Origin of the sequence: Streptomyces sp. NPDC007084 (assembly GCF_040703595.1) — a bacterium.
GTDB lineage: Bacteria > Actinomycetota > Actinomycetes > Streptomycetales > Streptomycetaceae > Streptomyces.
The window spans coordinates 111,752-168,447 of record NZ_JBEYFY010000001.1 but is presented as its reverse complement, the minus strand read 5'-3'; the positions used below and the strand labels follow the sequence as shown (position 1 = coordinate 168,447).

At 70.9% G+C, this 56,696-nt stretch carries 52 protein-coding genes, 2 tRNA genes, 1 other RNA gene and 1 pseudogene (2 of these 56 running past the window's edge); 25 read left to right on the top strand and 31 right to left on the bottom strand.

The genetic code is table 11. The annotated features are described in order from the left end of the window. From AB0912_RS00855 to AB0912_RS00825, 7 genes are all read left to right on the top strand, one after another. Positions 1-641 carry the 3' portion of an amidohydrolase family protein gene (locus tag AB0912_RS00855; protein ID WP_366695690.1) on the top strand. Its footprint begins 190 nt before the window's first position, so the window shows 641 of its 831 coding nt (coding positions 191-831); its start codon lies beyond the left edge, outside the window; its stop codon occupies positions 639-641. A 189-nt stretch (positions 642-830) separates the two neighbouring features. Continuing rightward, the gene (locus tag AB0912_RS00850; RefSeq protein WP_366695301.1) at positions 831-1,571 is read left to right on the top strand and encodes a response regulator transcription factor; all 741 of its coding nucleotides are present in this window, start codon (positions 831-833) and stop codon (positions 1,569-1,571) included. Then, complete coding sequence (locus AB0912_RS00845; protein WP_366695299.1) at positions 1,568-3,169, top strand: HAMP domain-containing sensor histidine kinase; 1,602 nt, start codon at positions 1,568-1,570, stop codon at positions 3,167-3,169. The genes AB0912_RS00850 and AB0912_RS00845 overlap by 4 nt, the downstream gene beginning before the upstream one ends. 13 nt (positions 3,170-3,182) lie before the next feature. Continuing rightward, positions 3,183-4,790 carry a bifunctional glycosyltransferase family 2/GtrA family protein gene (locus AB0912_RS00840; RefSeq protein WP_366695297.1) on the top strand — a complete coding sequence of 536 codons (1,608 nt, stop codon included), beginning with the start codon at positions 3,183-3,185 and terminating at the stop codon, positions 4,788-4,790. Next, positions 4,787-7,216 (top strand): glycosyltransferase family 39 protein, encoded by a 2,430-nt coding sequence (locus AB0912_RS00835; protein ID WP_366695295.1) that lies wholly within the window; start codon positions 4,787-4,789, stop codon positions 7,214-7,216. The genes AB0912_RS00840 and AB0912_RS00835 overlap by 4 nt, the downstream gene beginning before the upstream one ends. A gap of 149 nt (positions 7,217-7,365) precedes the next feature. Beyond that, the gene (locus AB0912_RS00830) at positions 7,366-9,045 is read left to right on the top strand and encodes an MFS transporter (RefSeq protein WP_366695293.1); all 1,680 of its coding nucleotides are present in this window, start codon (positions 7,366-7,368) and stop codon (positions 9,043-9,045) included. A 157-nt stretch (positions 9,046-9,202) separates the two neighbouring features. Beyond that, positions 9,203-9,976 (top strand): TetR/AcrR family transcriptional regulator, encoded by a 774-nt coding sequence (locus AB0912_RS00825; protein WP_366695291.1) that lies wholly within the window; start codon positions 9,203-9,205, stop codon positions 9,974-9,976. Between the two features lie 142 nt (positions 9,977-10,118). Here the strand turns inward: AB0912_RS00825 and AB0912_RS00820 are convergent, their stop codons facing one another. Beyond that, positions 10,119-10,595, bottom strand: coding sequence for a PPOX class F420-dependent oxidoreductase (locus AB0912_RS00820; RefSeq protein ID WP_366695289.1), 477 nt, complete (start codon positions 10,593-10,595; stop codon positions 10,119-10,121). 154 nt (positions 10,596-10,749) lie between these two features. Between AB0912_RS00820 and AB0912_RS00815 the strand changes: the two genes are divergently transcribed. Next, positions 10,750-11,478 carry an ANTAR domain-containing protein gene (locus AB0912_RS00815; RefSeq protein WP_366695688.1) on the top strand — a complete coding sequence of 243 codons (729 nt, stop codon included), beginning with the start codon at positions 10,750-10,752 and terminating at the stop codon, positions 11,476-11,478. A gap of 141 nt (positions 11,479-11,619) precedes the next feature. Here AB0912_RS00815 and AB0912_RS00810 read toward each other — a convergent pair whose 3' ends face one another. The 3 genes from AB0912_RS00810 to AB0912_RS00800 all read right to left on the bottom strand — a co-directional run bounded on the left by AB0912_RS00810 (position 11,620) and on the right by AB0912_RS00800 (position 15,615). After that, positions 11,620-12,441, bottom strand: a complete 822-nt coding sequence (locus AB0912_RS00810; RefSeq protein WP_366695686.1) for a YceI family protein — start codon at positions 12,439-12,441, stop codon at positions 11,620-11,622. Positions 12,442-12,544: 103 nt separating this feature from the next. Beyond that, complete coding sequence (locus AB0912_RS00805) at positions 12,545-15,088, bottom strand: MFS transporter (protein ID WP_366695287.1); 2,544 nt, start codon at positions 15,086-15,088, stop codon at positions 12,545-12,547. A gap of 20 nt (positions 15,089-15,108) precedes the next feature. After that, on the bottom strand, positions 15,109-15,615 hold the full coding sequence (locus tag AB0912_RS00800; protein WP_366695285.1) for a MarR family transcriptional regulator: 507 nt from the start codon (positions 15,613-15,615) through the stop codon (positions 15,109-15,111). Positions 15,616-15,920: 305 nt separating this feature from the next. On the opposite strand from AB0912_RS00800, the gene AB0912_RS00795 reads away from it, so the two are divergent. Next, positions 15,921-16,121 (top strand): hypothetical protein, encoded by a 201-nt coding sequence (locus tag AB0912_RS00795; protein ID WP_081218227.1) that lies wholly within the window; start codon positions 15,921-15,923, stop codon positions 16,119-16,121. Positions 16,122-16,142: 21 nt separating this feature from the next. Here the strand turns inward: AB0912_RS00795 and AB0912_RS00790 are convergent, their stop codons facing one another. The 9 genes from AB0912_RS00790 to AB0912_RS00750 form a co-directional block, all read right to left on the bottom strand. Continuing rightward, a complete protein-coding gene (locus AB0912_RS00790) occupies positions 16,143-16,376 on the bottom strand; it encodes a hypothetical protein (protein WP_366695283.1) in 234 nt (77 codons plus the stop codon). 869 nt (positions 16,377-17,245) lie between these two features. Continuing rightward, positions 17,246-18,142: an RNA polymerase sigma factor SigF gene (locus tag AB0912_RS00785; RefSeq protein ID WP_366695281.1), complete on the bottom strand. Its 897-nt coding sequence runs from the start codon at positions 18,140-18,142 to the stop codon at positions 17,246-17,248. Positions 18,143-18,386: 244 nt separating this feature from the next. Then, complete coding sequence (locus AB0912_RS00780; protein ID WP_366695684.1) at positions 18,387-19,349, bottom strand: SigB/SigF/SigG family RNA polymerase sigma factor; 963 nt, start codon at positions 19,347-19,349, stop codon at positions 18,387-18,389. 323 nt (positions 19,350-19,672) lie between these two features. Further along, entirely contained in the window at positions 19,673-19,966 is a 294-nt protein-coding gene (locus tag AB0912_RS00775) for a Dabb family protein (protein ID WP_366695279.1), read from the bottom strand. Positions 19,967-19,997: 31 nt separating this feature from the next. After that, positions 19,998-20,177, bottom strand: a complete 180-nt coding sequence (locus AB0912_RS00770; RefSeq protein ID WP_366695277.1) for a hypothetical protein — start codon at positions 20,175-20,177, stop codon at positions 19,998-20,000. A gap of 450 nt (positions 20,178-20,627) precedes the next feature. Then, a tRNA-Ser gene (locus AB0912_RS00765) sits at positions 20,628-20,715 on the bottom strand. Positions 20,716-20,814: 99 nt separating this feature from the next. Next, positions 20,815-21,246: a tRNA adenosine(34) deaminase TadA gene (gene tadA, locus AB0912_RS00760; RefSeq protein ID WP_366695682.1), complete on the bottom strand. Its 432-nt coding sequence runs from the start codon at positions 21,244-21,246 to the stop codon at positions 20,815-20,817. Positions 21,247-21,642: 396 nt separating this feature from the next. Continuing rightward, entirely contained in the window at positions 21,643-22,188 is a 546-nt protein-coding gene (locus tag AB0912_RS00755; protein ID WP_366695680.1) for a hypothetical protein, read from the bottom strand. Positions 22,189-22,850: 662 nt separating this feature from the next. Next, the gene (locus tag AB0912_RS00750) at positions 22,851-23,033 is read right to left on the bottom strand and encodes a hypothetical protein (protein ID WP_366695275.1); all 183 of its coding nucleotides are present in this window, start codon (positions 23,031-23,033) and stop codon (positions 22,851-22,853) included. Positions 23,034-23,172: 139 nt separating this feature from the next. Between AB0912_RS00750 and upp the strand changes: the two genes are divergently transcribed. Then, positions 23,173-23,808 (top strand): uracil phosphoribosyltransferase, encoded by a 636-nt coding sequence (gene upp, locus AB0912_RS00745; protein WP_081218219.1) that lies wholly within the window; start codon positions 23,173-23,175, stop codon positions 23,806-23,808. A 166-nt stretch (positions 23,809-23,974) separates the two neighbouring features. Here the strand turns inward: upp and AB0912_RS00740 are convergent, their stop codons facing one another. Both AB0912_RS00740 and AB0912_RS00735 read right to left on the bottom strand, forming a co-directional pair. Further along, positions 23,975-24,628: a LytR C-terminal domain-containing protein gene (locus AB0912_RS00740; RefSeq protein ID WP_366695273.1), complete on the bottom strand. Its 654-nt coding sequence runs from the start codon at positions 24,626-24,628 to the stop codon at positions 23,975-23,977. A 90-nt stretch (positions 24,629-24,718) separates the two neighbouring features. Further along, positions 24,719-25,015: a type II toxin-antitoxin system VapB family antitoxin gene (locus AB0912_RS00735; protein WP_003999914.1), complete on the bottom strand. Its 297-nt coding sequence runs from the start codon at positions 25,013-25,015 to the stop codon at positions 24,719-24,721. Positions 25,016-25,120: 105 nt separating this feature from the next. Here AB0912_RS00735 and AB0912_RS00730 point away from each other — a divergent pair, with 105 nt between their 5' ends. Next, positions 25,121-26,866 carry a helicase HerA-like domain-containing protein gene (locus AB0912_RS00730; protein WP_366695271.1) on the top strand — a complete coding sequence of 582 codons (1,746 nt, stop codon included), beginning with the start codon at positions 25,121-25,123 and terminating at the stop codon, positions 26,864-26,866. A 52-nt stretch (positions 26,867-26,918) separates the two neighbouring features. On the opposite strand, the gene AB0912_RS00725 is transcribed toward AB0912_RS00730, so the two are convergent. The 4 genes from AB0912_RS00725 to AB0912_RS00710 all read right to left on the bottom strand — a co-directional run bounded on the left by AB0912_RS00725 (position 26,919) and on the right by AB0912_RS00710 (position 29,122). Further along, entirely contained in the window at positions 26,919-27,068 is a 150-nt protein-coding gene (locus tag AB0912_RS00725; protein WP_366695269.1) for a hypothetical protein, read from the bottom strand. A 53-nt stretch (positions 27,069-27,121) separates the two neighbouring features. After that, positions 27,122-27,535 carry a hypothetical protein gene (locus AB0912_RS00720; protein WP_366695267.1) on the bottom strand — a complete coding sequence of 138 codons (414 nt, stop codon included), beginning with the start codon at positions 27,533-27,535 and terminating at the stop codon, positions 27,122-27,124. Positions 27,536-27,642: 107 nt separating this feature from the next. Next, complete coding sequence (locus tag AB0912_RS00715; RefSeq protein ID WP_366695265.1) at positions 27,643-28,242, bottom strand: HdeD family acid-resistance protein; 600 nt, start codon at positions 28,240-28,242, stop codon at positions 27,643-27,645. 286 nt (positions 28,243-28,528) lie between these two features. Further along, positions 28,529-29,122 (bottom strand): HhH-GPD-type base excision DNA repair protein, encoded by a 594-nt coding sequence (locus AB0912_RS00710; protein WP_366695263.1) that lies wholly within the window; start codon positions 29,120-29,122, stop codon positions 28,529-28,531. Between the two features lie 248 nt (positions 29,123-29,370). Between AB0912_RS00710 and AB0912_RS00705 the strand changes: the two genes are divergently transcribed. From AB0912_RS00705 to AB0912_RS00670, 8 genes are all read left to right on the top strand, one after another. Further along, complete coding sequence (locus AB0912_RS00705) at positions 29,371-31,536, top strand: penicillin acylase family protein (protein ID WP_366695261.1); 2,166 nt, start codon at positions 29,371-29,373, stop codon at positions 31,534-31,536. A gap of 157 nt (positions 31,537-31,693) precedes the next feature. After that, the gene (locus tag AB0912_RS00700; RefSeq protein ID WP_366695678.1) at positions 31,694-32,359 is read left to right on the top strand and encodes a GNAT family N-acetyltransferase; all 666 of its coding nucleotides are present in this window, start codon (positions 31,694-31,696) and stop codon (positions 32,357-32,359) included. A 115-nt stretch (positions 32,360-32,474) separates the two neighbouring features. Then, on the top strand, positions 32,475-34,313 hold the full coding sequence (locus AB0912_RS00695) for a copper resistance protein CopC (RefSeq protein WP_366695675.1): 1,839 nt from the start codon (positions 32,475-32,477) through the stop codon (positions 34,311-34,313). A 465-nt stretch (positions 34,314-34,778) separates the two neighbouring features. After that, positions 34,779-35,192 carry a hypothetical protein gene (locus tag AB0912_RS00690; RefSeq protein ID WP_366695259.1) on the top strand — a complete coding sequence of 138 codons (414 nt, stop codon included), beginning with the start codon at positions 34,779-34,781 and terminating at the stop codon, positions 35,190-35,192. A 1,019-nt stretch (positions 35,193-36,211) separates the two neighbouring features. Continuing rightward, the gene (locus AB0912_RS00685; RefSeq protein ID WP_366695257.1) at positions 36,212-37,018 is read left to right on the top strand and encodes a hypothetical protein; all 807 of its coding nucleotides are present in this window, start codon (positions 36,212-36,214) and stop codon (positions 37,016-37,018) included. Positions 37,019-37,025: 7 nt separating this feature from the next. Beyond that, positions 37,026-38,189 (top strand): XRE family transcriptional regulator, encoded by a 1,164-nt coding sequence (locus AB0912_RS00680; protein ID WP_366695255.1) that lies wholly within the window; start codon positions 37,026-37,028, stop codon positions 38,187-38,189. Between the two features lie 383 nt (positions 38,190-38,572). Then, positions 38,573-40,438 (top strand): AAA family ATPase, encoded by a 1,866-nt coding sequence (locus AB0912_RS00675; protein WP_366695253.1) that lies wholly within the window; start codon positions 38,573-38,575, stop codon positions 40,436-40,438. A 142-nt stretch (positions 40,439-40,580) separates the two neighbouring features. Next, a complete protein-coding gene (locus AB0912_RS00670) occupies positions 40,581-41,843 on the top strand; it encodes a hypothetical protein (RefSeq protein ID WP_366695251.1) in 1,263 nt (420 codons plus the stop codon). Between the two features lie 26 nt (positions 41,844-41,869). On the opposite strand, the gene AB0912_RS00665 is transcribed toward AB0912_RS00670, so the two are convergent. From AB0912_RS00665 to AB0912_RS00620, 10 genes are all read right to left on the bottom strand, one after another. Further along, positions 41,870-42,232, bottom strand: coding sequence for a UDP-N-acetylmuramoylalanyl-D-glutamate--2,6-diaminopimelate ligase (locus AB0912_RS00665; protein ID WP_366695249.1), 363 nt, complete (start codon positions 42,230-42,232; stop codon positions 41,870-41,872). Beyond that, on the bottom strand, positions 42,232-42,780 hold the full coding sequence (locus AB0912_RS00660) for a C39 family peptidase (RefSeq protein ID WP_366695247.1): 549 nt from the start codon (positions 42,778-42,780) through the stop codon (positions 42,232-42,234). Before AB0912_RS00660 ends, AB0912_RS00665 begins: the two co-directional genes overlap by 1 nt. A 12-nt stretch (positions 42,781-42,792) precedes the next feature. Then, positions 42,793-43,887, bottom strand: coding sequence for an ATP-grasp domain-containing protein (locus AB0912_RS00655; RefSeq protein ID WP_366695245.1), 1,095 nt, complete (start codon positions 43,885-43,887; stop codon positions 42,793-42,795). After that, positions 43,884-44,684: a diaminopimelate epimerase gene (gene dapF / locus AB0912_RS00650; RefSeq protein ID WP_366695243.1), complete on the bottom strand. Its 801-nt coding sequence runs from the start codon at positions 44,682-44,684 to the stop codon at positions 43,884-43,886. Before dapF ends, AB0912_RS00655 begins: the two co-directional genes overlap by 4 nt. Positions 44,685-44,743: 59 nt before the next feature. Then, the gene (locus AB0912_RS00645; RefSeq protein WP_366695241.1) at positions 44,744-44,989 is read right to left on the bottom strand and encodes a hypothetical protein; all 246 of its coding nucleotides are present in this window, start codon (positions 44,987-44,989) and stop codon (positions 44,744-44,746) included. A gap of 82 nt (positions 44,990-45,071) precedes the next feature. Then, on the bottom strand, positions 45,072-45,614 hold the full coding sequence (locus AB0912_RS00640; protein ID WP_366695239.1) for an NUDIX domain-containing protein: 543 nt from the start codon (positions 45,612-45,614) through the stop codon (positions 45,072-45,074). Next, the gene (locus AB0912_RS00635; RefSeq protein WP_366695237.1) at positions 45,611-45,997 is read right to left on the bottom strand and encodes a hypothetical protein; all 387 of its coding nucleotides are present in this window, start codon (positions 45,995-45,997) and stop codon (positions 45,611-45,613) included. Before AB0912_RS00635 ends, AB0912_RS00640 begins: the two co-directional genes overlap by 4 nt. A 95-nt stretch (positions 45,998-46,092) precedes the next feature. Beyond that, the gene (locus AB0912_RS00630; RefSeq protein WP_366695235.1) at positions 46,093-46,938 is read right to left on the bottom strand and encodes a helix-turn-helix transcriptional regulator; all 846 of its coding nucleotides are present in this window, start codon (positions 46,936-46,938) and stop codon (positions 46,093-46,095) included. A gap of 27 nt (positions 46,939-46,965) precedes the next feature. Beyond that, positions 46,966-47,478 carry a DUF6879 family protein gene (locus AB0912_RS00625; RefSeq protein ID WP_366695233.1) on the bottom strand — a complete coding sequence of 171 codons (513 nt, stop codon included), beginning with the start codon at positions 47,476-47,478 and terminating at the stop codon, positions 46,966-46,968. Further along, complete coding sequence (locus AB0912_RS00620; protein ID WP_133023859.1) at positions 47,456-47,686, bottom strand: hypothetical protein; 231 nt, start codon at positions 47,684-47,686, stop codon at positions 47,456-47,458. Before AB0912_RS00620 ends, AB0912_RS00625 begins: the two co-directional genes overlap by 23 nt. A gap of 219 nt (positions 47,687-47,905) precedes the next feature. Between AB0912_RS00620 and AB0912_RS00615 the strand changes: the two are divergent. Next, positions 47,906-48,040, top strand: a pseudogene (locus AB0912_RS00615) (phosphotyrosine protein phosphatase); the annotation flags it as partial. Between the two features lie 60 nt (positions 48,041-48,100). On the opposite strand, the gene AB0912_RS00610 reads toward AB0912_RS00615, so the two are convergent. Then, complete coding sequence (locus AB0912_RS00610; RefSeq protein WP_366695231.1) at positions 48,101-48,733, bottom strand: hypothetical protein; 633 nt, start codon at positions 48,731-48,733, stop codon at positions 48,101-48,103. Between the two features lie 231 nt (positions 48,734-48,964). Then, positions 48,965-49,052: transfer RNA gene (locus tag AB0912_RS00605), tRNA-Ser, on the bottom strand. A 71-nt stretch (positions 49,053-49,123) separates the two neighbouring features. On the opposite strand from AB0912_RS00605, the gene ffs reads away from it, so the two are divergent. The 5 genes from ffs to AB0912_RS00580 form a co-directional block, all read left to right on the top strand. Beyond that, positions 49,124-49,222: signal recognition particle sRNA small type (gene ffs, locus AB0912_RS00600), an RNA gene on the top strand. A 116-nt stretch (positions 49,223-49,338) separates the two neighbouring features. Next, complete coding sequence (locus tag AB0912_RS00595) at positions 49,339-51,792, top strand: DNA polymerase III subunit gamma and tau (protein WP_366695229.1); 2,454 nt, start codon at positions 49,339-49,341, stop codon at positions 51,790-51,792. A 383-nt stretch (positions 51,793-52,175) separates the two neighbouring features. Further along, on the top strand, positions 52,176-53,435 hold the full coding sequence (gene purD / locus AB0912_RS00590) for a phosphoribosylamine--glycine ligase (protein WP_366695227.1): 1,260 nt from the start codon (positions 52,176-52,178) through the stop codon (positions 53,433-53,435). Positions 53,436-53,808: 373 nt separating this feature from the next. Further along, a complete protein-coding gene (locus tag AB0912_RS00585; protein WP_366695673.1) occupies positions 53,809-55,908 on the top strand; it encodes a hypothetical protein in 2,100 nt (699 codons plus the stop codon). Positions 55,909-56,369: 461 nt separating this feature from the next. After that, positions 56,370-56,696: the start of a N,N-dimethylformamidase beta subunit family domain-containing protein gene (locus AB0912_RS00580; protein ID WP_366695225.1), read on the top strand. Its footprint extends 1,203 nt past the window's final position; only the first 327 of its 1,530 coding nucleotides appear in the window; it begins with the start codon at positions 56,370-56,372; its stop codon lies off the right edge, out of view.

The window sequence follows — 56,696 nt, the reverse complement described above, 5'->3', positions numbered from 1 at the left end:
ACCCGCACAAGGCCGGCATGGCCGAGTGGCTCAACTCCTGGGCCGTAGGCTTCGCCCGCCGCACCCCGGACTGCCTGCACACCTCGACCTTCTTCCCCGAGCCGGGCGTCGACCGGTACGTGCGCGAGGCGGTCGAGGCGGGCGCGCGGGTCTTCAAGGCGCATGTGCAGGTGGGGGCGTACGACCCGGGGGACGAACTCCTCGACCCGGTCTGGGGACTGCTCGCCGAGGCCGGTATCCCCGTCGTCATCCACTGCGGGTCGGGGCCCTCGCCCGGCAAGCACACCGGGCCCGCTCCGGTCGCCGGTGTCCTCGCCCGCCACCCCCGGCTGCGCCTGGTCATCGCGCACCTGGGCATGCCCGAGTACGAGGACTTCCTCCACCTCGCCGAGCGGTACGGCGAGGTGCGGCTCGACACGACGATGGCGTTCACGGACTTCAGCGAGCGGCTCGCGCCCTTTCCCGCCGGGCTGCTGCCCCGCCTCGCCGACCTCGGCGACCGGGTCCTGCTCGGCACCGACTTCCCCAACATCCCGTACCCCTACCTCCACCAACTGCGCGCGCTGGAGCGGCTCGGGCTCGGTGACGACTGGCTCCGCGCGGTCTGTTATCGGAACGGGGCGCGGCTGTTCCGCCTGTGACGGGGAGGAGAGACCTGTGACGGCGAGGAGAGAGGGGAACCCCGCAAGTAAGAGGAGAGAGGGGAACCCCGCAGGTAAGAGGCGCACAGGAGAATCCCCGGAGTTTCCTGAGAGGCGGCTGTGCGTTTCTCAGATAAATCACAGGTTGTCGAAAGGCCGTTCTCAGCGGCGCCGAGCAAGGTGTCCGCTATGACCACGACCTCGCCCCAGGGGCGCACCGAACTGCTGAGGCCGGACGGGAGCCCCGTCCGCGTGCTGGTGGTGGACGACGAGCTGTCGATCACCGAGCTGCTGTCCATGGCCCTGCGCTACGAGGGCTGGCAGATCCGCAGCGCCGGCGACGGGACGGGCGCGGTGCAGGCCGCGCGCGAGTTCCGGCCCGACGCCGTCGTCCTCGACATGATGCTGCCGGACATGGACGGCCTGGCCGTGCTCGGCCGGCTCCGCCGCGACCTGCCCGACGTCCCCGTGCTGTTCCTGACGGCGAAGGACGCGGTCGAGGACCGGATCGCCGGGCTCACCGCGGGCGGCGACGACTACGTCACCAAGCCGTTCAGCCTCGAAGAGGTCGTGGCCCGGCTGCGCGGACTCATCCGGCGCGCGGGCGCCTCGGACCGCCGCTCCGAGTCCGTGCTCGTCGTCGGCGACCTCACCCTCGACGAGGACAGCCACGAGGTCTCCCGGGGCGGTGCCAACATCCATCTCACCGCGACCGAGTTCGAGCTGCTGCGGTTCCTGATGCGCAATCCGCGCCGGGTGCTGAGCAAGGCGCAGATCCTCGACCGCGTCTGGTCCTACGACTTCGGCGGCCAGGCCAACGTGGTCGAGCTGTACATCTCGTATCTGCGCCGGAAGATCGACGCCGGGCGCGAGCCGATGATCCACACCCGGCGCGGGGCCGGCTATCTGATCAAACCCGCCGCGTCATGAGCGGACGACGACGGCCGCGGACGCAGATGAGGCGAGGACAGCCGCGCACTCTGCGGACGCGGCTCGTCGTCGCGTCCGTCGCGCTGATCGCGGTCGTGTGCGCGGTGATCGGCACGGTGACCACGATCGCGCTGCGCTCGTATCTGTACCACCAGGTCGACGACAACGTGGCCGAGGTGGCGATGCGCGCGGCCGGCGGCCCGGTGGGCGGCGACCTGCCGGGCGGTGGGAGCGGCACCTTGCGTCCGCCGCCCGGCGACGGCCTCGTCAAGGACCCCCTGGACTTCGTCACCCGCGGCCAGGGCATCGGCGCCATCGGCGCCATCGTGAGGAACGGCGAGGTCGCCAAGGGTGTCGTGAGCGTCGGCAAGAAGGACTCGAGCGGCGCCGAGCAGCCCACCCAAGTCAGCCTCGACAGCGACCAGTTGGCCGCCCTCGGCGCCGTCGCGAAGGACGGCAAGGCGCACACCGTACGGATTCCGGGGCGCGGCGAGTACCAGGTGCGGTACCAGAGCGGCCGCAACGGCGCCTTCTACGTGGCCCTGCCGACCAAGGACGTCACCGACACCCTCACCACCCTGATCTACGTCGAGATCAGCGTGACCGGCGCGGGTCTCGTCGCCGCCTCCCTCGCCGGCGCGGCCATCGTCACCCTCGCCCTCCGCCCCCTGCGCAGGGTCGCCGCCACCGCCACCCGCGTCTCCGAACTGCCCCTGCACACCGGGGAGGTGACGCTCTACGAGCGGGTCCCGGAGTCCGAGTCCGATCCGCACACCGAGGTCGGACAGGTCGGCGCCGCGCTCAACCGGATGCTCGACCACGTGCACGGCGCCCTGCACGCGCGCCAGCAGAGCGAGACGCGCGTACGGCAGTTCGTCGCGGACGCCAGTCACGAACTGCGCACCCCGCTCGCCTCCATCCGCGGCTACGCCGAACTGACCCGGCGCGGACGCGAGGAGACCGGCCCCGACACCCGGCACGCGCTCGGGCGGATCGAGTCCGAGGCCGGGCGGATGACCCTGCTCGTGGAGGACCTGCTGCTCCTCGCCCGCCTCGACGCCGGGCGGCCCCTCCAGTACGAGCAGACCGACCTCGTACCGCTGGTGATCGATGCCGTGAGCGACGCGCGGGCGGCCGGGCGGGATCACGACTGGCGGCTCGAACTGCCCGAGGAACCCGCGCTGGTGGCGGCGGACGCCGCACGGCTGCAACAGGTCATGGTCAACCTGTTCGCGAACGCCCGGACGCACACCCCGGCGGGGACCACCGTCACCGCCCGCGTCCACCGGCACGGGCCGTGGCTGTGCGTGGACGTCCAGGACGACGGGCCCGGCATCCCGGCCGAACTGCTGCCCCGGGTCTTCGAACGGTTCGCGCGCGGCGACTCCTCGCGGTCCCGTGCCTCCGGCTCGACCGGGCTCGGGCTCGCGATCGTGCAGGCCGTGGCCGCCGCGCACGGCGGCGCGGTGACCGTGGACAGCGTGCCCGGCAGGACCGTGTTCACCCTGCACCTGCCCGTGCACAGCCCGGAAACCCCGGGGCAACAGCACTCACAGGCACAGCACAGCGCCACCACATGGGCGCGACAGGGCGCGTGACGAGAGTCGTTCCATGCGAACCGACTCTTCTCCCGGCAACCTGCCGGCGCGGGAGCATCTCCCGGCCACAGCCGCCGGCACGCCTGTCCTGGACGTAGTGATCCCCGTCTACAACGAGGAGAAGGACCTCCAGCCCTGTGTGCTCAGACTCCACGAGCATCTCCAGCGCACCTTCCCGTACGCGTTCCGCATCACGGTCGCGGACAACGCGTCGACGGACAGCACCCCGAGGGTGGCGGCGCGGCTGGCGGCCCGGCTCCCGGAGGTCGTCTCCCGCCGGCTGGAGCAGAAGGGCCGCGGCCGGGCGCTGCGGACCGTGTGGTCGGCGTCCGACGCGCCGGTCCTCGCGTACATGGACGTGGACCTGTCCACCGACCTGAACGCCCTGCTGCCGCTGGTGGCGCCGCTGATCTCCGGCCACTCGGATCTCGCGATCGGCTCGCGGCTGGCCCGCTCGTCGCGGGTGGTGCGCGGTGCCAAGCGGGAGTTCATCAGCCGCTCCTACAACCTGATCCTGCGCGGCTCGCTCCAGGCGCGGTTCTCGGACGCGCAGTGCGGGTTCAAGGCGATCCGCCGGGATGTCGCGCAGGTGCTGCTGCCGCTGGTCGAGGACTCCGGCTGGTTCTTCGACACCGAGATGCTGGTGCTGGCCGAGCGGGCCGGGCTGCGCATCCACGAGGTGCCGGTCGACTGGGTCGACGACCCGGACTCGACCGTCCACATCGTCCGGACCGCGACGGACGATCTGAAGGGGGTGTGGCGGGTGGGGCGCGCCCTGGCCACCGGGTCGCTCTCGCTGGACCGGCTCGCCCGGCCGTTCGGTGACGACCCACGCGACCGTGAACTCACCGACGTGCCCAAGGGGTTGGCCCGGCAGCTCGTCGGCTTCTGTGTCGTGGGCGGGCTGTCCACGCTCTTCTACCTGCTGCTCTACAGCGGCTTCCGTTCCTTCTCCGGGTCCCAGGTCGCCAACGCGCTGGCGCTGCTCGTCTCCGCGGTCGCCAACACGGCGGCCAACCGGCGGCTGACCTTCGGGGTCCGGGGCCGGGGCGGGGCCGTCCGGCACCAGGCGCAGGGGCTGGTCGTCTTCGGCATCGGCCTCGCCCTGACCAGCGGGTCCCTCGCCGCCCTGAACACGGCGACGAGCGATCCCGCGCACTCCGCCGAACTGGCGGTCCTGATCGCCGCCAACCTCGCGGCGACCGTCCTGCGCTTCCTGCTCTTCCGCGCCTGGGTCTTCCCGGACCGGCGTGACGAGCCGGCGGCGTCCACGTCCGGATCGACACCGGCGTCGGTATCGGTGTCGGTATCGCCGGCAGTGTCCGCTCCGGCGCCGACACCGACACGGGGATCGGTACCGGCAGCGGTAGCCACATCGGGATCGGCGGCGGTATCGGCGTCGGTATCGGCGTCGGCGCCGGTGGGGGCCTCGCAGCAGCCCGGTCCCTACGCCGCCCACGCGGTGGACCACCCCGACCGCGACCACCACGACCACCCCGACCGCGACCATCACGGCCATTCCGACCACCCCGACCGCGACCATCACGGCCATTCCGACTACCACGGCCATTCCGATCACCACGGCCATTCCGACCACCACGACCCGAGGAACGCGCGATGACGACGCAGCCCGACACGAGCAGGAACCGCGCCGGGGGCGGCCGGCCCGCGCACGCCCGGCCCGCCGGAGAGCCCGCCCCCGCCGGAGAGCCCGCCCCCGCCAGTGAGCCCGCCCCCGCCAGTGAGCCCGCCCCCGCCGGACAAGCCGCCCCCGCCGCAGAGTCCGCCCCCGCCTGGGGACCGCCCGACACCGCGCACCCGGCGGAGCCGGTCCGGCCCGGAGCCGAGCCCGGAGTCTCGCCGCAGCTCGCGCCCGGAGCCGAGCCCGGAGTCTCCCCGCAGCTCGCGCCCGGGGCCGGTGAGCCCGCGCGGCCGTCGCTCCGCCGGGCCTGGCGGGGCAGGCCGGAGGACCCGCGCTGGGCGCGCCCCGCGTTCCTCGGCCTGCTGCTCGCCACCACTGTGCTCTACCTGTACGGCCTCAGCGCCTCCGGATACGCCAACTCCTTCTACTCCGCGGCCGTCCAGGCGGGCAGCCAGAGCTGGAAGGCGTTCTTCTTCGGCTCGCTCGACTCGGCCAACGCCATCACCGTCGACAAGCCCCCGGCCTCGCTGTGGCCGATGGCGCTGTCCGTGCGGGTCTTCGGGCTCAGCTCGTGGGCGATCCTCGTCCCCGAGGTGCTGATGGGCGTGGCCACGGTCGGCGTCCTGTACGCGGCCCTGCGCCGCCGGTTCAGTCCGGCCGCCGGGCTGATCGCGGGCGCGGTGCTCGCGCTCACCCCGGTGGCCGCGCTGATGTTCCGGTTCAACAACCCGGACGCGATGCTCGCGCTGCTCATGACCGTCACCGTCTACTGCGTGCTCCGGGGACTGGAGGACGGCCGGACGAAGTGGCTGGTGTGGGCGGGCGTCGCGGTCGGCTTCGCGTTCCTCGCCAAGACGCTCCAGGCGTTTCTGATCCTGCCGCCGCTGGCCGTGCTGTACGCGGTGTGCGCGCCGGTCGGTGTGCGGAAGCGGTTCGCGCAGATCGGCCTCGCGGCCGGGGCGATGCTCGTCGCGGGCGGCTGGTGGGTGGCGATCGTCGAGCTGTGGCCGGCGTCCTCGCGCCCGTACATCGGCGGCTCGCAGAACAACTCGTTCCTGGAGCTGACCTTCGGCTACAACGGCCTCGGCCGCATCAACGGCGACGAGACCGGCAGCGTCGGCGGTGGCGGCGGTGGGGCCGGCGGTGGCGGGACCGGGCAGTGGGGCGAGACCGGCTGGGACCGGATGTTCAACTCCGAGATCGGCGGCCAGATCTCCTGGCTGCTCCCGGCGGCCCTGATCCTGCTGGTGGCGGGCGTCGTCCTCACCCGGAAGGCCGGGCGAACGGACCTGACCCGCGCCTCGTTCCTCGCCTGGGGCGGCGCCCTGCTGATGACCACGCTCGTCTTCAGCTACATGGCTGGCATCTTCCACCAGTACTACACGGTGGCCCTCGCCCCCTACATCGCGGCCCTGGTCGGCATGGGCGCGACCGTGCTGTGGGAGGAGCGCGGCAAGGTGTGGCCCTCGCTCACCCTGGCCGGCGCGGTCACCGCGTCCGCCGCCTGGGGATACGTCCTGCTCAACCGCACCTCCGACTACCTGCCCTGGCTCAAGTGGCTGGTCCTCGTCGGCGGTCTGGCCGGCGCGTTCGGCCTGATCTTCGTGACCCGCCTCGGCCGCCGTCTGGCCCTCACGGCGGCGGGGCTCGGCCTGCTGGCGTCGGTCGCGGGCCCGGCGGCGTACACGCTCTCCACCGTGAACACCGGGCACTCGGGCTCCATCGTGACGGCGGGCCCGGCCGGGGCGAGCATGATGGGCGGTCCCGGCGGCGGTGGCGGTGGCATGCGGGGCGGCTTCCTCGGCGGAACCCAGGGCGGGAACCAGAACGGTCAGCCCGGCGGCGGCACGGGGCAGCCCCCCACGGGCGGCACCGGCGGCTTCCCCGGCCAGAACCAACAGGGCAACGGGAACACGCAGGGCAACGGGAACACGCAGGGCAACGGCGGTACCCGGGGCGGGAACCAGCGGGGCGGTATGCCCGGCGGTGGCCCCGGGGAGGGCGGCATGGGCGGCGGCGCGGGCGGCCTGCTGAACGGGGCGAACGTCAGCTCCGCGGCCAAGAAGCTGCTGTCGGAGAACGCCGGTGACTACACCTGGGCCGCGGCGGCGATCGGCTCCCAGAACTCGGCGAGTTACCAGCTCGCGACGGGCAAGCCGGTGATGGCGATCGGCGGCTTCAACGGCACCGACCCGTCGCCGACCCTGGCCCAGTTCAAGAAGTACGTGACCGACGGGAAGATCCACTACTTCATCTCCGGCGGCGGTATGGGCGGAGGCATGGGCGGCGGCGGAACCTCCTCGACCTCGTCGCGGATCAGCTCCTGGGTCACCGCCAACTTCAAGAAGGTGACGGTCGGTTCGGCCACGTTCTACGACCTCACGCAGCGGACGGGTACGAGCTGAGGCAGGCAGTACGTAGGCAGGCAAGCCGTAGGCAGGCAGCACGTAGGCAGGCGGCGCGTAGGCCGACGGCAGGCGGTGGTCCGGAGTGAACGTGCTCCGGGCCACCGCCGCGCCGTACGCCGTACGGGAGCTGTTCTACGGTGTATGGCATGGCACCGTCGTCCCCTCCCTCCGGGCACCCCCATCCCTCCGGGCAGCCCCATCCCTCAGAGCGGCTTGATCCCTCCGGGCACCCCCAGCGCTGGCTGATTCTCGGGGTCATCTGTCTGGCCCAGCTCACCGTGCTGCTCGACAACACCGTCCTGAACGTCGCCATCCCCTCCCTCACCCGGGAACTCGGGGCGGCGACATCCGACATCCAGTGGATGATCAACGCCTACTCCCTGGTCCAGTCGGGACTGCTGCTCACCGCGGGCAGCGCGGCCGACCGGTACGGCCGCAAGAAGCTGCTGGTCGGCGGGCTCGTGCTGTTCGGGGTGGGCTCGCTGGTGGCCGGACTCGCGGACTCCACCGGGCAGTTGATCGCTGCGCGGGCCGGGATGGGCGTGGGCGGGGCGCTGCTGCTCACCACCACCCTCGCCGTCGTGATGCAGATCTTCACCCCGGACGAGCACCCGAAGGCGATCGGCATCTGGAGCGCGGTCAACGCGGTCGGCTTCGCGGCGGGGCCGCTGCTCGGCGGATTCGTGCTGAACCACTTCTGGTGGGGCGCGATCTTCCTGATCAACCTGCCCGTGGCGGCGCTCGGCCTCGTCGCGGTGATCGCCCTCGTCCCCGAGTCGAAGGCCGCGCCGCGCCTCGCCGCCGACCCCGGCACCGTCCAAACCCCCGGCACCGGCGCTCCCGGAACCCCTGGCGCCTCTGGCACCCCTGGCAGCTCTGGCACTCCAGGCACCCCCAGCACCCCAGGCACCCTGGGGGCGCCGAGGCGGGCCGACCGGCCGGACTTGGTCGGCGCCCTGCTGTCCACGGTCGGGATGACCGCGCTGGTCTTCGCGATCATCTCGGGGCCCGAGGACGGCTGGACGTCGGCGCGGGTGCTGGGCACGGCCGCGCTCGCGGTGCTCGTCCTCGGCGCCTTCGCGGTCTGGGAGAGCCGGGTCCCGTACCCCATGCTCGACCTCCAGTTCTTCCGGAACCGGCGGTTCACCGGAGCCGTCGCCGGTGCCGTGCTCATCACGTTCGGGATGGGCGGCGCGCTGTTCCTGCTGACCCAGCACCTTCAGTTCGTGCTCGGATACGGGCCGTTGGAGGCGGGCCTGCGGACCGCGCCGCTCGCGCTCGCCGTCGTGGCCCTGAACTTCTCCGGACTGTCGGCCCGCTGGACCGCGCGGCTCGGCACGCCCCGGTCCATAGCGGCCGGCATGACGCTGATGTCGGCGGGACTGGTGTCGATCGCCACGCTCACCGGCCACGGCTACGCCGGGACGCTCGCCGGGCTGCTGCTCATCGGCGCGGGGTGCGCGCTGGCCAACCCCGCCATGGCACAGGCCATCATGAGCGCCATCCCGAGGGAGAAGGCCGGGGTCGGCGCCGGGATCAACGGCACGCTCGCCGAGTTCGGCAACGGGCTGGGCGTGGCCGTGCTCGGGGCGGTGCTCAACGCGCGGTTCGCGGCGCTGGTGCCGGTGGCCGCCGTCTCGCTGCCGGCCGCGCTCGCCTCCGCCGGGTCGGCCGAGGAGCGCGGTCGGATCACCAACGCGTTCTCCTCGGGCCTGGAGACCAGCCAGTTGGTCGGGGCCGCCGCCGTCCTGCTCGGCGGACTGCTCGCGGCCGGGTTGCTGCGCCGGGCGGAGAGGGCAGACTCGGCGGTGGCGGTTCCCGCGTGAGGGGCGCACGGGGTCGACGCGCGGGGCGCGTGCGCGGCCGGCGCCTTCCCGCTGGGCGCTTTCGCGCCGGGTGTTTCAGCGGGGGTGTTTTGGCGGCGGTCCGGAGGACACTTCGGACAGAGACGTCCCGGGGTTCGAGTTCCGAGGAAGGTGCGCCATGGTGAGGGCAGCCGACAGGGCCAAGGGGCCGGCGCGGACCAGTGTCTGGCTGGAGGGCAGGGCACGCCGGGGCGGTACCACCCGGGGTGGCGGGCAGCCGTCGGGGCTCGACCGGGAGCGGATCACCGAGGCCACGGTGCGGTTGCTGGACGCGGAGGGTCTCGCGAAGTTCTCCATGCGACGGCTTGCCGCCGAGCTGAACGTCACGGCCATGTCCGTGTACTGGTACGTCGACACCAAGGACGACCTGCTGGAGCTGGCGCTCGACGCGGTGTTCGGCGAACTGGAACTGCCGGACGCCGGGGTGGCACAGGAGTGGCGGGAGCAGTTGCGGGCGCTGGCGGTGGGGAACCGGGCACTGCTGGTGCGCCACCCGTGGGTGTCGCCGCTCATCGGCACCTTCCTGAACGTCGGGCCGCACGCCATGGCGTTCTCGCTGTGCGTGCGGGAGGTGATCCGGAACACGGGGCTGCCACCGCACGGGCAGATGGGGGCGACCGCGGCCGTCTTCCAGTTCGTGTACGGGTTCGGGACGATCGAGGGGCACTTCGTGCAGCGGTGCGCCTCGGCGGGGGTGTCGCAGGACGAGTACTTCCGCGAGGCGATGAGCACGATCAGCGAACAGCCGCGGTACGCGGCGGACTTCGCCCGCGCGGCGGTCCTGATGGAGGCGCGGGGCGGCGACACCGTCGCGGAGATGCGGGACCGGGACTTCGCCTTCGCCCTGGACCTGCTGGTCGCCGGCATCGAAGCGATGGTGACCCGGGGCTGAGCCCCGTCCCGGCGCGCCGGGACGGGGTGCGGGCAGAGATTTCAGCCCCTCCGGCGTTGGAGGAGCTGGGTCCGGGGCGGAGCCCCGGGTTCGGGTCGGGCAGGGGCGGCGGGGGCGATAACAAGCCTTTTCCCGGCCGGGGTTACTGCTCCTCCGGAGCGGCCAGCCGGGCCGGGAAGCCCCCGGTGGCGACCGGACCCCACCGGGTCGGCGTGACCCGGATGATCGACTTGCCCTGCTTGCGCATCGCCGCCCGATACTCGTCCCAGTCGGGATGCTCCCCGGCGATGTTCCGGTAGTACTCCACGAGCGGCTCCACGGACTCGGGACAGTCGAGGACCTCGGCGGTCCCGTCGACCTGGACCCACGGCCCGCTCCAGTCGTCACTGAGGACCAGCAGACTGACCCTCTCGTCCCGCTTGGCGTTCCGCGTCTTGGCGCGCTCCGGGTACGTCGACACGACGATGCGGCCCGAGTCGTCCACCCCGCAGGTCAGCGGGGACCCCTGGGGCCCGCCGTCCGCGCGCCGGGTGAGCAGGATGGCCCGGTGCCGGGGACGTACGAAGTCCAGCAACTCGTCGAGGGGGACGGAGGTGTTCGTCGCGATGTTGGGTGCCATGCGAAAAGCGTAGGCCGCGCGCGCCCCCGTCGCCCGCGGGCTGTGCCGGTGCACGCCACCGCACCCCATCCGAACAGCTAAAGTGCTGTTCGTCCTGTGCTCGCAGTCGGGAATGTGCTGCGGAGCTCTCCTGCGCATGGCCGTTTGGCCGTGCATGCCGAAGAGGTTCGTGGTGGCTGCGTCCGAGTTTTCTGAATTGCCCCGTTTTGCCACGGGTTTCGAGCTGGCCGATGCCCTCACGGTCGCCGCGCAGCAGTTGCATGACACAACGAGCACCCACAGCACCCTGCGGACCGCCGTACGGCTGGCCGTGCACCTCCTGCCGGGCGCCGAGCACGCCGGGATCTCCGTCATCGAGCGCAAGGCCCACTGGGAGACGCTCGCCTGGACGGACGAGGTCGTCCGCTCCGCCGACGCGCTGAACGCCGGCCGCGAGCACCTGCCGTACTGGAGCCGGCTGTGGACGGCGCCGGTGGCCCGGATCGAGGACAGCGCCTCGGTGGACGGCGACGGCGACCGCGCCCTGTCGAGTCTCGGGCTGAGATCGGTGCTCTCGCTCAGACTCCGGGCCGACCGGCGCCGGCTGACCGTCCTGACGGCGTACGCGGGCAAGCCACGCGCCTTCGACGACCAGGCCACCCGGATCGGCCGGCTCTTCACCGCGCACGTCAGCATCGCTCTGGAGACGGCGACGATGCGCGAGCAGCTCACCGAGGCGATGCGCACGAGGGACCTGATCGGGCAGGCCACGGGCATCCTGATGGAGCGCCTCGACATCGACGCGTCCGAGGCCTTCGACAGCCTCGTGCGCACCTCCCAGCGGGAGAACGTCAAACTCCGTGACCTGGCCCGACGGATCGTCGACGCCAGCGAGGGCGAGTGAGCCCGGCCCGGACCTCCGCCGACGGGGGAGGGCGAGCCGGGCCGACCCGGCTCAGACGGCGGGCCTTACTCAGACGGCCGACCCGGCTCAGACGGCCAACCCGGCTCAGACGGCCAACCCTGCTCAGACGGCCGACCCGGTTCAGACGGCCGGCAGCGACTCGCCCTGCACCGCCTGGATGTCCAGCTCCACCCGCAGCGTGGTGCCGATGGCGGAGATGCCCGCCTGGACGACCTGGTTGTAGTTCATGGCGAAGTCCTCGCGGCGCAGCTCCACGGTCGCGCGGAACGCGGCGCGGGTGCCGCCCCAGGGGTCGGCGCCGGTGCCGAGGTAGGCGAGGTCGAGGTCGACGGGCCGTACGACGCCGTGCATGGTGAGTTCGCCGTGCACGGTCCAGCGGTCGGAGCCGGCCGGCGTCACGTCCGTGGACCGGTAGGTGATGTGCGGGTAGCTCTCCACGTCCAGGAAGTCCGGAGACCTCAGGTGCCCGTCGCGCATGCCGTTGCCGGTGTCGATGGAGGCGGCGGAGATCGTCGCCTCCACGCGGGACTTGGTCACGTCGTCGGGGGCGATCTCGATGCGGCCCGCGAAGTCCGTGAACCGGCCGTGCACGCTGGAGATGCCCAGGTGCTGGGCGACCGCGCCGATGGAGGAGTGCGCCGGGTCGATGGTCCACGGCCCGGGCGGGGGCAGCTCGGTGCCGCCCTGGCGGGCCAGCGTCACCTGGCCGATCTCGGCGCGGCCGGCGGCCGTGACGATCGCGCTGGAGGCGGCGGGCGCGTACCCGACGGCGGTCACGATCACGGTGTAGGCGCCGGGGGCGAGGCTCGTGGTGTCGTGGACGGCCCCGTCGGCGTCCGCCTCGGCGCGCAGCACCTGCGTGCCGGTCATGTCGGTCACCGTGACGACCGCGTGCGACACGGCCCATCCGTCCCGCGTACGGATCTTCGCGGTCAGTCCCATGTGCAGTAACTCCTTGCGATGCGGCATGCGGCAATGAAAACCGGCCCGCGGGGGGCGCACCTCCGCTCAGAGTGCGCGCTTCCCCACGGGCCGGGGCTTCGGACTACTCGCCGGGGTGGGCGAGTTCGATGTCGTGGTCGTCCACGCCACCGCCGCCGACGGTCAGTGCCGTCGCCACCGGCGGGTAGCCGGTCGCGATGACGGTGTACTCGCCGCCGTCCAGGTCGGTGAAGGCGTACGCGCCGTCCGCGCCGGTCCTGGCGGTGCCGACCACGTTGCCGGCCGCGTCGACCAGCGTCACGCGGGCGTCCGACAGGGGGCCGTGCGGTGCCCGGACGACACCCTGGACCTGGGAGCCCGAGTCGAGGTCGACCTCGATCCGGGTGACCCCGGCGCCGCCCACCTCGACGGGCAGCGCGCGCGGCCGGTGACCGGCGGCGTTCACCGCGACCGTGACGACTCCGGGGACCAGCTCGGCGAAGGCGAACTCGCCCTGCTCACCGGTGGTTCCGCTGGCCAGCACGTCACCGCGGACGTCGGTCACGATCACCATCGCGTCCTTGACCGGCGTACCGCCGTCGGCGGCCCGGACGACACCGTTCAGGCCGCTCGTGCCGCTCAGCAGGATGTCGTAGGCGAGCGGTTCGTCGTTCACGACGATCGTCGACGCCTGCGGCTGGAAACCGTCGGCGGAGGCGATCAGGACGTACGAGCCGACGCCGGGCGCGTCCACCGCGTAGGAGCCGTCGGCCTGGGCGACCGAGCGGCCGAGCTGGCGTCCGGCCAGGGAGATCAGCGTGACCGCGGCCTGCGGGACGGGCGCGCTCTCGGCGCCGCGGATCTGGCCGTGCACCCGGATGCCACCGGACGCGGGCTGCGGGGCGCTCTCGCGGGTTGCGGTGGCGACGGCGGCGAGGCGCTGCGTGCCCTCGGGGCCCGCGCCGGGCGCCGCCTCGGTGGCGGCGACGGCCTGCGCGGGGACCTGCTCCGCGTCGGCCGGCACCTGTACGGACTCGGCGGCGGTCGGCTCGGTGGCCGGGGCGCCGGACTGCTCGGCGGCGGCCTGGGCCAGCGCGCCGGACGTCCGCAGCGGGACCTCCTTGATGAACAGCACGATCAGGAAGGCGACCAGCGCGAGACCGGCGGCGATGAGGAAGACGTCCGCGATGCCGTGGCCGTACGCGCTCTCCATCACCGTGCGCAGCGGCGCGGGCAGCTTGTCCATGTCCGGGATGCTGGAGCTGGAGTCCGCGCCGGAGCCGAGGGAGGCGTACTTGGGGCCGAGGTCGGTCAGCCCGTCCTTGACGTAGTCGGTGATCCGGTTGGCCATGACCGCGCCGAGCGCGGAGACACCGATCGCACCGCCGAGGGAACGGAAGAAGGTGACCGTGGAGCTGGCGGAGCCCAGGTCGGACGGGGCCACCTGGTTCTGCGTGGACAGCACCAGGTTCTGCATCATCATGCCGATGCCGAGACCCAGCAGCGCCATGAAGATCGCGATGTGCCAGTAGGCCGTGTCGTAGCGGATCGTGCCGAGCAGGCCGAGTCCCGCGGTGACCAGGAAGCCGCCGCTGACCAGCCAGTACTTCCACCGTCCGGTCCGGGTGATGACCTGGCCGGAGACCGTGGAGGAGATGAACAGGCCGCCGATCATCGGGATCGTCATGACACCCGACATGGTCGGGGACTTGTCCCGCGCGAGCTGGAAGTACTGGCTGAAGAAGACGGTGCCGGTGAACATCGCGACGCCGACGAACAGCGAGGCCATCGACGACAGCGTGATCGTCCGGTTGCGGAACAGCCGCAGCGGGATGATCGGCTCGCTGGCCTTGGACTCGACGAGGACGAACAGCAGACCGAGGACGATCGCGCCGGCGACCATCGTGTACGTCTGCCAGGAGACCCAGTCGTACTTGTCACCGGCGAAGGTGACCCACAGCAGCAGCAGGGAGACCGCGGCGGAGATGAGGAACGCGCCGCCCCAGTCGACCTTGACGTCCCGCTTCACGACGGGCAGGTGCAGGGTCTTCTGCAGCACGATCAGCGCGATGACCGCGAACGGCACACCGACGTAGAAGCACCAGCGCCAGCCGAGCCAGCTCGTGTCGGTGATGACACCGCCGAGCAGCGGGCCGCCGACCGTCGCGACGGCGAACGTCGCGCCCAGGTAGCCGGAGTAGCGCCCGCGCTCGCGCGGGGAGATCATCGCGGCCATCACGATCTGCGCGAGGGCGGACAGACCGCCGACGCCGATGCCCTGCACCACGCGGCAGGCGATCAGCATGCCGGCGTTCTGCGAGAGACCGGCCGCGGCCGATCCCAGCACGTAGATGATGAGCGCTATCTGGACGAGCGCCTTCTTGCTGTACAGGTCGGACAGCTTGCCCCACAGGGGCGTGGCCGCGGTCATGGACAGGAGCGCGGCGGTGACGACCCAGGTGTAGGCGGACTGGCCGCCGCCCAGGTCACCGATGATCTCCGGGAGCGCGTTGGAGACGATCGTCGACGACAGGATCGCGACGAACATGCCCAGCAGCAGCCCGGAGAGCGCCTCCATGATCTGCCGGTGCGTCATCGGAGCGCCGTCGGCGGCGCCTCCGTGCTTGGCGTGAGAGCCCCGCACACCGGCTGGTGTGGTCGTTGCCATGGGCTTCCTTTTCTTACGTACTAAGCGGGTGTACGGGTGGTCAGTTCAGGTACGTCTGTCGCGTACGGGGGAGGGTGCGCCGCTGTCCGCTGCGTGGACCGGCAGTCGCCGAAGCTCTCGCGCAGCCTGCTCATCAGCTCGATGAGCAGCCCGACCTCGTGCTCGGACCAGTGGCTGAGCCGGTCGGCCAGCAGCCGCGACGTGCGCAGGGACAGCTCGTCGAGCTGCTCCTGGCCGGGACCGGTGAGGCGCAGGATGCGGGAGCGCTTGTCGGCGGGGTCGGGGAACCGTTCGATCCAGCCCCGGTCGGCGACATGCGCGACGTGGCGGCTGGTCACCGACATGTCCACGGAGAGCAGCTCCGCGAGCCTGCTCATCCGCATCTCGCCGTAGCGGCCGAGCAGCGTGAGCACGGCGGCGGAGCCTCCGGGGCAGTCGGGCGGCAGAATCCGCCCCATGTCCCGCTTCACGGCACCGATGGCGCTGAGCTGACGAGCCAATTCCTCGTACTGCGCCTGCTCGGCCATCACACCTCCCCTATTCGTTGCTTAGGGCAACCATAAAAGCAGTTGGTTGCCGCAGGCAAACGAGTCCGGGGCTTCAGGGCTAAAAACTTGGCAAAGGCAAGTATTGGCGGTCGTAAACCCGCAGGTGGGGTGGGGTGGGCGCGCGCGTCGCGAGGGTTGGCCGACGCGAACGCCCCTGGACTGGCGCGAACCGTCTCCGGTAAGAGGTGAGCGGCCCCCTGAGCGGCCCGAACCGCCCCTGGAACGAGGGGAAAGCGGAACCCCGCACTTGGGCAGACCCCGTGGATTCGCTAGGGTCCTGGCCTATGGCAAACACCCAGGGCCCCGAGGGCAACTACGACCCCGCGGGCAGCACCCAGATGTTCCGTGCGTTCGTCGACGAGTCCCCCCAGGGCCGGCAGCAGCAGCAGGCGGCGGCTCCCGCCGGTCCCCGCGTGGGTCTGATCGTCGGTGTCATCGTCGCCGTCGTGGTGGTCGCCGCGGTGGCCTGGCTCGCGTTCAAGTAGGCGGCGGGGCGGGCGACCGCCCTACTTCCACCGGACGGACACGTCCCGCGTCTCGATGCGCATGCCCAACGGCACCCGCCAGGCGTCGACGCACACCGTCCAGGTCGTGTCCTTCCGCGCGCCGGCGGCGATCGGCGCGGGAAGGGTCTCGGTCGATTTGACCGTCGCCCAGTCGATCCCGAGCGCCCCGATGATGTGCGTCCCGAACGTCACGGTCCCCGAACGCACCGCCGTACCACCGGTGTTGTGGAACACGAGGGTGACCTTCTCGCACCACCGCTGACCGGTGGCGGCCCGGGTGGGACCACTGAAGCCGAGCGCTGCGGGCCGTGCGCTCGGCGACGGAGCGGGAGGAGCGGGCGCCGAGGAGTGCCCGGCGCCTCCGCCCGGACTTCCCGACGTACTCCCTCCGGAGCCTTGGCCCGAACTCCCGCCTGTACGGGCGGAGTCGGAGCCCGAGCCGGAGCCTGATCCGGCGCCCGAGGTTGATCCCGATCCGGAGCCGGAGCCTGATCCGGCGCCCGAAGCCGATCCCGAGCCGGACGTCGAACCCGAACTCGAGGTCGAACCCGAGGCCGCAGCCGGGCCCTTGGGCGAGCCGGACCCGGCGCCATCCCGGCCGGCTGCCGTGCTCCCGGAGCCGCTGCCGTCGCCGGCGACATCCCCGTAGCCATCGCCGGATGCGAGCGTGCCGTCCGCGCCCGAACCCCCGCTCGACGCAACAGACTTGGCGCCTCCTGGCCCAGCCCCCTGACCCCCGGACCCGTCCAGCGCCCCCGGCGTTCCTCGCGTCCCCGGCGGCACCAGCGGCACCAGGGACACGTCCCCCGACGGGGCCGCCGCCGCGCCCGAGGCGCCCGGGGAGCCGCCCCCGGCCCCGATCGCGACGTAGCCGCCGCCGGGGCCCCCGCTTCCGCAGGCCGCCAGGACTCCGCCCAGGCACAGCACGGCCGCCGAGGCGCCCAGCAGGGCACCCCGGCGGCCGGGTGTCGACTCACGACGCAGACGCATCGCGCCAGTGTGGCTGACGGTCCGTCAATTATGAACCCCACGACGGGTTCTGCCGGTTCGCGCGACCTCTCAGTCGGAGATCAGTGAGAGATCGGCCGGAGATCGGCCCTGGATCAGTCGGAGATGAGTCCCTCGCGGAGCTGGGAGAGTGTGCGGGTCAGGAGGCGCGAGACGTGCATCTGCGAGATGCCGACCTCCTCGCCGATCTGCGACTGGGTCATGTTGGCGAAGAAGCGCAGCATGATGATCCGGCGCTCGCGGGGCGGCAGTTTGGCGAGCAGGGGCTTGAGGGACTCGCGGTACTCCACGCCCTCAAGGGCGGTGTCCTCGTAGCCGAGGCGGTCCGCGAGGGAACCCTCGCCGCCGTCGTCCTCGGGCGCGGGTGAGTCGAGCGAGGACGCCGTGTACGCGTTGCCGACGGCGAGGCCGTCGACCACGTCCTCCTCGGACACCCCGAGCACGGTGGCGAGTTCGGCGACCGTCGGCGAGCGGTCGAGCTTCTGGGACAGCTCGTCACTGGCCTTGGTGAGCGCGAGCCGCAGCTCCTGGAGGCGGCGCGGGACACGCACCGACCAGGAGGTGTCACGGAAGAACCGTTTGATCTCACCGACGACCGTCGGCATCGCGAACGTCGGGAACTCCACCCCGCGTTCGCAGTCGAACCGGTCGATCGCCTTGATCAGGCCGATGGTGCCGACCTGGACGATGTCCTCCATCGGCTCGTTCCGCGAGCGGAAGCGGGCCGCCGCGTACCGGACGAGCGGGAGGTTCAGCTCGATGAGGGTGTCCCGGACGTAGGCACGCTCCGGGCTGTTCTCGCCGAGTGCGGCGAGCCGCAGGAAGAGGGAGCGGGACAGGGTGCGGGTGTCGATGGCGCCGGAGGACTCGGGAACCAGTACGGCTTCCGGGGTCTCGGCGGCGGGGACATCGGGAAGCACGGCGTGCGCCTCGGACGCTGCGTCGCTCTTCGTGAGCGTGAGCACCTTCGAGCTGCCCTGGTCTGCGGACATGCCACCCCCTTTGGGTCGCGGACGGTCGCGGCAGTCGCTCCCGTCGGAGGAACGCAGCCTCCACCTGAATACCGGAGGCGGGGCCGCGGCAAACGCGTCTCCGGAAGAATGTCACATGTCGGCAACACGCTGTAGTGACATGTCGACACGTAGACGGTGGATCGGCCCTGGAAAAAGGGGGTCTGACGGTTTTTCAGCGCTCAACCGCCGGAAAAAGTGACCTTGAGCGATTCGCTCTTGTCGGTTACGCCTCGATCCTGTTTGCGGATCGAAGACGCGCGAAACTACGCGCGAGCAGCCTTGACACATGCATCTGGGAGACGCCCAGCTCCGCGCTGATCTGTGACTGGGTGAGGTTGCTGTAGTAGCGGAGCAGCAGGATCCGCTGCTCGCGCTCGGGCAGTTGTACGAGCAGATGCCGTACGAGGTCCCGGTGTTCGACCCCGTCGAGCGCGGGGTCCTCGTAGCCGAGCCGGTCGAGCAGGCCCGGCAGCCCGTCGCCCTCCTGGGCCGCTTCGAGGGAGGTCGCGTGGTAGGAGCGGCCGGCCTCGATGCAGGAGAGCACGTCCTCCTCGGTGATGCGCAGCCGCTCGGCGATCTCGGCGGTGGTGGGCGAGCGGCCGAAGGCGGTGGTCAGATCCTCCGTCGCGGCGTTCACCTGCACCCACAGCTCGTGCAGCCGGCGCGGTACGTGGACGGTGCGGACGTTGTCGCGGAAATACCGCTTGATCTCGCCGACGACCGTGGGCATCGCGAAGGTCGGGAACTGCACCCCCCGGTCCGGGTCGAAGCGGTCGATCGCGTTGATCAGGCCGATGGTGCCGACCTGGACCACGTCTTCCATGGGTTCGTTGCGGGAGCGGAAGCGGGCCGCCGCGTAGCGGACGAGGGGGAGGTTGGCCTCGATGAGGGCTCCGCGGACCCGGTGGTGCTCGGCGGTGCCCGGCTCCAGCATCTTGAGCCGGCCGAAGAGCACCTGGGTGAGGGCCCGGGTGTCGGCGCCGCGGCGGCGCTCGGGGGCGGCCTCCGGGGCGGTTTCCGGAGCTGTCTCGGGGGCGGTCTCGGGGGTCGTCCCGGGCGCGGGGGCCTCCGGTGCGGTGCCCTGCGCCGGGGGAGAGGGCGGGACCTGGGCCGGGGCGTGCGAGGGGGCCGGTGCCTGGGCCTTGGCCGGGGCTTCCTCCTGGGGCGGCGCAGTACTGGCCGACACGGTCAACGCCACCTCGTCATTCGTCAACGTCCGTCAACGTATCCGTCAACTCATCCGTCAAAAGCGGTCATAGCATCACAAGACATGTGCACTGTGTGCAAGCACCGCATATTGCCGTGTTGGGCGTCAGTTGGGGCGTAAGACACCAAAAACCCCTGACCGGTTGCGGTCAGGGGCGGGGAAGGGGGCGGGTCGCGGCGATCGGACTAGTAGGACCGATCGGAAGAGTTCCGGCCGCTCGGAAGGGTCGCCGGTCCGCTCGGAGGAGTCTCCGGTCCGGTCAAGGGAGCCCTCGGTCCGGTCAGAGGGAGTCTCCGTTCCGGTCAGAACGGATAGTCGGCGATCACCCAGGTGGCGAACTCGCGCCAGAGGGCGACGCCCGCCTGGTGCGCCGGGTGTTCCAGGTAGCGCTTGAGGGCGTCGGTGTCGTCGACGGCGGAGTTGATCGCGAAGTCGTAGGCGATGGGCCGGTCGGTGATGTTCCAGTCGCACTCCCAGAACCGCAGCTCGGGGATCTGGTCGCCGAGCGCGCGGAAGGCGGCGACGCCCTCGGCGACGCGGGGCTCGTCCCGCTCGACGCCGTCGTTGAGCTTGAAGAGGACCAGATGGCGGATCACGGGAACTCCTTGGTGGTGCCGGCGCCGGCCGTCAGTTCTGGGCTCCGTCGGCCACCCAGGTCATGAAGTCGCCGATCGCGCGAGCGGCGCTGGATATGCCCTCGAAGCCTATCTCGACGTAACCGGCGGCCTTCGCCGGATCGGTGATGATCACGTAGAGCACGAAGACGACGATGACGTAGATGGCGAGCTTCTTCGTGTTCACCGCCATGGCGGCCTCCCCTGTGCCTGCTGCGCCCGGTGGGCCCCCAGTTGCCGGCGGTGAGTTTAACCTTCACAAGCTCTTTAGGGACCAACGGCCCACGGGTCGAGGTCTTTTGCGGTGCCCGGGCCCCGCTCCCGCAGGTCAGCATGGAGGGGAGCCCCGGCGGAACAGGCAGGAGTCCTCCGGGCGCGAAGGGCCTCACTGCGGGGCCCGCGCCGCGGCTTCCCCCCGAGACGGCGGCACGGGCCTGGGGCCCTCGAAACGGGGGAGGCGGCTTGTCCCCTCGTGCCGCCTCCCCCGCCCCCTGGGGGTGCGGAAACAGCCCCGGCGACTGAGCGGACGCCGGGGCTTTCCGCTGTCCAAGACTCCCGGCCAAGATCCCGGCCAGCCGTGGGGCAGGCGGCTCCGGCCCGGAACGCACGAAGGGCCCCGTCTCTCGACGGGGCCCTTCCGAAGCGGTAGCGGAGGGATTTGAACCCTCGGTGACGGGTTACGCCACACTCGCTTTCGAGGCGAGCTCCTTCGGCCGCTCGGACACGCTACCGAGGGAGACCCTACCCCAAGGTGGGTCGTGCTCTGAAATCCGTTTCGCAGACCCCGGAACTTCCCCGCCGGACAGGGTCCGAGGAGGGTCCGGGCGCGGTCAGCGGTCGCGGAAGAAGTCGGTGAGCAGCCCGGCGGACTCCTCGGCGAGGACTCCCTCGATGACCTCGGGACGGTGGTTCAGCCGCCGGTCGCGCACCACGTCCCACACCGATCCCGTCGCCCCCGCCTTCTCGTCGCGGGCGCCGTAGACCACCCGCTCGACCCGGGACTGCACCAGCGCGCCCGCGCACATAGTGCAGGGCTCCAGGGTGACGACGAGCGTGCAGCCGGTCAGCCGCCACTCGCCGAGCCGCGCGGCTGCCCTGCGCAGCGCGAGGACCTCGGCGTGTGCCGTCGGGTCGCCGGTCGCCTCGCGTTCGTTGTGCCCGGCCGCCAGTACGGTCGTCCCGTCCGGCGCCAGCACGACGGCGCCGACGGGAACGTCCCCGCCCAGGACGGCCAGCCGAGCCTCGTCCAGCGCGCGCCGCATCGGCGCCCGCCACGGGTCGCGTACGGGATCGGGCGGGGGTGCCTGATGGGGGGTGCTCACCCCGGGAACCTAGCGGAACCCGGGCCGGCCGGGCGCGGGGGCCTGTCCGGCGGCGGACGGAACGCCGTGACCCGGCCCGCTCCGGGCCGGGTCACCGACGTACGCGCGTCGCCGGGGCGCCGCTCAGGGCACCGCTCGCGGACAGGACCGCGGAGCCGGCCGCGTCGCGCGGGCCGGCCCGGCGGTGGGTGTCGTCGTGGCTGTGTATGGGGTGGTGGTGGGTGGGGTGGGGGTGAGGAGGGGGCTGTGGCCGTGGCTGCGGCCATGCCGTGGGTGGTGCGGTTTGCTGCTGTCGCTGTCGCTGTTGCTGTCGTTCGGGCCGGGGAGCGCGAGGGCCTAGCGGACGGTCTCCAGGACCTCGGCCGCCCCGAGCGACTCGGCGATCGTGCTGAGCGCGTCGCCTTCGTCCAGGGCGAGCAGTTCCCGCTCGCCCACTCCGAGGTCCGCGAGGATGTAGCGGTCCCCGACGGGGCTGTGCGACAGGGCGTCGCCGGACACACTCCCCTCTTCTTCCTCCTCGTCGTCCACGGAGGCCCCGGGCTCACCGTCCTCCGTGCCGTCCAGGTCGAGAGAGTCCAGGTCGGCGACGTCGTCGCCGCCCGGTTCCCGTCCCAGCACTTCGTCGGTGAGCAGGATCTCGCCGTACGAACTGCGGGAAGCCGCGGCGGCGTCCGACACGTAGATACGAGGGTCCTCCTCGCCGTCCACGCGGACGACACCGAACCACGCGTCCTCCTGCTCGATGAGCAGAAGCACCGTGTCCTCGTCCGAGACTTCACGGGCCAGGTCGGTCAGATCCGACAGGGTCTCCACATCGTCGAGCTCTGTGTCGCTCGCTTCCCACCCGTCTTCGGTGCGCGCGAGCAGTGCGGCGAAGTACACCGTGACTCTCCCACTGGTCATAGGTGTGCCGGTTGGGGTTCCCCCCGGCGGAGGCTGTGGACGGGGAGTGCTGCTCCGAGCCCCGCCCACTCGGAATCGTGGCAGAAACAAGGCGTTCAGGGGACGTCTTCGGCCTGCTGTGTCTGCCTCTTTTGATCGCTACCAGCGGATCGTACGCGGCTGCCCGCGCCGCGCGGGCACCACCCGGCCGACACGACGGCGCGCCGCCGATGCGGCGTGGGGCGGGATGCGGGAAGCGCGGCGGGCGCGTCGCGGGTGTCCGTGGCCAACTTGTCGCGGCCCCGTCGCGCACTCGTGGTGGGGCCGTCGCGCACCCGTGGGTGGGGCCGTCGCTGACCCACGTCTTGGGCCCCTCGATACAGGCCTCGGGCAGGTCGCGGGCGCCGACGTGCGCTGTGAGCTGGGCGATTCCCTCATCATCGGCCGGGGTGCCGGGGTGCCGGGGTGCCGGGGTTGCCGCCCTGCCGGGGTGCCGGGCTGCGGGGTGGCCGGGACGGGATTCCACGCTCCCGGGGTTTCACGCTTCCCGGCTGCACTCCGGCCCCGTACGCCCGATGGCCCTGCGCTGGTGCTGGCCCCGTGCTGGTGCTGGCCCCGTGCCGCGCACCCCTCTGCGGGCGCTCCTCCCTGCGGCCGAGCCGCTACCAGCGGAACGTGCGCATGCGCATCGCGTGCCGCAGCCGTGCCGTCTTGGCGCGGCGCGGCTGGACGCGGTCGCGCAGCTCCCGCGCCTCGGCCAGATCGCGCAGGAACTGGGCGCGTCGCCTCCTGCGCTCGGCCTCGCTCTCCAGCCGCTCGGAGGTCTCCTCTTCCGGGTTCCGCATTGGCACACCACCCCAGGTCCGTCCCTCCCACCTTCCCTCTGATGGTCGGTTTGATGCCAGCGGACGGGTGACGCGGGAGGCCGGGGCCCGGCCGGACGGGGCAGTGGCGGGCGTCCGGGGCCCGGCTACTGTTGTGGACATGCGTCTCCACGTCGTCGACCACCCTCTGGTCGCCCATAAGCTCACCACCCTGCGCGACCGGCGCACCGACTCCGCGACCTTCCGGCGGCTCGCCGACGAGCTGGTCACCCTGCTCGCCTACGAGGCCACCCGCGACGTGCGGACCGAGCAGGTCGACATCGTGACCCCGGTCTCCCCGACCACGGGCGTCAAGCTCTCCTACCCCCGCCCCCTCGTCGTCCCGATCCTGCGGGCCGGCCTCGGCATGCTGGACGGCATGGTCCGGCTGCTGCCGACCGCCGAGGTGGGCTTCCTGGGCATGGTGCGCGACGAGGAGACGCTCCAGGCCTCCACGTACGCGACCCGGATGCCCGACGACCTCTCCGGCCGGCAGGTCTACGTCCTCGACCCGATGCTGGCCACCGGCGGCACCCTCGTCGCGGCGATCCAGGAGCTGATCAAGCGCGGCGCCGACGACGTCACCGCCGTCGTCCTGCTGGCCGCGCCCGAGGGCGTCGAGGTGATGGAGCGGGACCTGGCGGGCACGCCGGTCACCGTCGTCACCGCCTCGGTGGACGAGCGCCTGAACGAGCACGGCTACATCGTGCCGGGCCTCGGCGACGCGGGGGACCGGATGTACGGCGCCGCCGAGTAACCGAGTAACCGAGCAGTCGATTAACCGGGCAGTCGAGTAACCGAGCAGTCGAGCAGTACTGAGCAGGTGGCTCTCCGGGGGAGAGCGCGAAGAGGCGGGGCCCTGCGGAACCGAACCGGTGCGACCGGTGTTCCGCAGGGCCCCGCCTTTCGTTCCGTTCCGGGGATCAGCAGCTCTTCTTGGCGGAGGGCGTCGGCTGGGGCTGGGCCAGGACGGTGAGCGCCTTGTCGGCGTCCTCCTTCTTGGTGAGCGCCTTGAAGCCGTTGCCGATGATGAGGTCGACGGTGGTCGCCTGCGTACGGCCGTCGGTCTTCAGCTCGGCGCCGGCGAGCTGGGTGTTGAGGACGGGGAGCGCGGCCCGGTCGGCGGCCTTGGCGCCGAGCAGCAGTCCGGCGCCCTCGACCTTCTTGTCGTACGCGGCCGTCGCGTTGCCCACGTCACCGATCTTGAAGCCGCGTTTCCGCAGTTCGTCCGCCGTCTCCTTGGCGAGCCCGCTGCGCGGGGTCGCGTTGAGGACGTTCACGGTGATCTGGCCGGGCTTCGGCGGGGTGTCGGCGACCGCGGCGGCCGCGGAGGCGCGCGCCGCCGGGGAGGCCTTGGACCCGCAGTCCGCCTTCGTGGCCGCGGTACTGACCTTGCCGCCACCGGTGAAGACGTCGATGAGCTGCAGGGTCCCCCACCCGATCAGCCCGAGTGCGGCGACGGAGGCGACGACCAGGAAGGCGAGCCTGCGGCGCCCCCGGGGCCGGCGCATCCTCGGGTACTTGTCCCCCGTGATCCGGTACTGGCCACCCATGCCAGGGGGAGTGAGCATGCTCATGGGCGCAGCGTAGTGCGCCCGGACCGCGATGCCTACTAAATGATCATTGCTCGGCGGCCAGTTCAACCCATTGGGGTCAAGCCGTGGCCATTAGTCCAGTTCAAGGACGCGCGCGTGCAGCACCTGGCGCTGCTGGAGCGCGGCGCGGACGGCGCGGTGCAGGCCGTCCTCCAGGTACAGATCGCCCTGCCACTTGACGACGTGGGCGAAGAGGTCGCCGTAGAAGGTGGAGTCCTCGGCGAGGAGGGTCTCCAGGTCGAGCTGGCCCTTGGTCGTCACGAGCTGATCGAGGCGGACCGGGCGCGGCGCGACGTCCGCCCACTGCCGGGTGCTTTCCCGGCCGTGGTCGGGGTACGGCCGGCCGTTTCCGATGCGCTTGAAGATCACACGGAAAGCCTACCGGCCCAGACGTTCCGGGCGCAGCCACGGCGGCGGAGTGCGACGCTGGAAAAGATGCCGCAAAGCCGTGCAAATCGGGAACAGGGGTCTGATATGAGTGACAGCGAGACCGTCCCGACGGCTGCCGCCGAAGCCGGTCCCTCGGGCCCCGTCACTGGTTCCCAACGCCCCGCCACCGGTTCCCAAGGCCCCGACACCAGTTCCCAGGGCCCCGGCGCCCCCGCGGCCGGGGCGACCGGCGTCGGCGGGGACGCCCCCGCTCTGCCCCCGGAAGCCCTGGAGATCGCCGCCGGCTACGCCTTCACCGGTCCCGCCCTGGACCTGGGCGCCCTGCTCTGGGACGGCGCCTGTGTGCCAGACGCGCAGATCCGCGTCCCGTTGCCGATGCTCAACCGGCACGGTCTGGTCGCGGGCGCCACCGGCACCGGCAAGACCAAGACGCTCCAGCTCATCGCCGAGCAGCTCTCGGCGCAGGGCGTCCCGGTGTTCCTCGCCGACGTGAAGGGCGACGTCTCGGGGATCTCGGCGCCCGGCGAGCCCGGGGACAAGGTCCTGGAGCGGACCCGGGAGGTGCGCCAGGAGTGGACGCCGGGCGGCTGCCCCGCCGAGTTCTACGCGCTCGGCGGCCTCGGCCACGGCATCCCCGTACGCGCCACGGTCACCAGCTTCGGACCGGTCCTGCTCTCCAAGGTGCTCCAGCTCAACCAGACCCAGGAGCAGTCGCTCGGCCTGATCTTCCACTACGCCGACCAGAAGGGCCTGGAACTCGTCGACCTCAAGGACCTGCGCGCGGTCGTCGCCTTCCTGACCTCGGACGAGGGCAAGCAGGAGCTGAAGGGGATCGGCGGACTGTCCACCGCCACGGCGGGCGTCATCCTGCGTTCCCTCACCGCCTTCGAGGCGCAGGGCATGAGCCCCTTCTTCGGGGAGCCGGAGTTCGACACGAGCGAGCTGCCGCGCACCGCGCAGGACGGCCGGGGCGTGGTGTCGGTCCTCGAACTGCCCGCCGTGCAGGACAAGCCGCAGCTCTTCTCGACCTTCCTCATGTGGCTGCTGGCCGACCTCTTCCACGACCTCCCCGAGGTCGGCGACGCGGACAAGCCGAAGCTCGTCTTCTTCTTCGACGAGGCCCATCTGCTCTTCAACGGCGCCTCCAAGGCGTTCCTCGACTCCATCACGCAGACCGTCCGGCTGATTCGCTCGAAAGGAGTCGGCGTCTTCTTCGTGACGCAGACCCCCAAGGACGTGCCCGGCGATGTCCTCGCCCAGCTCGGCAACCGCGTCCAGCACGCGCTGCGCGCCTTCACCCCGGACGACCAGAAGGCGCTGAAGGCCACCGTGAAGACCTTCCCCAACTCCCCCTACGACCTCGAAGAGGTGCTCACCGGCCTCGGCACCGGCGAGGCCGTGATCACCGTGCTGAGCGAGAGGGGCGCCCCGACCCCGGTCGCGGCGACCCGGCTGCGGGCACCGGAGTCCCTGATGGGCCCGGTGGCGCCGGACGCGCTGGACCGGGCGGTGCAGGGGTCCCCGCTGTACGGGCGGTACGCGGAGGCGGTGGACCGCGAGTCGGCGTACGAGAAGCTGACGGCGGCGCGGGAGGCGCGGGCCGGTCAGGACGCCCCGCCGGCTTCCAAGACCCCAGCGGCTTCCAAGACCCCGGCGGCTTCGAATCCCTCGAAGACCTCGAAGGCCCCGAAGGCTTCGAAGGAAGAGGCGTCCGTTGTGGAGCAGGTCGTCGGCAGCGGGATGTTCAAGTCCCTGGCGCGGTCGATGGGCACCCAGATCGGACGGGAGATCACGCGGTCGCTGTTCGGGACGGCCCGGAAGCGGCGGTAGCGCGCGGAACGCCGGAGGCGGCCGTCCCAGCCGGGGCGGCCGCCTCCTGTCGTCAGGCGCGCGGGGTGTCCGGGGGCGTACCCGGCCGCTGTTCGTCGGGTTCGGGGTGCGGCGCGGGGCGCGGACGCGGTTCGGGGGAGTTGTCGCGGGCGGCTTCCGCGCGCAGGAGGGCGCGCAGGACCGCGTACGGGTCCGTGGGCATGAGGGTCCTGTTCCTTTCGCTGATGAACGACCTGGCTGGGGTGGCCGGGTCCGTCAGCAGCGCAGGACCACGCAGCGGAGGGTGTGCAGGGCGGGGGAGGGAACGGGAGCGATGACGGTGGGCGCGGCTGCCCGTGCGGTGCGGGGCGGGTGCCCCGGGAGGGGCGGCGGCGCCGGGTGCGGGGGTGCGAAGGGCCGGTGGGCCTGGCGGTGCGGTGGGCGCAGCGCCGTGTCGAGGGCGTCGTGCTCCGCGGTGCCCTCGGCCGAGCCCTCGGTGCCGCCGGCGAGGGCGGCGACGCCGGCCACCGGAGTCGTGAACGTCTCCGGGTGCGGGCCGGTCGCGAGCAGGGCGACGACGAGGAGGACGAGGACCCGGAGGGTCCGTGCGCTCCACCGAGCCCCTCCCCGCGCTCGCCCGCGACGGCGCAGCGGGTGCGGGTGGCGCGGGGCGGGGCTCATGAGCGTCATGTCCCCACCGGAGGCGGGGCTCACCGGGTCGGCACCGAGAAGCACCCGTTCGGCGCACTGGTCGGGCTCCGGGCTCTTGGTGCCCCGCGTTCTTCTCCGACTCTCGTTCAGGCGGAGCGGGGGACCGACCGGGCGCCGGAACGGATGCGGAACGCCACGATGACCTCGGTGATGCCGACCGCGACGAGCCAGATCCCGCCGACCACCGTCAGAACCGCGACGGACTCGAACGGCGACACGATCAGCACGATGCCCGCGAGGAAGCTGATGATCCCGAGGACGATCTGCCAGCCACGGGCCGGCACGCCCGGGTCGGAGGCGGCGGCGAGGGTCTGGGTGATGCCCCGGAACAGCCAGCCGATGCCGATCCACAGGGCGAGCAGCAGGATCGACTGGGTCGCGCCCCGGAAGCAGAAGAGGCCGAGGACGATCGACAGGGCACCGCTGATGAAGGCCATCACGCGCAGCGAGGTCGCCGCGTGGGTGCCGAACGCGGCGACGAGCTGGAGGACGCCGCTGACGACCAGGTACACCCCGAAGAGGACACCGGCGACGAGGAGCGAGGCACCGGGCCAGATCAGCACGATGACGCCGAGGGCCAGCGCGGCGACACCGGCCGCGAGGACGGCCTGCCAGGCGCTGCGGGAGAGCAGATGCAAGGGCCCTTCGAGCGGGGGGCCGTCCGGATCGGAGGATGCCTGGATCATGCGCCCATGCTGCGAACACCCCCCACCCCGAGCCACCGGGGTGACCCGAACGAGTACGGGCGGAAAAAAATCCGGCCGGGGCAGGGGCGCGGAAAAATCCAGCCGGGCAGGGGCGGGGAAAATCCAGCCCCTCCGGCGTTTGAGGAGCGGGGTCTGGGGCGGAGCCCCAGGTACGGGCGGAGCCCCAGGTACGGGACGGGCAGGGGCGGAGGGGGCGAAGAGAGGCCTGTTACGGGGCCGGCACCCGCGCCGGGGAAGAGTGAACCCCGGTTCACGGAAGCCCGGGTTACTTGCCGGAGGCCTTCGCCGCCTTGGCCGCCGCCTTCACCTCCTGCTTGTGCGCCCGCACCTTGCCCAGAGACTCCGGCCCGGTGATATCGGCGACGGAACGAAAGGAACCGGCCTCCCCATAAACCCCGGCCGCCTCCCGCCACCCCTCCGGCCGCACCCCGAGCTGCTTACCGAGCAGCGCCAGGAAAATCTGGGCCTTCTGCGTACCGAACCCGGGAAGTTCCTTGAGCCGGCGCAACAGCTCCGCCCCGGTCCCCGCGTCCTTCCAGACCCCGGCCGCGTCCCCGTCGTAGTGCTCGACAAGGTACTGACAGAGCTGATGGATCCGCTTGCCCATGGACCCGGGATACCGGTGCACGGCCGGCTTGGCGGAGAGCAGCTCGGCGAACTTCTCCGGGTCGTAGGAGGCGATCTCGTGCGCGTCGAGGTCGTCGGACCCCATGCGCCGGGCGATCGTGTACGGCCCCGCGAAGGCCCACTCCATCGGCACCTGCTGGTCCAGCAGCATGCCGACCAGCGCGGCGAGTGGGCTGCGGCCGAGGAGTTCGTCGGCTTCGGGCTGCTGCGCGAGGTGAAGGGTGACGTCCATGAACCGATGATCCCGCGAGCCGGGACCCGGCGCTCGGCCGTACCCGCCGCCGCCCGGTTCCCCACCGCCCCCACCAGGCACGTACGATCTCCGGGCGGGCTAGTTAGGTGAGCCTAACCTGAGAAGGGTGAGGCCTGAGAAAGGCATGGGAAGCGCGGGGCCCGAGGCGGGCCCCGAAGAGCGGGACCTGAGCCGGGCCGGACAGGAGTCTGGGCCTGAGCCGGGCCGGAGAAGAGTGGGGACGGAACGTGACCGCCGAGATCTACCGTGACGCCTGGGGCGTCCCGCACCTGCGTGCCGGGAGCGCGCTGGAACTGGCGCACGCCCAGGGCCGGGTCACGGCCGAGGACCGGGCCTGGCAACTGGAGGTCGAACGGCACCGCTCGCAGGGCACCTCCGCCGCCTTCCTCGGCGCCGAGTCGGTGAGCTGGGACCGGCTCGCCCGGCAGGCCCGCCTGGACGACACCGCCCGCGGCTGCTTCGCGGCCCTGGAGGAGCGGGACCCCGAAACCGCCGCCTGGATCGTCGCGTACACCGACGGGGTCAACGCCGGACTGGCCGAAGGGGCCCGGCGCGCCCCGGAGTTCGCGGCGACCGGCCTCGCGCCGGGCCGCTGGGAGCCGTGGAGCCCGCTCGGCGTCTGGCTCGCCACCCACATCCTGTTCGCCGGCTTCCCCGCGAAACTCTGGCGCGAGGAGGTCGTACGGCGCCTGGGCGCGGACGCGGTCAACCTGTTCGCCATGGACGGGCCGGGCACGGCCGGCAGCAACGGCTGGCTGGTGAGCGGCGAGCGCACCGTCACCGGCCAGGCGGTCATCGCCGGCGACCCGCACCGCTTCATCGAGGCCCCCGGCGTCTACCAGCAAATACGGCTGGCCTGCCCGGAGTTCGACGTCGTCGGCATCGCCGTCCCCGGCGTCCCGGGCATCGCCCACTTCGCCCACACCGGCACGGTCGCCTGGGCCATCACCAACGCCATGGCCGACTACCACGACCTCTACCGGGAACGGCTGCGAAGCGCGGCCGGCGGGGCCGTCGAGGCCCTCGACCCCGACGGCGTGTGGCGGACCGCGACACGGCACGTGGAACGCGTGGAGGTGGCCGGCGGCGCGCCCGTCGAGGTAGAGGTGGTCGAGACGGCGCGCGGGCCCGTGGTGATCGGGGGCGTCGACGCCGGCGAGGCCGTGAGCCTGCGCTATCCGCCGCGCGTCACCCACGACCTCGGCTTCGGCGCGCTCCTGCCGTTGCTGCGGGCGCGCCGGGTCGCCGACGTGGACCGGGCGTTCGACACCTGGGCCGAGCCGGTGAACGTCGTGCAGGCCGCCGACACCGAGGGCGGGCTGCTGCACCGCGTCGCGGGCCGCGTCCCGGTCCGCGCCGAGGCCAACCGCGTCCGGATCGTGCCCGCTTGGGAGTCCGGGCACGAGTGGACCGGCTGGCACGCCATGCCGTACGGCACGGTCGAGGACGGCCTCGCCGTGATGGCGAACCAGCGCGGCCCCTCCACCCCGCTCGGCATCGAGTTCGCCCCACCGCACCGCGCCGCCCGCATCCGCCAACTCCTCGACAGAGAGTCAAAGTTGCGGGCCACGGACATGGCAGCCCTGCACATGGACACCCATCTCGCCTCCGCCGCGCCCCTGTTGGAGCGGCTCGCTTCTCTCGACCTGTCCGGCCCCGCCGCCGGCCTGCGGGACCGACTCCTGCGCTGGGACCGGCACATGGACGCCGACAGCACCGTGGCCGCCGAGTACGCACGGATGCGGAGCGCGGTCGTACGCCGGCTCGCCGCCCATCCGTCCCTCGCGGTCCTGTCCGACCCGCCGGACTACCCGGACGTCTTCCTGCCCTGGCTCGCGCTGATTCCCCGCGTCGGCCTCGCCCTCGAAAACCTGCTGAAAGCAAGGGATTTGTACGGCATCGACCGGGATGCCGTCGTCCGGGAAGCGGTGGAGGAGGTGGCCGCCGAACAGGAGGCGGGGACGGGAGCCGCCGGGTCGGTGGGGTCCGCCGGACGCACCTGGGGTGACACCCACCGTCTCGCCCCTTGGCGCGCACTCCCCGACACCCCGAACACCCCGAACACCCCGAACGCCCCGAACACTCCGAACGCTTTGGACACCTCGAACCCGTCGAACCCCGCGTACGCCGAACCGGGGCTGTCCGGCGACAACGACTGTGTGCTGTGCACGTCCTCGGTGCCCGGGCTGACCGATCTCAGCGTGCGCGGGCCCGCCGCCCGTTACGTCTGGGACCTCGCCGACCGGGACGCCAGCCTCTGGGTGGTGCCCTTCGGCGCGGACGGCGTGCCCGGCACCGAGCACCACCGCGATCAACTCCCCCTGTGGCTCAGCGGAGAACTGGCCCCCGTGACCACCGACTGGAAGACGCTGAAGAAGGAGCAAGGAGAGTGAAGAAGGAGCAAGGAGATTGGGGAGCGCGATGACGTCCGCGGAGACGAGGACCGCCGGTACGAGGACCACCGGTACGGCGGTGACCGGTACGGCGAGCACCGGTACGGCGGTGACCGGTACGGCGGTGACCGGTACGGCGGTCACCGGAGCCATGTCCATGCACGCGCCCACGGGGACGCGCTCGGGCTCGGAGTCGTACGCCGACGGCCGGGCGGCGGTGTACGAGCAGGAGGTCGACGGCTTCGGCACGGTCCGGGTGCTGCCCGTGGACCCGTACGCCGACCTCGACGTCGTCCACACCTGGGTCGGCGCGGAACGCGCCGCGTACTGGGGCATGACCGGGTTCACCCGGCAGCAGGTCCTGGAGACCTTCCTGCACCTCGACTCGCTCGACACCCACCACGCCTTCCTCGCGGTCATGGACGGTGTGCCGGCCGCGCTCTTCCAGACGTACGAGCCCGGGGCCGACCGGGTCGGCGAGTGTTACGAGGTCGCGCCCGGCGACATCGGCGTCCACCTGCTGATCGGTCCCCCGGCGGCGGGGACCGGCGGGCGGCCCGGCTGGTCGGCGGCGCTGCTGACGGCGTTCCTGGGGTACGCCCTGACCGGCCTCGACCGGCGGCGCGCGGTCGTGGAGCCCGACGCCCGCAACACCAAGGCGATCGAACGGCTCACCAGGCAGGGCTTCGTCGACGCCGGAGACATCGTGCTCCCGGAGGTCGACCTGCCCGAGGTCCATCTGCCCGAGAAGCACGCCCGGCTCGCCTTCCTGACCCGCGAGGCCTTCGAGGCGTCCGGGCAGGTTTCCCGGCCGAGGGGGTGAGCAGGAGGCCGCCCGCGTCCGTACGTAACCGAGACCCTGCCCCAGGAGATGACGGAGACGGCGTGTGAACGGAAGCGGGCGGCGGAACCGGCGGGGCGCGGCCCGGGTCCTTGCGTTGCTGGCCGGCGTTCTGACGCTGGTCCTTTTCACGGGCGTGAGCGGCGCGTCCGCGCACGCCGCGCTGACGGGTACCGATCCGCGGGACGGCAGCGTGCTGAAGTCGGCGCCGCGCCAGGTCACACTGAGGTTCAGCGAGTCGGTCGGGCTGCTCGACGACTCCTTCCGCGTCCTCACCCCGGAGAACCGGCGCGTCCACACGGGTGCGCCGCGCCATGTCGACGGCCGCTCCGACACGGCGAGCGTCACGCTGCCGCGCGGCCTCGGGACCGGCACGTTCACGGTGGCGTGGCGGGTCGTCTCGGCCGACAGCCACCCGGTGTCGGGCGCGTTCACCTTCTCCATCGGCAAACCCTCGGCGACCGCCGCGCCCCTGCCCTCCGCCGCCGCGGGCAACCCGGCCTCCGCCGCGCTGTACGACATCGCCCGCTACGCCGCGTACAGCGGACTCGCCCTGCTCATCGGCGCGGCGACCTTCGTCCTGGCCTGCGGCTTCCGGGGCTCGGTCCGCCGCCTGCTGCACACCGGCTGGTGGACCCTCATCAGCTCGACCGTCGCGCTGCTCCTGCTGCGCGGCCCGTACGAGCGCGGCACCGGCATCGCCGACGCCCTCGACCCCACGATCCTCAGCGACACCCTGACCAGCCGCCCGGGAATCGTGCTGGTGGTCCGGCTGGCGCTGCTGGCGGGGGCGGTTCTCCTTCCGCTGCCGGGACCGGGGAGTGCCGACGGTGCCGTCCGGGGCGAGAGGCGGACTGACGACGCTGTCGTCCCCGTCCCCGGGGAGGGACGGCCGGGCCGCGTGACCCTCGCGCTGGGCGGGCTCCTCGCCCTCGGCCTGGCGGTCACCTGGGCCGCGGCCGAACACGCCTCCGCCGGTATCCAGGTCCCGGTGGCGATGGTCTCCTCGGTGCTGCACCTGCTGGCCATGGCGGTCTGGCTCGGCGGCCTGACCGCGCTGCTCACGGCGCTCCACCGCCCCGCCGAGCCGGTGCCCCCGGCCGTCGTCACCCGCTTCTCCCGTCTCGCCCTCACCTCGGTGGCCGTCCTCGCGGCAACCGGCGTCTACCAGTCCTGGCGCGGCCTCGGCTCCTGGAACGCCCTGACGTCGACGTCGTACGGCCGCCTCCTGCTCGCGAAGGTCGCCGTGGTGGCACTGCTGCTGGCGGGAGCGGCCGTGTCCCGCCGCTGGACGACCCGGCTCGCGATGCCGCGGGCCCCGGAGGCGGTCCCGGCGGAACGCGTACCGGTCGCCGTGGCGGCGGCAGCGGAGACGACGACCACACCGTCGGCGGACGAGCCGCCCGACGAGGCGTCCTTCGCGAAGGAGCGCCAGCAGCGGGAGAACCGGACGCGGTTGCGGGGTCTGCGCCGCTCGGTGCTGGCCGAGGTCACGGTCGGCATCCTGGTGCTGGTGATCACGACGATGCTGACCGGCACGCAGCCGGGCCGCGCCGCGGAGGAGACGGCGACCGCGACGGCGGCGGCGGACCAGCCGGCTTCGTCGACGACGCTGGTCCCCTTCGACGTCGGCACACCGGGCGGCCACGGCAAGGTCCAGGTGGAACTGTCGCCGGGCCGGGTGGGCGAGAACTCGGTGCAGGCGGTGATCATCGGCCCCGACGGCGGCATCGCGACGGTCCCCGAACTGCGCATCACCTTCACCCTGAAGTCCCAGCGGGTGGGCCCGATCGACGCGGAGATCACCGACAAGGGCGGCTACTGGACCTCCGACACCCTGGCCCTCCCCCTCCCCGGCACCTGGACCATGAAAACCACGATCCGCACCACAGCCATCGACCAGGTCACGGTGGAGAGGCCGGTGCGGGTGAACTGAACGCGCCCGCTTCGCCGATGGACCCAGGCGCCGGCGCCGGTGAACGCCGGCTGTGGGCAAGGAGCAGGCGCAACGGACGCGGGGGACAACGACGAAGGGCCCCACCTCGCGGTGGGGCCCTTCGACATCGTGCCCGGTGAGGCACTGGCGGAGGATACGAGATTCGAACTCGTGAGGGGTTGCCCCCAACACGCTTTCCAAATGTTCGTGCGGGGGTACGGGGACGCTCGGGGGCGTCCTGACCTGCGGTGGAGCATGTCGATATGCGCGCGGCGGACTGTGCCGGACGGGGGTGAATGCAACCAGAACTGCAACCAGATGGTCGGCGTCTCGCTGGGCGGGGCGCCACGGTGCCGTGGCAATGGCTGTCTCAGATTGTGTATGCGGATTGTCCCCTCGGAGTGTCAGTGGTGCCCGATAGGTTCTGCTATGGCACGTCACCACGAACGGGGAGACATCTCGATCATGTACGACGCCGAGTTAATGGCCGTGGCCACTGGTGCGGCCGGCACGCTCGTCGCGGCCATAGCCACGTCGGGTGCCGAGAAGATGCGCTTGAAGGTCGCGCACTTCTTCCGCAGGGCCACTCCGGATCAACAGAGAGCGGCTGCCCAGGCAGTGGATGACACCGCCGCACAGCTCACCTCGCCTTCTTCAGAGGCTCAGGCGCTGGCAGCGACCGCCTGGGCGCAGCTCATCGCCCAATACCTTGGCGAGCACCGCGAGGCTATGAGCGAGGTGGACGAACTCGCGGTGCCCACCCCGTCGGCCTCGAAGGTCTGGAACCAGCACAACACCGGCACTGGAACGTTCATCGGTGGTGACGTCCACGGTGGCCTGACCTTCAACTACGGCGGGGCGTCAGATGACCGACGCTGAGCACCGGGAGCAGCACAACCACGGGTCCGGCACGTTCGTAGGCGGCGACGTCCACGGTGGCCTCTGGCAGGTCTTTCTCCCGCCTTACGGAAAGAAGACGTCCGACAATCCGACGCCGACGAAGCGACAGCCCGAGCAGGACGACGAGGATGAGGATGACTATGAGGGCGTCCTGGAGTCTCTGATCGGGACTGCATGGATTGCCGCTTCGGCTGGTCTGGCCGTCGTCTATGCGGTCATGGGCTGGCCTTGGACCGACCATGATCCCGATCCGGGCATCGCTGCACGGATTGGAGGAGGGCTCGTCGCCTTCTACGTCTGCTTGGCTGCGGCGGCTGCCTTCTTCGCCCGTCTCGCTCAGGTCTTCGAGCTCTGGTCGGAACAATGTGCCATCACGGCTGCACAAAGCCGAGGTCGGCTAGTTGCCAGGCCCCCTGCGTCCATGTCCAGGGCTACAGCTGGCTTGACGACAGCGGCAGCTGTCGCAGCCGAACTACTTGCATCTTTATACGGCTGGTCCTCTTACGGGGGCGAAGTATCGCAACGCGCGCATCTGGCCCGTCGCAATGCAGCTGCCAATGCGAAGTCGGCTCACGCCGCGACGAAGAGGCGCAGGGCGTAGGCGCGGGGTGGAGGTGCTCGCCTCTAAGCGGCTGGCAGAACTGCTCCGTGCCGAGCCTGCCCAGCTTCTCGACCTCCCTGCGTCAACTGTCCTGCCCCTGCCCGGATCACGACACGTTGGCTTGAGGAGTAGCAGTTGGTCGAGTCCGCCAAGCTCCGCAACAGCGCCCGATGGGTCGTGGTCCCGGCTTTGGACTCCGCCAAGGGGAGTTGCTCGGGCTCCACTGGGACGACATCGGTCTGGACTCGGGCTACATCTGCCTGGTGTGCCGACTCTCGTAGGTAGCGAGAGGCAGCCTGACGTGCAGGTGTCCTCAACTTCTTGAGGCGCGAATCGATAGAGACCCCATCTGCTTGATTTCCACGCAGAATCAGGAGCTTCCTGGTATCGTCCTCGCGTGGAAATCACTCTGCAGCAAGCAGTGAGTGATCTCCAGCGGGTGCTGGAGATCATCCGGAGTGTCGCGCGCGAGGTGTACGCGACCAACGCCGACCGTCACGACCCGTCGCACGGGGACGACAACGGCACCTTTGCCCAGCTGGTCTGGCGGAACATCGCCAACCTCTCCTTCAAGAAGCTCAACGAAGCAGGGATTCCGGTCCGAAGAGTCGCCGGTGGGGCCATCGAGGTCACCTCCGGTTGTTGGGTCGTGAGGATCTACAAGTTCCCGCTGACAGCCCCTGACAAGGTGCGGGACAAGCTCGAACAGCTCAGTTGGGACGGCAGCGCCGCTCGACTGCGAGGCGCCGTGCTGAACAGTGCGCCGAAGGATCAGTTGGCGTTCGACCAGGACCCGGACTGGGCCGAGAGCTTCGCTGAGGCCGTTCGGCAGGGGCATGTTCGGATCATGCACACGGGTGACCCGGAGACGGGAAACTGCGTCATCGAAGTTGGCCTTCCGCGGGACAACCGAGAAGGCGGTTCGCCCTGGCTTGATGGCACCGTCGAGATCCACAATGATCTCCAGCTGAGCCTCCCGGCTCCGCGGTCGACCGAGGACGTGCTCGTCGACCTGGGTGGGCTGCCCCCAGAGGGAGTTCCGGATCGAGATGGCCAGCTGCCGTCTGAACCGGATTCCGACGAGGATCGACCTGCTGCTGGGAAGGAACCGAAGGCGCCCGACCACACCGATCTCGAAGAGAACGATCTGCCGCTTCGCCGGCGCACCGAAGAGACGCGCGACGAGCGCGAGAACACAGACTGAGAAATCCATGCCGACACCGCCGCGAGGATCGAGAGGCGCTGAGCTCGCCTCCCGCTCCTTCGAACCCGAAGCTCTGACCACGGCCCGACAGCTCCGGGGGCTGCGCAAGAACGAGCTTGCCCGGAAGGTGGATCTCACGCCGGCAGCGGTCAGTCAGTATGAGCTGGGCCAGAGTCGGCCTTCGGCCACGGTCGTTGCGCAGCTGGCCATGGCCTTGGGGGTGCCCGCCACATTCTTTGCTACGGGGCACCCGCATCCAACGGTGCCCAGCGCTGCCCACTTCCGAAGTCTCAGGGCGACCACGCAGCTGCAGCGGGATCAGGCGGTTGCGTTTGGCAAGATCGTCTGGCGGCTGGTTACGACCGTCGAGCACTACGTGGAGCTTCCCCCTGCGGCGCTGCCGCGACTGGCCCTGCCGGCCGAGCCGAGCAGGGCGGACATCGCGGCCGTGGCCCGCGATGCGCGTGATGCCATGGGGGTGCCCAGCGGTCCGATCCCCCATGTGACCCGCCTGCTAGAAGCCCATGGCGCCGTGGTCCTGGAGCTACCGGCTATGTCCAAACGGGTGGACGCCTTCTCGCACTGGTACGGGAGCAGGCCGTTGGTCTTCCGGAACCCTGCCAAGAACGACAAGGCTCGGTCGCGATTCGATGCGGCTCACGAGGCTGGGCACCTGGTCATGCACCTTGACGCTGAGCCCGGCAGCCGCATTGTCGAGAACCAGGCGCATGACTTCGCCGCCGAGTTTTTGATGCCGAGCGCTGAGATCCTTGCGGAGTTGCCGCAGAGGCTTGACTGGGAGGCGCTCTACGGGCTGAAGCGACGCTGGGGGACTTCCCTCAAGGCTCTCGTCTACCGTGCCCATGCTCTCGGTGCCTTCCGGGACACGACGTACAAGCGCGCCATGATGATGCTCTCCCAGCACGGCGATCCGGAGCCTTGCGACCTCGGACCTCGTGAAGCGCCTCTGCTTCTGGAAAAGGCGGTCCGCCTCTGTGAGGAGACGGGCGTTTCATTCGATGATCTTGTTTCCCGCTCGGGCCTGCCGTTCGAGCTTGCGAACGAGGTCTACGCGACCGCGACAATGACGAGGCCGCGCCTTGCGCTGGATCCATCCGAAGAGAGCGAGAAGTCAGTCACCCCTGAAGTGCTGACGCTATTCCCCAGCTGATGGTGATCCTTCCATCGGGAGAAGCTCTCACCCGTCACGTACGAGGCTCGCGTTCTACAGCGCAATGATGTGGCTGGCAGCCAGGGCGGCCCACGCCGGAGCCTCGGTACTCAGCCGTGTTGTGATGTTGCGCTACTGCTGTTGATCCCGCCGACGGTCCACCCCCGGTGCGTGCAGGTTTCGGTCTCGCGACCAACGAGGCATGCCCAGATGTGAATGCTGCCCGCACGTTTGTACGGGCGCCTGCCCCGATACGGGTCGTGTAGTAGATGTCTCATGTATCCAATTATGAAAAGAAACTGATCACACATCACATCTAGCGCTAGCGTCACAGATGTCCCTGTGGGCCTAGCAGCCCCGTACCTTTGCACCCCAGGACGCTCGTGAAGATCAAGCGCGTATGTATCGAGAACTTCTGCTGCCTGCGCACGCTGGATGTCTCCTTCGATGCCATCACCTCCCTCATCGGCCCCACAGGCGTTGGTAAGTCCACCGTGCTGCGCGCCCTTGACTGGTTTTTCAACGGAGACAAGGGCGGAGGACTCGGGGAAGAGGACGTTCACTCGGCGGCGGAGGACAAGCGGATCCGTGTGGAGGTGGAGTTCGACGGGCTGACGGCTTCCGACCGCGCTGCGTTGGGCTACTACGCGCCCGACGGGGTTGAGACGGTACGGATCTGGCGTACCTGGGAGGACGGGGACGATCGGATCACTGGGAAGGCCATGGCCTACCCGCCGTTCGACGAGATCAGGCGGCATGAGGGGAAACGGGAGAAGCACAACGCGTACAAGGCTCTGCGGGAGAGCGACGCCGGACTTGACCTGCCCGCCACAAAGAGCTGGGACGATGCAGACGCCGCGATGCGCGTCTGGGAGTCGGAGAACCGTGATCGGCTCGCTGAAACGGACGTCGAGGGCACACAGTTCTTCGGGTTCGCCGGCCAGGGGCTACTTGCCAAGCTGATCGACTTCGTGTTCATCTCCGCCGACCTCCGCGCATACGAGGAGGCGGACGACAGCAAGGCCACGGCGGTGGGTCGGATCCTTGAGCACGCGGTGGACCGGTCCGAGGCCGACGCTCGGTTCACATCGATCGAGGACGCCGCGCAGACGGCTCGCGAGAAGGTGCACGAGGAGGTGTACGGGCCGATGCTGAAGAGGCTGTCGGGTTCGCTGTCCGACGAAGTCGCCAAATTCAGCACGGGGCGGCACATCGTCGTGAAGCCTGTGGCACAGACTCCGAAGCCGGCCAAGACGACTTTTGCGGTCAGCATCAGGGACGGCGCGGCCATGACCTCGGTGCGTCGCCAGGGGCACGGCTTCCAGCGAGCCCTGATCATCGCTGCGTTGAAGTACCTTGCGGAAACTCGTCGGCCTGAGGACGGGACCCGGTCGCTGTGTCTGGCGATCGAAGAGCCGGAGCTTTTTCAGCATCCCGCGCAGACAAGGGTCTTCGCCCAGGTTCTGCGCGGCCTCGTCTCTTCGGCAGCGGACCGAACTCAGGTGATGTACGCGACTCACAGCCCGGTGTTCATCGACCCGCGCAACTACAAGCAGATCCGTCGGTTGGTCAGGGTGGGCAGCGGGCAACACCCCGATGTCAGCGTGCGACAGCTCTCCGAACAGGATCTGATTCAGTCTCTCATCGGCCGAGTGTCGGATAAGTCCATCCGACGTCATGCGACTACGCGTTACGTCAAGGACCTGGCGGAGGGGCTTTTCGTCGCGGCTGCTGTGCTCGTCGAAGGGGAGGCGGACGAGGCGATCATCCTCGGGTTTGCCGAGCAGCAGGGCCTCAGTTTTGGCGCGAACGGCATTAGCGTGATCAACGTGGAAGGCAAGGACAACCTCATCCTCGCCCACGCCATCCTGAGTGGGTTCGGTGTCAAGTGCTACGTCGTCTTCGATGGCGACGCGGGGCCCAAGGCGTTGGCCGGAAAGGCAGAGGCAGTCCGCACGGCAGGCGAGAAGAACATGAACATCCTTGGCTATCTCGGTGCTTCAGCGAACGCTCGGCCAGCTACCGCATGCGAGGCGACTCATACGGTGTTCGAGGATGACCTGGAGACGTATCTCGCTGAGCACTGGCCGGCGTGGACTGAGCGTCGCAAGGAGTTGGCGAAGCGGGGCGATGGTTACGTGGCCGACTGCAAGCACGCTCCGACGTACGCCGAGGCCGCTCGTACTGCCAGCGGGGAGCCAAAGCTCCTGTACTCGCTTCTGGAGAACGTGATGGCGCTGGCCAGTTAGCCGTCTTATGTCAGACGGTGCCCTCCTTCCACGGGCTCGCGTTCTGCGCAGGCGCCCTCTCTACTGAAGGAGGTCGCCTGCACTCCTGCTCGCGCCATAGGCGATCTTTTCGAGTTCAGGTGCTGCTCCTTATGGTGTTGAGATGGCAAATGGGGTGTGGCACACCGGATATGACATAGAGATCAATCTGTCCCTGCCCGACCTCGGTCACGAGGACCGCCCGGATCTGCTCCGAGAGATCACCGCGAGCGTCACCGACCGCGACCCGCAGCTGCTCGAATGTCTCGCGCACCACCACGGGCGCGAATGCCTGTCGGAAGCCGGCGGAAAGTCTCCATGGATGTTCATCCGCCGAGGCCGTGTTGGAGGCCGCCGGCCGCTCGTGGCATCACACCTGCCGATCACGCACAAGGCGACCCCGGCAGAGAGCGCACAGCACAAGGCCACCAAGGAACGGATCGTCGACACAGCCTCGCGCTCCGGTCTGGACGCAGATGCCGAAGTCTCCACGGTGAACCGGCGAACTGTCTCCGATGCCCTCGTCACGGGCCCCGGTGGCATCCGCATCGGCTGGGAGATCCAGTACCACCACATCAGCCCAAGCAGCGTCCACCGCCGGTCCGTCAACGCTGTACAGCACGCGATCACGCCCCTGTGGGTGGCGAAGGACCGCACGGCCTCGCTGATCGATCGGGCGCCGTGGGCCCGCGTGGACGATATGCCGTGGAAGGAGATCGCCGACGGCAAGGAGATGCTGATCCGCGGTGGATACCGCTACCTCCAGGTCTGGAAGTGCGTGCCCAGCTGCGATCGCCACTGTCCCCTGTCCGAGGGAGCAGGCCACTGCGGCGGAATACATGCCGAGTGGTTCCTTCCTGCGCTGTGCCAGCCGGAGAAGAACCCGGTCCATATTGAGGATCTCGTCCTCTCCAGCGCGACGGGGGACAGCGTCCCCATCTACGTGCCCAATCGGGGCAATAGCCGGGCCGGACGGCACATGTGGGTGCCGGCGGACGATTGCGAGTTATGGCGCGAGCTGGTCGAGGAGAAGGCACCCCTACCCGTCGCGCCGGAGCAGGAGGAGGACGACCAGATCACCTTCGCCGAGCAGGAGATCGACCGGACATGCCGCGCTGGCGAAGAGGGATGGTTTGTCAGCGACGCCCGGCCCATCCGTGATCTGGGACAGCCCACCGGTGGCTACACCTTGCCGCGCATGCCGCTGCAGCGGTCTGTGAGGCCGTCGCTGATCACGTCCGTCGAGCGAGCCGCCGCCTCGGCCGCGCTGGGTTGCCCGACCTGGGAGTTGGGGCTGTGCGCAGGCTGCGGTCAGCTGATGCGTCGGTACGGGCGCCATGCGGCCATGTACTGCGCGGTGTGCCGCTCCGAGCTCAACGACCGATAGCCGGATAACAGCGGGCAGGCGGCTGCTCAGAGGCCGGTGACGGGCTGCCCCGTCAGTGCTTGGGCGATCTGCCAGAGCTGGCCGCCGCGGGACGCCTTGACGAGTACGACGTCGTCGGGGCGGAGGATGGAGTCGAGATAGGCGGCGGCGGTGGCGTTGTCGCCTACCAGCGCGATGTCCGGTACCCCTGCCGCACCTGCCGCGAGGGCAAGTTGCTTGGCCATGTCCCCGCCGACCGCGACGACGAGGTCGATGCCGTTCTCGGCTGCCATGCGCCCGACCTGGCGGTGGGCTTCTACGGCTTCGTCGCCCAGTTCCAGCATTTCTCCGAGTACGGCGATTCGCCGGCCGCCTGCGGCTTCGGTCGCTTCGCCGACTGCCTCGGTCATCAAGACTCTCCGTTGGGATTGAGGGGCGCGAAGGTGATCGCGCGGCCGGTGTAGGAAGCGAATACGCGGCTGAGGGGGACTCGATCGTGTGTCTGGCCCCAGGCCGACGGGTCCCGGAAGTGGATGGTCGGGTCGGGGCCGTCGTCGTAGCCGCGGAGGATGACGAGGTGGCCGCCGGTGCGGCCGTCGTCGGGGAACTGCTCGGTCACGGACACGATGAACGGGGCGTGGTCGAGGCGTGCCGTCAGGTCTTCGACGGGGACGGGCTCGGCGGTCGCGGGAACTCCGAGATCGGTCGCCAGGCTCGCGATCCCCGCGTGAAGTGCTCCACGCGGGGTAAGGACCTCGTGCTTGACGGCGAGTTTCAGGAGTTCCGTGAGCGTAGGTGCTTCGCGGCCGTAGGCGAGCAGGATCGCTCGCAGCGAGGCCAGGCCGCACGCCCGGTTGGACCATTCGACTCTGTCCCCGAGTGCCCATCCGCCGTGCAGATCCCATTCGGCGGGGTCAATGAGCTGTCGGCACAGGGGGACATCGTGGACGCGCGGCACAGTGGCGGGCTCCTACGGAGAGACGGCAGCCTCCCGAGCCCGTGTGGTGCCGGCGAACGCGGGAGTGGGCAGGGGGACATCGTAGGGCGGGCGGGCCAGGGCCTCGTGCAGCATCGCCAACACGACGTCCGTGTGCGTGAGTCCGACCATCGCGGCCCCGACCGCGAAGTTGCTGTCGCGGGACATGCCGGGCGTGCTGTTGACCTCCAGCACGTATGGGTCGCCGTCGTCGGTGAGGATGAAGTCGATGCGTGCTGAACCCCGCAGCCCGAGGCCGTCCCATAGCGTCCGGGCGTGCCCGGTGACCTGGTCCAGTACTTCGGGCTCCAAATCGGCGGCGCGCACGGTGACGGCGCCCCTGGCGTCCACGTCGAGCTTGGTGTCGGCGTCGTAGAAGTCGGCTTCGGCCGCCTCGGTGGCCAGCGGCGGGAAGACGACGACCGAGCCACCCGGCAGTTCCAGAAGTCCCACCGTCATCGGCGTGCCCGTCACGTACTCCTCGACGAGCACCTCCGCACCCTCGTCGCCAGCCGCATCCGCGAGAGCGGCGGGCAGGTCCGCCGGGTCGCGGACGAGGCTCATGCCGACGCTGGATCCGCCGAAGGGTGGCTTGATCATCAAGGGGCGTCCGTTCCAGATCGCCGGGCTGGCTCCGGACCAGACCTGCCAGCCGGGTGTGGGGACGCCGAGGGTCAGCATCACGCGCTTACAGAGGATCTTGTCGGCGGCCACCGCAGATGCCCCCACTCCGCTGCCGCAGTAGGGCACCCGCAGATAGTCGAGCAGCCCCTGCAACCGGCCGTCCTCGCCGTAGGGGCCGTGCAGATTGGAGAGCGCTACGTCGTACCCGGCCAGGTCGATGATGAACTCGGGCTCGCACGGGTTCAGCACGTTCCACCGGGCGCCGATCTCTTCCAGCGCCGTACTCAGCGCGGTGACCGATCGCTGCTCGACGGGGCACTTGGAGTGGTAGAGCCTGTCCTCGGCGGACACGGGCCCGTAGATGAGGGCGACCCGCAGACCCTGGCGGCTGTGGCCCCACGCGCGAAGCTCCTCAGCGGCCTTCTGCAGCGCTCCATTGGAGCTGGGGTTGAGGAAGAGCGTCATGCGAGTACCCCTTCGAAGGTATGGGTGACCGGGCCGCCGACCCAGTGGGTTCGGGTCGGCCGGGTGTCGTGCGGCCGGACGGTGAGTGGTTGGCCTGCGCGGTTGTGGACGGTGACGGCGCGTCGGGCCACGAGCCCGCGCAGGATGGCGATGACGACGGCTGCCACGGCTCCGCTGCCGCACGAGAGGGTCTCGGCCTCGACGCCGCGTTCGTAGGTGCGGATCTTCAGTGCCTGTTGGCCTGCCGACTGGACGAAGTTGACGTTCGTCCCGAGTGGGGCAAGGTCGGCGTGGTGGCGCACGAGGCGCCCGACCACCACCGCGTCGATGGCGTCCACGTCGTCGACGATGGCGACGACGTGTTCCGTGCCGGTGTGGGCGCTGTCGAACCAGGTCGGTCTGCCATTGATGACGGCCTGTAAGCGCCGTGGGTGGACCGTGCCGACCTCGGCCGTCACCCACACGGAGTCGTCGGACACGATCGCCTCGTGGTCCACGCCAGCCATGTGGAGACTCATCCGCTGGAAGCCGTGATCGCGGTGAGCGGCCCAGGCGGAGCACCGCAGCGCGTTGCCGCACATGGTCGCGGCCGAGCCGTCCGCGTTGAAGCAGGAGACGTCGAGGACAGCGGGGCTATGGCTGATCACTCGGCTGATGACCAGGCCGTCCGCACCCACGCCGGTACGCCGGGCGCACAGGCGTTCCGCTTCCTTGGGCCATTCCTTGTCGTCGTCCGGCCCGAGGTCGGTGAGCAGGACGAAGTCGTTTCCCGCGCCGTGGATCTTGCGGAAGCGCATGGCGAAGCTCCTCGTGTGGTGAGGTGAGACTGAGTGGGCGGTGCCCAAGCAGGGTGGGGTCAGCCGCGGCCGATGGGCCGGTAGGTGGTCCGGGCCTCTCGCATGACCCAGGGCTCCCGTCCGGCGAAGATCAGTACGCGGTGAGCTGCGGTGCCGGCGGACCTCATGTCCCGGACGCGCTGGTATTCGCCGTCGAGGTAGACGAAGTCACCGATGCGGACTTCGCCCGGCGGTCGGGTGTGCCCGATCGTTCCGATCGGCGGAGGGGGCAGGGGCGGCGCTTCTTTGGTCCTGCGCTCGTACATCAGCCCCTCCAGATGCCGAGCAGGAGGGAGCCACCGAGTGCGATGAGGCTTGCCACGTAGGCGAGTTGTTGGTTGCGGGGGCTCATTGGATTCCGATCAGGTGGTGCTCCACGCGGGCGCGGACCGACGGGATGCCTAGGTCGATCAGGGGCACCCAGGCCGCCACACCGCTCTCGATCATCGACGGGAACACGGCGCCCGATTGGGCCCGGAAGAGGTAGCGGATGCCGACCCGGAGGCGGGGCCCGTAGCGGTGCCGGCCCGGCCTGGTCACGTCGACCAGGAAGGGGCCCTCGGCGCCGGGCTGCGTCCACACGTCCCGGATGCCGACTTCCTCCGCCAGCAGGCGCAGGGCTGCCTCGCTGAGGGAGTCGTCCCTCTCCTCCGGCTCTGCCTCGGGGAGGGCATAGCCTCCCTCGTGCCGCAGGCACAGGACGCGAACGTGCTCGTCGACGACAACCGCGCCGGTGGTCACGAGGGGGCAGCGCTGGTCGTGGGTGCAGGCTCGGCGCTGTGAGTGGTCGCGGGCCGCGTCGTAGACCGGCATCAGCGCCATCCGGTCGCCAGGGTGCTCGTAGATGTAGTGGGAGAGTTCCCGCACGATCTGGTCGTCTCTGACGCTCACGGGGCATCCAGCCCGTTGCGCTGGGAGTAGATCCACAGCAGGCGCCGCGTCAGCAGGGCGGCGTTGCGGAGGTAGAGGTAGGTCCCGAAGGTGGGCGTCTCGGGTGTCGGCCGGCTGGTGAGGTCGACCAGTTTGGTGCCCTCGCGGAGGAGTTTGCGCACCTTGCTGTCGTCGTCGGCGCCCAGGTCCTCGTGGAGCAGGCGGTTCAGGTGTCCGGCGATCGCCGGTACCTGCTGGTCCATCGCCGCGCGGGTCGTGGTGTCCATCCGCAGGCCGAGGACGGTGTTCGTCTGCGAGGAGATCGCCTCTACGTCGATGGGGGCGCCGTCGCCCTCGATGTCCTCGGCCGTCTCGAACGTCTTGCCCGTACTTGCCACTGTCATCACTGGCCCCTCCGAAGCACGTTGTCAGCCGTGGCTATAACGCTAGGAAGGGAAGTGGATGGGTCTCCATGAGTGTGCCGGAACTTGCCGGTCATTCACCCTAGAGATTCGATGGCAGCGGTGATGATTTCCCGCGCTGCGGCGCCGTAGACGGCAAGTTCTGCCAGTTCGCCGAACGTTTTGGCATACATGGCAAGTTCGTGTTTCTGGACGACGGAGAGATGAGCCGAGACCAGCTCGACATTCACCAACTCGTCGTCGTACAAGAAGAATCCCTCGACTGGCCACAGACCCGAGCGGTCGGCGTCCTGCGGGATGATGCCGATGCTCACCGACGGCAGCGCCATCACGCTCAGCAGGTAGCCGAGTTGGCCGGCCATCACGTCGGTGCCGCCGATGCGGTACCGCAGCACGCTCTCCTCCAGCAGGATCGCGAACCTGTGGTTCCCGTAGACGACCTGCTGCTTCTCCACGCGCACCTTGACGGCCGCCGGAACATCGTCGATGAGTCCTCGGCGGTCACGAATGGAAGTCAGAAGCGCGGTGATGTACGAGGCCGTCTGTACGGGGCCGGGGATGAGCCAGGGCGAATAAATGCGGAAGCGCTCGGTACGCTCCCAGAGAGGAACCACGGATTCCTGCGCCCACTTGAGACCGTGGCGTTCCATCTTGCGCCACTCGACATACATGCCCTCGATTCCGCGGGCCGTCGAGATGAGATCCTCCGCTTGGCCTTCCGCGCCGCACGCGGAACACCACGCGCGAAGGTCGCGCTCCGAGGGCGCGCGTGTGCCGCTCTCGAAGCGCGAAGCCTTCGACTCGTGCCAGCCCAGGCTCTGGGCCAATGCCCGCTTGGTGAGTCCGGCGCCCTTTCGGATTTCGGCAAGACGCTGTCCGAGAGCCTTGCGGGCTTCCTGGACGCTCGAAGAGGGCGATGTCATCTCGGTGCGGCCGTGCTGTTCGGGCTGTCAGGCCAGCTCGAACGCGGCGTGGGGCGTCGCGCGCTGCCAGACGGCCTCAAAGGCGGACTCGCACAGCTTCGCCACCTCGGGGTCCTCCGTGAGCTCGACCTCCATGTTCTCGCCCTCTCCGTCGAAGTGGTTGACGAGGACGAGGTGGGAGTCGAACAGCCAGAAGTCGTTGCCCGGAAGTGCGATGTCGGTCGCGGAGCGCCGCGAGAGCCACCGCACGCTTTCGCCGGCCGCGATGTTCAGCCCGTCCGTCACGTCGTACTCGAAGCGGATGTACTCGCTGACCGGCATCGAGACGACGCGGGCACGGCGCACCTCGACGCCGCGCGAGGCCGCCTCCGTGACGATGGCGTGCCAGTCGGCCCAGCGCTCGGCGGGGTCGAGGGCCACGCCGGCTTTCCAGTCGATGAAGGCCGGGTCCGACTTCATGTAGGCGTCGCGCATCTCCAGATGGACAGCCGTCCTCTGGCAGTTCCGGAACAGCTCCTCAAACGTCGGGGTCCTCGTCATCCTTCTTCACCTCCAGGAAGAACTGCACCATGCGCCGCGGGATCTCCACCACCGACTCGTGGCCGGGGATGTCCATCTGCCCGAGGCGCTCGGCGTCCTCGACCTTCCACCCCTGCACGAGGTAGCTGTCCTTCTCCTCGTCCAGGTAGATGGTGGGCGAGCCGCCACTCGGACTCTCCGGGTCCTTGCCGAGCTTGCGCAGGGCCATGATGTCCTCCTCGGATGCCGGTAAGGATCTCTGTGCCAGAGCTTGCCCGCGACGGGGCTGCCGAGCGAGGAACTTGCCGAAACTTGCCAGGACTTCGGTTGGCGCCACGTGCGCAGAAGCCTGGTCGACGGTAAAGGGCTGGTCCGAGGCTAGGAGCGAGGTATGCGGGGTTTCCCTGCCCCGGTCTGTCCTCGAATTGAGCGCGTCGCGAGCCGGTAGGGGGAGAAGTATCTCGACTGGGCCCTGGAGGACCCGGCGGGCAAGGGCGTGGAGGCTGTACGCCCGATCCGGGACGAGATCAAGTCCCGCATCGAGGCGCTGATCGCGGAGATCGACGCCAAACAGGAGGCGTGACGTCGGCGGTCGACAACGGCAGCTGATGGGGGTCGGTGAACCTGATGGACGGGACGACGGTTACCGGCCGTCAGCGGCTTTGATGAGCTGGCCAAGGAGCTTCAGCCCACTGGGGCTGATGCCCCGGGCGGCCATGGCGCCGATGACCACGTCATGGTCCAGCAAGCCAGCAGAGCGGAGATCACCCAGTACTCGCGCCGCCTGCTGACGGTCGAAGGGCGGCCCGTAGCCGTTGTTGCCGTAGAACTTCAGGCTTTCCAGCGCCGACGTGAGCCGCTCGTCTACCTCCTCGACCTCGTCCTCCGGGTGAGTGAGATCGATGGCCTGCACCTGCGTGGCCCATCCGTGCAGAGGGAACAGGTTGGCACCCTCGACCGCCGCAAGCGAAGAGCCCCGTGCCAGGCCGGTGGCGAACTCCAGCGTCTTCGCATCCGGTACGCAGGCCAGCACAGGGCCGACACCGCTCCCCACACGCTGCCTGCCTGATCGTGGGGTTGCGACAAGGTGTCGCTCGGCAAACCGGCGCAGCGTCGGGATCGACTGTTCCGCGCCGAAGGCATTGAGCACGAGCACCGCGGTCGCGCTCTGCTCGGCAGCCTCGCGCTCCACCCAGCGCACTGCGAGCTCCGCGCCGACCTCCCAGTCCCGCTCGGGATCGTCATCCGGCACCCACGCTGCCCGCAGAATGCTCATCGCCGTCCCCTCACCCGCTCCGTCGTGCCAGAAATGTTCCGTAGTCCCAACCGTAACGACGGCCACTGACATCGAGGTGGGTTGCCGAGCGCTGCGAGACGACCTGCGCGTGGCTGCTGGCCTCTGTCCGCCGAGGTCCACTCGGGCCCGATCACAGCAACTGCAACCACGCACGACGAAGGGCCCCACCGCGAACGGTGGGGCCCTTCGACATCGTGCCCGGTGAGGCACTGGCGGAGGATACGAGATTCGAACTCGTGAGGGGTTGCCCCCAACACGCTTTCCAAGCGTGCGCCCTAGGCCTCTAGGCGAATCCTCCGCGGCAAACAATACAAGACGTTGAGGAGTGCTCGCGAACTCGTTCCCACCCGCAGGATCCTGTACCCTGTGCGGAGCCCCTCACGTGGCGCTATCTGACTGAACTCCCCCAGGGCCGGAAGGCAGCAAGGGTAGGTTGGCTCTGGCGGGTGCGTGGGGGGCGCTTACGTTTCCGCGACTGGAGACAGGACCGGGCGGGGACCGGCCGGGCCACCGAGTCCGGGGTCACGTGCGGGAAGGCCCGCGGACGGTCCTGCTTGTCAGTGGGCGCCTATAACCTCGTAGACGTGTCGTCTCTCGCGCTGTACCGCCGCTATCGCCCGGAGTCGTTCGCCGAGGTCATCGGGCAGGAGCATGTCACCGACCCGTTGCAGCAGGCGCTGCGGAACAACCGGGTCAATCACGCGTACCTGTTCAGCGGTCCGCGCGGTTGTGGCAAGACGACCAGCGCGCGCATCCTGGCCCGCTGTCTGAACTGTGAGCAGGGTCCGACCCCGACGCCGTGCGGGGAGTGCCAGTCCTGCCGTGACCTGGCGCGCAACGGGCCGGGTTCGATCGACGTCATCGAGATCGACGCCGCCTCGCACGGTGGTGTGGACGACGCCCGTGACCTGCGGGAGAAGGCCTTCTTCGGGCCCGCGAGCAGCCGCTACAAGATCTACATCATCGACGAGGCCCACATGGTCACGTCGGCTGGTTTCAACGCGCTGCTGAAGGTCGTCGAGGAGCCCCCCGAGCACCTCAAGTTCATCTTCGCCACGACCGAGCCCGAGAAGGTCATCGGGACGATCCGGTCGCGTACGCACCACTACCCGTTCCGGCTGGTCCCGCCCGGCACCCTGCGCGACTACCTGGGCCAGGTCTGCGGGCAGGAGGGCATCCCCGTCGAGGACGGTGTGCTGCCCCTGGTCGTCCGGTCCGGCGCCGGTTCCGTGCGTGACTCCATGTCCGTGATGGACCAGTTGCTCGCGGGCGCCGCCGAGGACGGCGTGACGTACGCCATGGCGACCTCCCTCCTCGGGTACACGGACGGCTCGCTCCTCGACTCCGTGGTCGAGGCCTTCGCGGCGGGGGACGGCGCCGCCGCCTTCGAGGTGGTCGACCGCGTCATCGAGGGCGGAAACGACCCGCGGCGGTTCGTCGCCGACCTGCTGGAGCGCCTGCGGGACCTGGTGATCCTCGCGGCCGTTCCGGACGCCGCCGAGAAGGGGCTCATCGACGCCCCGGTCGACGTGGTCGAACGTATGCAGGCCCAGGCCGGCGTGTTCGGCGCCGCCGAGCTGAGCCGCGCCGCCGACCTCGTGAACGACGGGCTGACGGAGATGCGCGGCGCCACCTCGCCGCGCCTCCAGCTCGAACTGATCTGCGCGCGTGTGCTGCTGCCCGCCGCCTACGGGGACGAGCGTTCCGTCATGGCCCGGCTCGACCGCATCGAGCGGGGGGTGAACTTCTCGGGCGGCGGAGCGGCCCCGGCCATGGGTTACGTTCCCGGGCCCGAGGCGCATGGCGTGGCCCCGGCGTCCCCGGCCGGACCGGCGGTCGCGCAGCCGGGGCCGGCGGGCATGCAGGGCGGGCCGGTGGTTCCCCCTGGGGGTGGTCCCGCGGCGGCGCGTGCGGCGGCGCGGGGGGCTGGGACCGGCGTGGGTGCCGGGGCCGGTGCCAGCGCTGGCGGCCGTGACGGTGGTGGTGGTGCTGGTGCTGTTCCCTCGGGCGGGCCCGATGCCGTGGCGCCCGCCGCGCCCACGCCCACGGCGCCCCCCGCAGCCGCTCCGCAGTCCGCCGCCACCCCCCCTGCCGCGCCCGTAGCGTCCGAGCAGCCCCCGGCCGGTCCGCCCGCGGGCGCCGCGCCCGGCGCGTGGCCGACCGCGACCGCCGCCGGCAGTGGCAGACGGCCCGGCGGCTGGCCGACCGCCGCACCCGCGGGCGGCGGTCAGCCGCCTCGGCAGCCGGCCCAGGCGCCCACCGCGAGCCCCGCCCCGCAGCAGGCCGCGCCCGCCGCGCCCGCGCAGCCGCCCGCCCCGGCACCGGCCGTGGGCGGCCCCGACCCCCGCACGCTCTGGCCGAACATCCTGGAGGCGGTGAAGAACCGCCGACGTTTCACGTGGATCCTCCTCAGCCAGAACGCGCAGGTGACCGGCTTCGACGGCACCACCCTCCAGATCGGCTTCGTGAGTGCCGGCGCGCGCGACAACTTCGCGAGCAGCGGCAGCGAGGACGTGCTGCGGCAGGCGCTGGCCGAGCAGTTCAACGTGCAGTGGAAGGTCGAGGCGATCGTGGACGCCTCGGGCGGCTCGGCCCCGCCCGCTCCTGCGACCGGCGGCGGATACGGGGGTGGCGGCGGCGGTTACGGCAGCGGGGGCGGCGGTTACGGAAGTGGCGGTGGCTACGGCGGCGGGGGCACCGGTGGGGCAGGCGGAGGCAGCGCCGGTTACGGCGGGGCTCCGTCCGGCCAGGGCCCCGCGTCCCCGTCACCCGCGCCGGCCGCGCAGCCGCCCTCCGCGCAGAGCGGCGGTCCGTCGGGCGGGCACGGGCCGGGCGGGCATGGGTCGGCTGCGCACAGCCAGGGCGGCGGCTCGTCCGCGCCCACGTCTCCCCCCGCCCCCGAGCCCCCGCCGGTCTCCCCCGAGGACGACATCCCGGAGGACGACGACCCCGACCTGGACGAGTCCGCCCTCTCCGGCCACGACCTGATCGTCCGCGAACTGGGCGCGACGGTCATGGAGGAGTTCTCGAACGAGTGAGTGCCGGGGTCCCCGGCCCCGGGGCCGAGCGCCGGAGACGCCGGGATCGGGTGCGGGGGACGACGATCACGTCCCTAGGAGGGGGCCCGCAGCTGGGTCCTCGCTCTCAACCCTGTCCGGACCCTCAGGGACTTCCCGGAGAAGGGGACTTCCCGGAGAAGTCGTACTGGATCGGCGTAGCCTGTGCGCGGGCTGAAGGGCCCTTGATAAACCCCCAGCTCACAAAGCCTGCTCCCCGCACGCGCCGGGATGCCCCCGCCCCCCCGGCCGCCCCGCGAACCCCCACCCCGCACCCCTCCTCAGACGATCCCACCAACCCCCCACCTCCCCGCCTTCAGACGCCCCCACAACCGCACCCGCCCCCGGCGGATAGGCTGGCCCCCGTGAAGGTCCTTGTCATTGGGGGTGGCGCCCGCGAACACGCCCTGTGCCGCTCACTGTCCCTCGATCCCGACGTCACCGACCTGTACTGCGCTCCCGGTAACGCGGGGATCGCGGAGGTCGCGGAGCTGCGTGCGGTCGACGCCCTCGACGGTGCCGCCGTGGCCGCGCTGGCCACCGAACTCGGTGCCGAACTGGTGATCGTAGGCCCGGAGGCCCCGCTGGTCGCCGGTGTCGCCGACGCCGTACGCGCCGCGGGCATCCCCTGCTTCGGACCCTCCCAGGAGGCCGCGCGGCTCGAAGGTTCCAAGGCCTTCGCGAAGGACGTGATGGCGGGTGCAGGCGTCCCCACGGCGCGCTCGTACGTCTGTACGACGCCCGAGGAGGTCGAGGAAGCCCTCGACGCCTTCGGCGCCCCGTACGTCGTGAAGGACGACGGGCTCGCGGCCGGCAAGGGCGTCGTCGTGACCGACGACCTCGACGCGGCCCGCGCGCACGCCAACGCCTGCGACCGCGTCGTCATCGAGGAGTTCCTCGACGGCCCCGAGGTCTCCCTCTTCGCCATCACCGACGGCACCACCGTCGTCCCGCTCCAGCCCGCCCAGGACTTCAAGCGCGCCCTGGACGGCGACGAGGGCCCGAACACCGGCGGCATGGGCGCCTACTCGCCGCTGCCCTGGGCGGACCCGAAGCTGGTGGACGAGGTCATGGACACCGTCCTCCAGCCGACCGTCGACGAGCTGCGCCGCCGCGGCACTCCGTTCTCCGGCCTGCTGTACGCCGGTCTGGCGATCACCAGCCGGGGCGTACGGGTCATCGAGTTCAACGCCCGCTTCGGCGACCCGGAGACCCAGGTGGTCCTCGCCCGCCTGCGGACCCCGCTCTCCGGTGTCCTGCTGGCCTCCGCGACCGGCACCCTCGCCGATCTGGAGCCGCTGCGCTGGAGCGAGGACGCCGCGGTCACCGTCGTCGTCGCCTCGCACAACTATCCGGACACCCCGCGCACCGGCGACCCGATCACCGGCCTGGACGAGGTGGCCGCGCAGGACGCCCCGCACGCGTACGTCCTGCACGCCGGCACCCGCCACGAGGGTGACGCGGTGGTCAGCGCCGGCGGCCGTGTGCTCTCGGTCACCGCGACCGGCTCCGGCCTCTCCGAGGCCCGCGAGCGCGCCTACACGGCGGTCGCCCGCATCGGTCTCGACGGCTCCCAGCACCGTACGGACATCGCGGCGAAGGCCGCCGCCGAGGCCGACGCGTAGGCACCAGGCGCCCACCCGCCGGCATCACCCAGCCCCGGACTCCAGGTGGAATCCGGGGCTCCGCCGTGTCCTGATCCGGCCGTCCCGGCCTGGCTGTTTCCGTACGGAACCAGGGGCCTGATCATCGCCCACTGTCATCCACCTCTCCCCAGAGCCATTCCATCGAGTGACCGATGGCCCATCCGGCTGACTGGGGCCGAGGCCCCAACTAGGGTGCGGCGAAAGCATTCCGGCACTTGGCCCACCGGCATTGCGATGTCGGTGGCGGGTGCCACAGTGGGGGAGTGACCAACGCCAGGACAGCCGTCGGAACCGGCCGCGTGCAGACCGGGGTCCCGCGGACAGCAGGGGGTGACGTCCGGTCGTGACCGGTATGGGTGTGGAGGTGGGCGCGCAGGCCGCGCGCTCCCGGGCTCTCGCCGTGCTGCGGATCCGCAGCCGGGCGCTGGCCGTCGCCCTGCTGCCCGCGGCCGTCGCCGTCGTGCTGCTCGTCGGTGGGGCCACCGGCCACATCGACGGCGGGCACTGGGGGATCACACGCTGGGTCGTGACGGGCCTCGCCGTCGTCGTGCTGCTCGCGGCGGCGGGCGTCGCGCTCGTCATCGCCCGCGCCCGGCCCGCGATGAGTCCCACGGTCCCGGTCTCCGAGGCCTCGGCCCCCGATCTGTACCGCATGGTCCGCGACCTGGCCGACCGCCTCGACGTCCCGGCCCCCTCGGCGATAGCCCTCACCCCGGACTGCGACAGCTGGCTGGAGGACCGCACCCACCGGGCACACGCCCGCTCCGCGCAGGACCCTGTCCGGGGCGGCGGCGAGGCGGCCGGCGGCGATACGGCGACCGGCGGCGCCGGTGGGGCGGGGGGCGCCGGTGGCGTCGACGGCATCGGCCGGACCGGCCGCTCCGGTGGGATCAGCCGGGCGGGTCTTGCCGGAGGTCGCGGCGCGGCCCGGTCGGCGAACGGCTCGCGCCGTGCCTCGGCCGCCGCCTCCGCCGCCCCGGTTCTCGTCATCGGCTCCCCCTTCCTGTGGTGGATGCGCGTCGGTGAGCTGCGCGCGGTCCTCGCACCGGTCGTCGCCGGTACGGGCCCGTCGGCCCACCCGGACATAGCCGCCGCCCGCCGTTTCGTACGGGGGCTGGACGCGGCCGTGGCCGTGACCTCGGAGCCCGGACGCGGCCCCCTGTCCCGCACGGTGCTGGCCGGGGTCGGCTGGGTGACCCGTCTCCTGCTGCGCGGTTGCCGGGTGCACGCCGCCGAGATGGAGCGGGGTGTGGCCGCCGCCGCGGCCGAGCGAGCCCAGGCCGTGGACTACGGCCTGCGGATCGTCGCCCAGGAGCAGGTGGGCCTCGCCTACGCGGGCTGGGACCGGCTCCTCACCCGGGTCGCGCTGCCCGCCTGGCGGATGGGCCGCTGGCCCTCCCGGCTGGACGTGGGAGTGGTCGCGGCGCTGACCGAGCTGTCCCGCCGCGACCGGCTGGCCGAGGGGTTCACCTCCCGGCTCGGTGAGCGGCCCGCCTGCGATCTGCTCGAAGAGCCCGGCTCGGTGGACGAGGCGACCTCGCTGCTGGCCGCCCGCCTCTTCCACGGCGGCCCCGCCGAAACCGGCCCCGACTGGGCGCCGGTCGACTGGCAGGACTATCCGGACGAGGTCGTCGACCGCACCTGGCGTACCGACGCGGCCCGTCTCCACCGCGTCCTGGACGCACTCGGCGTCCGGCACACCGCCGACCCCGGCCGGCCCGAGACCGGCGGCCCGACGCTGGCCCGCGTCCTGGACCACCTCGCCACCCCGCCGGAGGACCGCCCGGACCCGGACCCGGCCCCCGGCCAGGACCCGGCCCCCGCCCCGGAAACCGCCCTCGGTGTGCACGGTGCCGAGGCGTACGAGGGGCTCGGCGTACCCAAGGACGACAGCTCGGTCCTGCCCGCACCGGAGGACGAGCGCGACGACGCCGACCTGGTGGTCGTACCGGAGGGCGAGCGCGACGACCCGGACCTGATGGTCGTAGACGACCGGGACCTGATGGTCGTATCGGAGGGCGACGACGACCCGGACCTCGCCGTGGCGAACGAACGGACCGCCGCCCTCGCGGCCGGACTCACCGCCGAGGTGGCCCGCGAGGAGGCGGCCGCCCCGGCACCGCCCACCGGGGGAGCGGAGCAGCAGGGCCCCGATCACGCCCTGTGGGACGACGGGACCCTCCCGCTGTTCCCGCTCCAGCCACCCCGTACCGGCCGTGACCTGCTGGCCGACCACGTCACCGCGATGGTGTGCTGCGCCGCGATGGACACCGCCGGAGCGGCCCCCGGACTCGACTGGCTGGACGGCCCCTCGCTGCTCGTCGCCGGCGAGCGCGCGGCCGATCTCGGTCCCCGCGTCCTCACCCTCATAGAGACGGGAGACCCCGCACCCCTGCGGGAATGGCTCCGCCGACTCGGCGTCCGCCCGGAGAAACCGGTCCGCCTGGTCTGAGGACCCGCCTCCGAGCCACCGGGCTTACGGGTCACCGGTTCGTCCGGGTCGCCGGGTCGAACGGGTCACCGGTTCGTCCGGGTCGCCGGGTCGAACGGGTCACCGGTTCGTCCGGGTCACTGGGTCGTCCGGGCCAGCCGTGGTCCGGGGGAGTCCCCGGGTCCGGAGCCAGCCCTCAGCCAGCCGATGTCATCCGTTGATCCAAACCTGATCCAATCCAACCCCGAACTGCTCGGAATCCGCCCCCGCGCGAATCCGGTTTGTCCGCCCCGGCGCTCTACCGGCCGGTCGGACGCACACTGTTCGCAGCCCGTTTCCACGCCAGACGGAGCGCCCCGTTCCACTCACGTCAATTCGCGACGAACGGTGACGGGCCGCGTGCGTAATGTGATGTGCTGGGACCGATCGCGCGCAAGGGCAAGGGCTTGCCGAACGACGGGGGCACGAGGGAGGGGACCGGCATGGGGTCGGAGCAGATCCGCCGCTGGGAGTCGGGCGCACTCGCCCACGCCGTCACGGACCCCTTCGGTCAGGGCCCCGTCCCCTGGCTCCGCGGCAGCGAGACCTACTTCGACGACACCGGCCACGTCGTCCCCTGGTACCTGGACGCCGACACCGCGCCGCCCCCCTATCCCGAGGCCGGCGGCTCCCGTATCCCGGCGCCGCGCGCCACCTCGGGCACCCGCGCGCGCTCCGGCTCGGGCGGCCCCCGTTCCGCGGACGACGTGCACCGGCAGATCAAGGGGTTCACCACCACCGGCGCCGCGGCTCCGGGCGAGTCGATCGAC

Bases quoted from the DNA above. Each gene is read 5' to 3' on its own strand.
- AB0912_RS00850 (WP_366695301.1), top strand. From the start codon at position 831: ATGACCACGACCTCGCCCCAGGGGCGCACCGAACTGCTGAGGCCGGAC.
- AB0912_RS00845 (WP_366695299.1), top strand. From the start codon at position 1,568: ATGAGCGGACGACGACGGCCGCGGACGCAGATGAGGCGAGGACAGCCG.
- AB0912_RS00840 (WP_366695297.1), top strand. From the start codon at position 3,183: ATGCGAACCGACTCTTCTCCCGGCAACCTGCCGGCGCGGGAGCATCTC.
- AB0912_RS00835 (WP_366695295.1), top strand. From the start codon at position 4,787: ATGACGACGCAGCCCGACACGAGCAGGAACCGCGCCGGGGGCGGCCGG.
- AB0912_RS00830 (WP_366695293.1), top strand. From the start codon at position 7,366: ATGGCACCGTCGTCCCCTCCCTCCGGGCACCCCCATCCCTCCGGGCAG.
- AB0912_RS00825 (WP_366695291.1), top strand. From the start codon at position 9,203: ATGGTGAGGGCAGCCGACAGGGCCAAGGGGCCGGCGCGGACCAGTGTC.
- AB0912_RS00820 (WP_366695289.1), bottom strand. From the start codon at position 10,595: ATGGCACCCAACATCGCGACGAACACCTCCGTCCCCCTCGACGAGTTG.
- AB0912_RS00815 (WP_366695688.1), top strand. From the start codon at position 10,750: ATGCCGAAGAGGTTCGTGGTGGCTGCGTCCGAGTTTTCTGAATTGCCC.
- AB0912_RS00810 (WP_366695686.1), bottom strand. From the start codon at position 12,441: ATGGGACTGACCGCGAAGATCCGTACGCGGGACGGATGGGCCGTGTCG.
- AB0912_RS00805 (WP_366695287.1), bottom strand. From the start codon at position 15,088: ATGGCAACGACCACACCAGCCGGTGTGCGGGGCTCTCACGCCAAGCAC.
- AB0912_RS00800 (WP_366695285.1), bottom strand. From the start codon at position 15,615: ATGGCCGAGCAGGCGCAGTACGAGGAATTGGCTCGTCAGCTCAGCGCC.
- AB0912_RS00795 (WP_081218227.1), top strand. From the start codon at position 15,921: ATGGCAAACACCCAGGGCCCCGAGGGCAACTACGACCCCGCGGGCAGC.
- AB0912_RS00785 (WP_366695281.1), bottom strand. From the start codon at position 18,142: ATGTCCGCAGACCAGGGCAGCTCGAAGGTGCTCACGCTCACGAAGAGC.
- AB0912_RS00770 (WP_366695277.1), bottom strand. From the start codon at position 20,177: ATGGCGGTGAACACGAAGAAGCTCGCCATCTACGTCATCGTCGTCTTC.
- tadA (WP_366695682.1), bottom strand. From the start codon at position 21,246: ATGCGGCGCGCGCTGGACGAGGCTCGGCTGGCCGTCCTGGGCGGGGAC.
- AB0912_RS00750 (WP_366695275.1), bottom strand. From the start codon at position 23,033: ATGCGGAACCCGGAAGAGGAGACCTCCGAGCGGCTGGAGAGCGAGGCC.
- upp (WP_081218219.1), top strand. From the start codon at position 23,173: ATGCGTCTCCACGTCGTCGACCACCCTCTGGTCGCCCATAAGCTCACC.
- AB0912_RS00740 (WP_366695273.1), bottom strand. From the start codon at position 24,628: ATGAGCATGCTCACTCCCCCTGGCATGGGTGGCCAGTACCGGATCACG.
- AB0912_RS00730 (WP_366695271.1), top strand. From the start codon at position 25,121: ATGAGTGACAGCGAGACCGTCCCGACGGCTGCCGCCGAAGCCGGTCCC.
- AB0912_RS00725 (WP_366695269.1), bottom strand. From the start codon at position 27,068: ATGCCCACGGACCCGTACGCGGTCCTGCGCGCCCTCCTGCGCGCGGAA.
- AB0912_RS00720 (WP_366695267.1), bottom strand. From the start codon at position 27,535: ATGACGCTCATGAGCCCCGCCCCGCGCCACCCGCACCCGCTGCGCCGT.
- AB0912_RS00715 (WP_366695265.1), bottom strand. From the start codon at position 28,242: ATGATCCAGGCATCCTCCGATCCGGACGGCCCCCCGCTCGAAGGGCCC.
- AB0912_RS00710 (WP_366695263.1), bottom strand. From the start codon at position 29,122: ATGGACGTCACCCTTCACCTCGCGCAGCAGCCCGAAGCCGACGAACTC.
- AB0912_RS00700 (WP_366695678.1), top strand. From the start codon at position 31,694: ATGCACGCGCCCACGGGGACGCGCTCGGGCTCGGAGTCGTACGCCGAC.
- AB0912_RS00690 (WP_366695259.1), top strand. From the start codon at position 34,779: ATGTACGACGCCGAGTTAATGGCCGTGGCCACTGGTGCGGCCGGCACG.
- AB0912_RS00680 (WP_366695255.1), top strand. From the start codon at position 37,026: ATGCCGACACCGCCGCGAGGATCGAGAGGCGCTGAGCTCGCCTCCCGC.
- AB0912_RS00670 (WP_366695251.1), top strand. From the start codon at position 40,581: ATGGCAAATGGGGTGTGGCACACCGGATATGACATAGAGATCAATCTG.
- AB0912_RS00665 (WP_366695249.1), bottom strand. From the start codon at position 42,232: ATGACCGAGGCAGTCGGCGAAGCGACCGAAGCCGCAGGCGGCCGGCGA.
- AB0912_RS00655 (WP_366695245.1), bottom strand. From the start codon at position 43,887: ATGACGCTCTTCCTCAACCCCAGCTCCAATGGAGCGCTGCAGAAGGCC.
- dapF (WP_366695243.1), bottom strand. From the start codon at position 44,684: ATGCGCTTCCGCAAGATCCACGGCGCGGGAAACGACTTCGTCCTGCTC.
- AB0912_RS00645 (WP_366695241.1), bottom strand. From the start codon at position 44,989: ATGTACGAGCGCAGGACCAAAGAAGCGCCGCCCCTGCCCCCTCCGCCG.
- AB0912_RS00635 (WP_366695237.1), bottom strand. From the start codon at position 45,997: ATGACAGTGGCAAGTACGGGCAAGACGTTCGAGACGGCCGAGGACATC.
- AB0912_RS00630 (WP_366695235.1), bottom strand. From the start codon at position 46,938: ATGACATCGCCCTCTTCGAGCGTCCAGGAAGCCCGCAAGGCTCTCGGA.
- AB0912_RS00625 (WP_366695233.1), bottom strand. From the start codon at position 47,478: ATGACGAGGACCCCGACGTTTGAGGAGCTGTTCCGGAACTGCCAGAGG.
- AB0912_RS00620 (WP_133023859.1), bottom strand. From the start codon at position 47,686: ATGGCCCTGCGCAAGCTCGGCAAGGACCCGGAGAGTCCGAGTGGCGGC.
- AB0912_RS00610 (WP_366695231.1), bottom strand. From the start codon at position 48,733: ATGAGCATTCTGCGGGCAGCGTGGGTGCCGGATGACGATCCCGAGCGG.
- AB0912_RS00585 (WP_366695673.1), top strand. From the start codon at position 53,809: ATGGGTGTGGAGGTGGGCGCGCAGGCCGCGCGCTCCCGGGCTCTCGCC.